Annotated in this window: 52 protein-coding genes, 1 tRNA gene and 2 pseudogenes (2 of these 55 running past the window's edge); 26 read left to right on the top strand and 29 right to left on the bottom strand. The window is 59.2% G+C overall.

From position 1 onward, the window contains the following. From AC07UI_RS15080 to AC07UI_RS15035, 10 genes are all read right to left on the bottom strand, one after another. Positions 1-709: the 5' portion of a GntP family permease gene (locus AC07UI_RS15080; protein WP_494993235.1), read on the bottom strand. 683 nt of this gene lie to the left of the window's left edge; 709 of the gene's 1,392 nt are visible here — the first part of the coding sequence; it begins with the start codon at positions 707-709; its stop codon lies off the left edge, out of view. A 306-nt stretch (positions 710-1,015) separates the two neighbouring features. Continuing rightward, positions 1,016-2,431, bottom strand: coding sequence for a sigma-54 interaction domain-containing protein (locus AC07UI_RS15075; protein WP_494993234.1), 1,416 nt, complete (start codon positions 2,429-2,431; stop codon positions 1,016-1,018). A 32-nt stretch (positions 2,432-2,463) separates the two neighbouring features. Next, positions 2,464-2,703: a hypothetical protein gene (locus AC07UI_RS15070; protein ID WP_494993233.1), complete on the bottom strand. Its 240-nt coding sequence runs from the start codon at positions 2,701-2,703 to the stop codon at positions 2,464-2,466. 41 nt (positions 2,704-2,744) lie between these two features. Next, on the bottom strand, positions 2,745-4,334 hold the full coding sequence (locus AC07UI_RS15065) for an ABC transporter ATP-binding protein (protein WP_494993232.1): 1,590 nt from the start codon (positions 4,332-4,334) through the stop codon (positions 2,745-2,747). A gap of 66 nt (positions 4,335-4,400) precedes the next feature. After that, the gene (locus AC07UI_RS15060) at positions 4,401-5,417 is read right to left on the bottom strand and encodes an ABC transporter permease (protein WP_494993231.1); all 1,017 of its coding nucleotides are present in this window, start codon (positions 5,415-5,417) and stop codon (positions 4,401-4,403) included. Next, positions 5,417-6,475, bottom strand: a complete 1,059-nt coding sequence (locus AC07UI_RS15055; RefSeq protein WP_494993230.1) for a microcin C ABC transporter permease YejB — start codon at positions 6,473-6,475, stop codon at positions 5,417-5,419. The genes AC07UI_RS15060 and AC07UI_RS15055 overlap by 1 nt, the downstream gene beginning before the upstream one ends. Beyond that, positions 6,475-8,343 (bottom strand): extracellular solute-binding protein, encoded by a 1,869-nt coding sequence (locus AC07UI_RS15050; RefSeq protein WP_494993229.1) that lies wholly within the window; start codon positions 8,341-8,343, stop codon positions 6,475-6,477. The genes AC07UI_RS15055 and AC07UI_RS15050 overlap by 1 nt, the downstream gene beginning before the upstream one ends. 138 nt (positions 8,344-8,481) lie before the next feature. Continuing rightward, positions 8,482-8,763 carry a peptidylprolyl isomerase gene (locus AC07UI_RS15045; protein ID WP_494993228.1) on the bottom strand — a complete coding sequence of 94 codons (282 nt, stop codon included), beginning with the start codon at positions 8,761-8,763 and terminating at the stop codon, positions 8,482-8,484. 140 nt (positions 8,764-8,903) lie between these two features. After that, positions 8,904-9,785, bottom strand: a complete 882-nt coding sequence (locus AC07UI_RS15040) for an esterase/lipase family protein (RefSeq protein WP_494993227.1) — start codon at positions 9,783-9,785, stop codon at positions 8,904-8,906. A gap of 275 nt (positions 9,786-10,060) precedes the next feature. Beyond that, positions 10,061-11,152: a 3-deoxy-7-phosphoheptulonate synthase gene (locus AC07UI_RS15035; RefSeq protein WP_494993226.1), complete on the bottom strand. Its 1,092-nt coding sequence runs from the start codon at positions 11,150-11,152 to the stop codon at positions 10,061-10,063. Positions 11,153-11,782: 630 nt separating this feature from the next. Here AC07UI_RS15035 and AC07UI_RS15030 point away from each other — a divergent pair. Both AC07UI_RS15030 and AC07UI_RS15025 read left to right on the top strand, forming a co-directional pair. Next, entirely contained in the window at positions 11,783-12,541 is a 759-nt protein-coding gene (locus AC07UI_RS15030; RefSeq protein WP_494993225.1) for a carbon-nitrogen hydrolase family protein, read from the top strand. Positions 12,542-12,550: 9 nt separating this feature from the next. Then, positions 12,551-12,991 (top strand): GNAT family N-acetyltransferase, encoded by a 441-nt coding sequence (locus tag AC07UI_RS15025; RefSeq protein WP_494993224.1) that lies wholly within the window; start codon positions 12,551-12,553, stop codon positions 12,989-12,991. Between the two features lie 111 nt (positions 12,992-13,102). Here AC07UI_RS15025 and AC07UI_RS15020 read toward each other — a convergent pair. Further along, a pseudogene (locus tag AC07UI_RS15020) lies at positions 13,103-13,338 on the bottom strand (DNA-binding protein). 81 nt (positions 13,339-13,419) lie between these two features. Here AC07UI_RS15020 and AC07UI_RS15015 point away from each other — a divergent pair. From AC07UI_RS15015 to AC07UI_RS14990, 6 genes are all read left to right on the top strand, one after another. Next, on the top strand, positions 13,420-13,785 hold the full coding sequence (locus AC07UI_RS15015) for a helix-turn-helix domain-containing protein (RefSeq protein ID WP_494993223.1): 366 nt from the start codon (positions 13,420-13,422) through the stop codon (positions 13,783-13,785). Between the two features lie 148 nt (positions 13,786-13,933). Further along, positions 13,934-14,575 (top strand): response regulator transcription factor GacA, encoded by a 642-nt coding sequence (gene gacA / locus AC07UI_RS15010; RefSeq protein ID WP_494993222.1) that lies wholly within the window; start codon positions 13,934-13,936, stop codon positions 14,573-14,575. A 2-nt stretch (positions 14,576-14,577) separates the two neighbouring features. Next, positions 14,578-16,401 carry an excinuclease ABC subunit UvrC gene (uvrC, locus tag AC07UI_RS15005; RefSeq protein ID WP_494993221.1) on the top strand — a complete coding sequence of 608 codons (1,824 nt, stop codon included), beginning with the start codon at positions 14,578-14,580 and terminating at the stop codon, positions 16,399-16,401. 32 nt (positions 16,402-16,433) lie between these two features. Beyond that, positions 16,434-16,994 (top strand): CDP-diacylglycerol--glycerol-3-phosphate 3-phosphatidyltransferase, encoded by a 561-nt coding sequence (gene pgsA, locus AC07UI_RS15000; protein ID WP_494993220.1) that lies wholly within the window; start codon positions 16,434-16,436, stop codon positions 16,992-16,994. A gap of 63 nt (positions 16,995-17,057) precedes the next feature. Beyond that, positions 17,058-17,133, top strand: a tRNA-Gly gene (locus tag AC07UI_RS14995). A gap of 225 nt (positions 17,134-17,358) precedes the next feature. Further along, positions 17,359-17,508: an integrase arm-type DNA-binding domain-containing protein gene (locus AC07UI_RS14990; RefSeq protein WP_494993367.1), complete on the top strand. Its 150-nt coding sequence runs from the start codon at positions 17,359-17,361 to the stop codon at positions 17,506-17,508. A gap of 207 nt (positions 17,509-17,715) precedes the next feature. Here AC07UI_RS14990 and AC07UI_RS14985 read toward each other — a convergent pair whose 3' ends face one another. The 3 genes from AC07UI_RS14985 to AC07UI_RS14975 all read right to left on the bottom strand — a co-directional run bounded on the left by AC07UI_RS14985 (position 17,716) and on the right by AC07UI_RS14975 (position 19,404). Beyond that, a complete protein-coding gene (locus AC07UI_RS14985) occupies positions 17,716-18,072 on the bottom strand; it encodes a type II toxin-antitoxin system RelE/ParE family toxin (protein WP_494993219.1) in 357 nt (118 codons plus the stop codon). A 2-nt stretch (positions 18,073-18,074) separates the two neighbouring features. Beyond that, positions 18,075-18,365: a type II toxin-antitoxin system ParD family antitoxin gene (locus AC07UI_RS14980; RefSeq protein ID WP_494993218.1), complete on the bottom strand. Its 291-nt coding sequence runs from the start codon at positions 18,363-18,365 to the stop codon at positions 18,075-18,077. Positions 18,366-18,825: 460 nt separating this feature from the next. Further along, the gene (locus AC07UI_RS14975; protein ID WP_494993217.1) at positions 18,826-19,404 is read right to left on the bottom strand and encodes a TetR/AcrR family transcriptional regulator; all 579 of its coding nucleotides are present in this window, start codon (positions 19,402-19,404) and stop codon (positions 18,826-18,828) included. Positions 19,405-19,576: 172 nt separating this feature from the next. Between AC07UI_RS14975 and AC07UI_RS14970 the strand changes: the two genes are divergently transcribed. From AC07UI_RS14970 to AC07UI_RS14955, 4 genes are all read left to right on the top strand, one after another. Then, complete coding sequence (locus tag AC07UI_RS14970; protein WP_008075261.1) at positions 19,577-19,855, top strand: LysR family transcriptional regulator; 279 nt, start codon at positions 19,577-19,579, stop codon at positions 19,853-19,855. A 141-nt stretch (positions 19,856-19,996) separates the two neighbouring features. Beyond that, a complete protein-coding gene (gene mexE / locus AC07UI_RS14965) occupies positions 19,997-21,241 on the top strand; it encodes a multidrug efflux RND transporter periplasmic adaptor subunit MexE (protein ID WP_494993216.1) in 1,245 nt (414 codons plus the stop codon). 11 nt (positions 21,242-21,252) lie between these two features. Next, positions 21,253-24,444 carry an efflux RND transporter permease subunit gene (locus AC07UI_RS14960; protein WP_494993215.1) on the top strand — a complete coding sequence of 1,064 codons (3,192 nt, stop codon included), beginning with the start codon at positions 21,253-21,255 and terminating at the stop codon, positions 24,442-24,444. Further along, on the top strand, positions 24,444-25,862 hold the full coding sequence (locus tag AC07UI_RS14955; protein ID WP_494993214.1) for an efflux transporter outer membrane subunit: 1,419 nt from the start codon (positions 24,444-24,446) through the stop codon (positions 25,860-25,862). Before AC07UI_RS14960 ends, AC07UI_RS14955 begins: the two co-directional genes overlap by 1 nt. 17 nt (positions 25,863-25,879) lie before the next feature. Here AC07UI_RS14955 and AC07UI_RS14950 read toward each other — a convergent pair whose 3' ends face one another. From AC07UI_RS14950 to AC07UI_RS14940, 3 genes and pseudogenes are all read right to left on the bottom strand, one after another. Beyond that, on the bottom strand, positions 25,880-26,050 hold the full coding sequence (locus AC07UI_RS14950; protein ID WP_494993213.1) for a hypothetical protein: 171 nt from the start codon (positions 26,048-26,050) through the stop codon (positions 25,880-25,882). Next, positions 26,043-26,276: pseudogene (locus AC07UI_RS14945) on the bottom strand (TonB-dependent receptor); the annotation flags it as partial. The gene AC07UI_RS14950 and the pseudogene AC07UI_RS14945, both read right to left, overlap by 8 nt. A 318-nt stretch (positions 26,277-26,594) precedes the next feature. Next, on the bottom strand, positions 26,595-27,317 hold the full coding sequence (locus AC07UI_RS14940) for a pirin family protein (RefSeq protein WP_494993212.1): 723 nt from the start codon (positions 27,315-27,317) through the stop codon (positions 26,595-26,597). A gap of 215 nt (positions 27,318-27,532) precedes the next feature. Here AC07UI_RS14940 and AC07UI_RS14935 point away from each other — a divergent pair, with 215 nt between their 5' ends. Both AC07UI_RS14935 and AC07UI_RS14930 read left to right on the top strand, forming a co-directional pair. Beyond that, complete coding sequence (locus tag AC07UI_RS14935) at positions 27,533-28,483, top strand: GlxA family transcriptional regulator (RefSeq protein WP_494993211.1); 951 nt, start codon at positions 27,533-27,535, stop codon at positions 28,481-28,483. A gap of 186 nt (positions 28,484-28,669) precedes the next feature. After that, positions 28,670-30,166, top strand: coding sequence for an ATP-binding protein (locus AC07UI_RS14930; RefSeq protein ID WP_494993210.1), 1,497 nt, complete (start codon positions 28,670-28,672; stop codon positions 30,164-30,166). Here the strand turns inward: AC07UI_RS14930 and AC07UI_RS14925 are convergent. Then, the gene (locus tag AC07UI_RS14925) at positions 30,113-32,908 is read right to left on the bottom strand and encodes an ATP-binding protein (RefSeq protein WP_494993209.1); all 2,796 of its coding nucleotides are present in this window, start codon (positions 32,906-32,908) and stop codon (positions 30,113-30,115) included. The two genes, AC07UI_RS14930 and AC07UI_RS14925, sit on opposite strands and share 54 nt — an antisense overlap. 331 nt (positions 32,909-33,239) lie before the next feature. On the opposite strand from AC07UI_RS14925, the gene AC07UI_RS14920 reads away from it, so the two are divergent. Beyond that, a complete protein-coding gene (locus tag AC07UI_RS14920) occupies positions 33,240-33,815 on the top strand; it encodes a flavodoxin family protein (protein WP_494993208.1) in 576 nt (191 codons plus the stop codon). A gap of 42 nt (positions 33,816-33,857) precedes the next feature. After that, entirely contained in the window at positions 33,858-34,682 is an 825-nt protein-coding gene (locus AC07UI_RS14915) for an alpha/beta fold hydrolase (protein ID WP_480415907.1), read from the top strand. 33 nt (positions 34,683-34,715) lie between these two features. Here the strand turns inward: AC07UI_RS14915 and AC07UI_RS14910 are convergent, their stop codons facing one another. Further along, positions 34,716-35,180, bottom strand: coding sequence for a helix-turn-helix domain-containing protein (locus AC07UI_RS14910; protein ID WP_494993207.1), 465 nt, complete (start codon positions 35,178-35,180; stop codon positions 34,716-34,718). Between the two features lie 226 nt (positions 35,181-35,406). Between AC07UI_RS14910 and AC07UI_RS14905 the strand changes: the two genes are divergently transcribed. The 4 genes from AC07UI_RS14905 (at position 35,407) to ycaC (ending at position 39,828) form a co-directional block, all read left to right on the top strand. After that, the gene (locus AC07UI_RS14905) at positions 35,407-36,330 is read left to right on the top strand and encodes a LysR substrate-binding domain-containing protein (RefSeq protein WP_494993206.1); all 924 of its coding nucleotides are present in this window, start codon (positions 35,407-35,409) and stop codon (positions 36,328-36,330) included. Between the two features lie 331 nt (positions 36,331-36,661). Then, positions 36,662-37,297 carry an antibiotic biosynthesis monooxygenase gene (locus tag AC07UI_RS14900; protein WP_494993205.1) on the top strand — a complete coding sequence of 212 codons (636 nt, stop codon included), beginning with the start codon at positions 36,662-36,664 and terminating at the stop codon, positions 37,295-37,297. Further along, the gene (locus tag AC07UI_RS14895) at positions 37,294-39,132 is read left to right on the top strand and encodes an amidohydrolase (protein WP_494993204.1); all 1,839 of its coding nucleotides are present in this window, start codon (positions 37,294-37,296) and stop codon (positions 39,130-39,132) included. Before AC07UI_RS14900 ends, AC07UI_RS14895 begins: the two co-directional genes overlap by 4 nt. A gap of 69 nt (positions 39,133-39,201) precedes the next feature. Then, positions 39,202-39,828 (top strand): isochorismate family cysteine hydrolase YcaC, encoded by a 627-nt coding sequence (ycaC, locus tag AC07UI_RS14890; protein WP_085612768.1) that lies wholly within the window; start codon positions 39,202-39,204, stop codon positions 39,826-39,828. Between the two features lie 43 nt (positions 39,829-39,871). Here ycaC and AC07UI_RS14885 read toward each other — a convergent pair whose 3' ends face one another. Continuing rightward, on the bottom strand, positions 39,872-41,299 hold the full coding sequence (locus AC07UI_RS14885; protein WP_494993203.1) for a mechanosensitive ion channel domain-containing protein: 1,428 nt from the start codon (positions 41,297-41,299) through the stop codon (positions 39,872-39,874). A gap of 93 nt (positions 41,300-41,392) precedes the next feature. After that, the gene (locus AC07UI_RS14880) at positions 41,393-42,409 is read right to left on the bottom strand and encodes an alpha/beta hydrolase (protein ID WP_494993202.1); all 1,017 of its coding nucleotides are present in this window, start codon (positions 42,407-42,409) and stop codon (positions 41,393-41,395) included. A 160-nt stretch (positions 42,410-42,569) separates the two neighbouring features. On the opposite strand from AC07UI_RS14880, the gene AC07UI_RS14875 reads away from it, so the two are divergent. The 5 genes from AC07UI_RS14875 (at position 42,570) to AC07UI_RS14855 (ending at position 46,839) form a co-directional block, all read left to right on the top strand. Further along, positions 42,570-43,466 carry a LysR family transcriptional regulator gene (locus tag AC07UI_RS14875; RefSeq protein ID WP_494993201.1) on the top strand — a complete coding sequence of 299 codons (897 nt, stop codon included), beginning with the start codon at positions 42,570-42,572 and terminating at the stop codon, positions 43,464-43,466. A gap of 132 nt (positions 43,467-43,598) precedes the next feature. After that, a complete protein-coding gene (locus AC07UI_RS14870; RefSeq protein WP_019690853.1) occupies positions 43,599-44,252 on the top strand; it encodes a hydrolase in 654 nt (217 codons plus the stop codon). 68 nt (positions 44,253-44,320) lie between these two features. Beyond that, entirely contained in the window at positions 44,321-44,749 is a 429-nt protein-coding gene (locus tag AC07UI_RS14865) for a DoxX family protein (RefSeq protein ID WP_494993200.1), read from the top strand. A 19-nt stretch (positions 44,750-44,768) separates the two neighbouring features. Continuing rightward, positions 44,769-46,355, top strand: a complete 1,587-nt coding sequence (locus AC07UI_RS14860; protein WP_494993366.1) for an MFS transporter — start codon at positions 44,769-44,771, stop codon at positions 46,353-46,355. Between the two features lie 151 nt (positions 46,356-46,506). Then, positions 46,507-46,839 carry a DsbA family protein gene (locus AC07UI_RS14855; RefSeq protein ID WP_494993199.1) on the top strand — a complete coding sequence of 111 codons (333 nt, stop codon included), beginning with the start codon at positions 46,507-46,509 and terminating at the stop codon, positions 46,837-46,839. Between the two features lie 46 nt (positions 46,840-46,885). On the opposite strand, the gene AC07UI_RS14850 is transcribed toward AC07UI_RS14855, so the two are convergent. The 6 genes from AC07UI_RS14850 to AC07UI_RS14825 form a co-directional block, all read right to left on the bottom strand. Then, complete coding sequence (locus AC07UI_RS14850; protein ID WP_494993198.1) at positions 46,886-47,677, bottom strand: ABC transporter ATP-binding protein; 792 nt, start codon at positions 47,675-47,677, stop codon at positions 46,886-46,888. 18 nt (positions 47,678-47,695) lie between these two features. Beyond that, positions 47,696-48,433 (bottom strand): ABC transporter permease, encoded by a 738-nt coding sequence (locus tag AC07UI_RS14845; protein ID WP_494993197.1) that lies wholly within the window; start codon positions 48,431-48,433, stop codon positions 47,696-47,698. 21 nt (positions 48,434-48,454) lie between these two features. Next, a complete protein-coding gene (locus tag AC07UI_RS14840; RefSeq protein ID WP_493063474.1) occupies positions 48,455-49,171 on the bottom strand; it encodes an ABC transporter permease in 717 nt (238 codons plus the stop codon). 66 nt (positions 49,172-49,237) lie between these two features. Further along, complete coding sequence (locus AC07UI_RS14835) at positions 49,238-50,002, bottom strand: transporter substrate-binding domain-containing protein (protein ID WP_494993365.1); 765 nt, start codon at positions 50,000-50,002, stop codon at positions 49,238-49,240. Between the two features lie 293 nt (positions 50,003-50,295). Further along, complete coding sequence (hutU, locus tag AC07UI_RS14830) at positions 50,296-51,975, bottom strand: urocanate hydratase (RefSeq protein ID WP_494993196.1); 1,680 nt, start codon at positions 51,973-51,975, stop codon at positions 50,296-50,298. Between the two features lie 689 nt (positions 51,976-52,664). Then, complete coding sequence (locus AC07UI_RS14825) at positions 52,665-54,206, bottom strand: HAL/PAL/TAL family ammonia-lyase (RefSeq protein ID WP_494993195.1); 1,542 nt, start codon at positions 54,204-54,206, stop codon at positions 52,665-52,667. A 173-nt stretch (positions 54,207-54,379) separates the two neighbouring features. On the opposite strand from AC07UI_RS14825, the gene AC07UI_RS14820 reads away from it, so the two are divergent. Further along, on the top strand, positions 54,380-55,330 hold the full coding sequence (locus AC07UI_RS14820) for a LysR substrate-binding domain-containing protein (RefSeq protein ID WP_494993194.1): 951 nt from the start codon (positions 54,380-54,382) through the stop codon (positions 55,328-55,330). A 123-nt stretch (positions 55,331-55,453) separates the two neighbouring features. Here the strand turns inward: AC07UI_RS14820 and AC07UI_RS14815 are convergent, their stop codons facing one another. After that, positions 55,454-55,804 carry a RidA family protein gene (locus AC07UI_RS14815; RefSeq protein ID WP_494993193.1) on the bottom strand — a complete coding sequence of 117 codons (351 nt, stop codon included), beginning with the start codon at positions 55,802-55,804 and terminating at the stop codon, positions 55,454-55,456. A gap of 28 nt (positions 55,805-55,832) precedes the next feature. Further along, positions 55,833-56,619, bottom strand: partial view of an NAD(P)/FAD-dependent oxidoreductase gene (locus AC07UI_RS14810; protein WP_494993192.1) — the 3' portion only. It continues 458 nt past the right edge of the window; 787 of the gene's 1,245 nt are visible here — the last part of the coding sequence; its start codon lies beyond the right edge, outside the window; its stop codon occupies positions 55,833-55,835.

Below are 56,619 nucleotides of genomic sequence, written 5' to 3'. Positions count from 1 at the left end.
GCGAGAGGGCGATCCATGGGTTGGGCAGCTTGAGGTCTTCAGCGGTTTGCGGCTCATTGAGCAGCTCTGTGCCGTAGCCTTCGCCAGTGTGTTGGGCCTTGTTGCGCTGGCGTTGCAGAAACAGCATGCCGGCGCAGAAAACGAAGATCGCTCCGATCACGCCGAGCCAGGGGGCGGCCCAGGCGGTGGTGTTGAAGAAGGTGCTGGGGATGATGTTCTGGATTTGCGGGGTGCCGGGCAGGGCATCCATGGTGAAAGAAAACGCGCCGAGGGCGATGGTCGCCGGGATCAGCCGTTTCGGGATATTGCTCTGTCGGAACATCTCGGCGGCAAATGGATAGACCGCGAACACCACCACGAACAGCGACACGCCGCCGTAGGTCAGCAGGGCGCAGACCAGCACAATGACCAGCATCGCCTGACGAGTACCGAGCAAGCGAATGGCGGCGGCGACGATTGATCGCGAGAAACCGGACAGTTCGATCAGCTTGCCGAACACCGCGCCGAGCAGGAACACCGGGAAATACAGTTTGATGAAACCGACCATTTTCTCCATGAACACCCCGGTAAACGCGGGGGCGACGGCGGAAGGATCAGTCAGGAGTACCGCGCCGAGGGCGGCAATTGGAGCAAAGAGGATAACGCTGTAGCCACGGTACGCCGCGAGCATTAGCAGCGCGAGGGCTGCCAAGGCAATGATCACACTCATGGTGTGTCTCCTGGATTGTTATTTTTGTAGGGCGAAGCTTTTGTGGTGTAGGTATAGCCAGTTTCGTGCCATCGATCTAACTGATTGAAATAATTGGTTTTTTTACCCGTTGTTTTTTAGAACGAGGAGTAGGTATCTCTAATTGGAGACGGATAACCCGATCGTTCCCACGCTCTGCGTGGGAATGCATCAGGTGACGCTCTGCGTCACGCTTCGAATTTGCTCGGGAGGCAGAGCGTGCGGGGCTGCATTCCCACGCAGGGCGTGGGAACGATCGGACGTCTCTTTTTGGAGATTTGTGTCTCTCTATTGAGACTCTGCAATTCCCAGCGCCACCATCTTCTTGTACAGCGTAGAGCGCCCCAGCCCCAGGCGCGCTGCTGCTTCAATCACTTTCCCAGCGCATTGCGCGAGGGTGGTTTCAATCAACTGCCGGTCAAACCGTTCCCGCGCCGCGCTGAAGGTTTCATGGGTGACGGGTTCCAGCGCAAGAGAAGCAACACGCTCCACTGGACTGAAGGTGCCGATCGCCGCCCGGATATCCGCCGCATTGAGCATCAGGTCATCGCTGAGCAACGCCGCGTGTTCCAGTACATTGCGCAATTCACGGATATTGCCCGGCCAGGCATGCTGGCCGAGCAGCGCCAAGGCTTCACTGTCGAGCTCATGCTGGCTGCGCAGTTCTTCCAGGATCGCTTCGCTCAGCGCTGGCAAATCGTCGAGCCGTTCACGCAACGGCGGTACCTGAATCGGCAAGACGTTGAGGCGGTAATACAAATCGGCGCGAAACTCGCCGCGTTTGATCGCGGCCTGAAGGTCGGTCGAGGTCGCGGCAATCACCCGCACATCGCTCTGGATCATTTCGTTGGACCCAACCGGTTCGAACTCTTTTTCCTGCAACACCCGCAGTAACTTGCTTTGCAGCGGCAGCGGCATGTCGCCGATCTCGTCGAGAAACAAGGTGCCGCCCTGGGCGATCTGCAATTTGCCGGTGCGCCCCTTGCGATCCGCGCCGGTGAAGGCGCCGGGTGCGGTGCCGAAAAACTCGGCTTCCAGCAGCGCTTCCGGGATCGCTGCGCTGTTGATGCTGACAAAGGCTTTGTGCGCCCGCGGGGACGCGCCGTGAATGGCCTGGGCCAGCAGCTCCTTGCCGGTTCCGGTTTCACCCAGAAGCAACACCGGCGAATCGGCGCTTGCACTGCGCCGGGCGCGACGTTTGACTTCCAGGCTGGCGGCGCTGGTGCCGATAAAGTGCGCAAAGTTGTATTTGGACTGCCGCGCCCGCAGCAGCGAACGGGTCGAGGCCAGCTCCTGCTGCATGCTCATGTAGCGTTTGAGCATTGGCGACAGGCTGCGCAGTTCATCGAACAAGGCAAAACCGATGGCGCCGATGACGGTGCCGGCATCGTCATGGATGGGCAGGCGCATCACCACCAGCGGTTCTTTTGGAGTGTCTTGCATGTCCAGCAGGATCGGCCGGCCAGTGCGCACCACTTCGCGCAACAGGCTGCCGGGGATTACGCTTTCGCAGGGCCTGCCGATGGCCACCTCGGCGGACTCAAGGCCAAAACGTCGGGCGTAGCGTTCGTTCATCCAGACGATGTTGGCATCGCGGTCAACGATCACCGTGCCTTCGCTGGACTGTTCGATGATCTCGAACAACGAGCGGATCGCCAACAGGCGAACGCGCTGGTAATCCTTGAGGCTGTCGGTTTCGTTCATGGGCGGTCTCAATGGAAGTCAGCGCTTAAACGCTATTTCTTTTTGGCACTGGCCTCGGCCGCAAGACATTCGAGGGCGAACTGCTCGGTATAGGTCATATGGATCGGGCTGGTTTCGCCTTTGACGGTTCGCGAACCATCAAGGATGTAGCGAATGCGCTTGTCGGTGACGCCGATGCGTTTTGCGATCCAGCTGGGTGTTTGCCCGATGCGCGTGATCAGCTTGTCGGCATAGTCGGTGGAGGGGTTATAGAACTCTGCGTTAGGGGTCATGGGACGTCCAGATAAGAAATTAGGCTGCGATGCGCTCAAGGTTACAGGGTCGGCGGCAGATGCGGGAGCGCGGCGGCCAGGAGTTCTTTGGTATAGGGATGCTGCGGCGCATCGAATACGTCATGACTGGCACCGCTTTCCACCACTTTGCCGTCCTTGATCACGATCATGTCGTGGGCCAGAGCGCGTATCACCGCCAGGTCGTGGCTGATGAACAGGTAGGTCAGGCCATGTTTTTCCTGAAGCTGACGGAGCAGGGCGACCACTTGTTTCTGCACCGTGCGGTCCAGCGCCGAGGTCGGTTCGTCCAGCAGAATCAATGCCGGTTTGAGCACCAGCGCACGGGCGATGGCGATGCGTTGGCGCTGGCCACCGGAAAACTCGTGGGGGTAGCGATGGCGGCTTTGCGGATCGAGGCCGACTTCTTCGAGCACCCGAATGACCTGGGCTTCGCATTCGGCCGGGGTCGACTGGCTGTGAACTTCCAGACCTTCGCTGATGATCTGGGCGACTGACATCCGTGGGCTGAGGCTGCCGAACGGATCCTGAAACACCACTTGCATCTGTTTGCGCCAGGGCCGCAGTTGTTTTTGTGTCAGGCCATCGAGCGCTTGCCCCTGAAAGCGGATGCTGCCTTTGGAGTCGAGCAGCCTGAGGATCGCCTGGCCGAGAGTGGACTTGCCGGAGCCGGACTCACCGACGATGCCCAGGGTCTTGCCGCGCTGCAGGCTAAGGCTGATGCCATCGACCGCGCGCAGCCAGGTCTTGCGCTGAAACAGCCCGCCGCCCAACGGGAATACCACGCTGAGATCATCGACCTGCAACACTGCTTCACGCTCGTCCCGAGGCAGGGCTTCGCCTTCCGGCTCGGCATTGAGCAAGAGGCAGCTATAGGGGTGTTTGGGCTGGGTGAACAGCGTCTCGGAGTCCGCCTGTTCGACGATTTCTCCAGCGCGCATCACGCAGACCCGTTGAGCAATGCTGCGCACCAGATTGAGGTCGTGGCTGATCAACAGCAATGACATGCCGAGACGTTTTTGCAGGGACTTGAGCAGCAGCAGTATTTTGCGCTGCACCGTCACATCCAGCGCGGTGGTCGGTTCATCGGCGATCAGCAGTTCCGGTTCGCAGGCCAGGGCCATGGCGATCATCACCCGTTGCCGCTGGCCGCCGGAGAGCTGATGCGGGTAGGCCTTGAGCCGCTCCAGGGGTTTGTGAATGCCCACCAGTTCCAGCAATTCGATGATGCGTCGTTGTGCGGCGTTGCCCCCCAGGCCTTTGTGCACCAGCAGGGTTTCGCCGATCTGCTTTTCGATGCTGTGCAGCGGGTTGAGGGAGGTCATCGGCTCCTGAAAAATCATCGCAATGCGATTGCCGCGAAGCTGTCGCAGTGTGCTGGAATCTGCACCCAACAGTTCCTGGCCGCGATAGCGAATGCTGCCCGATGTTTGCGCGTCGCTTTCGGGCAGCAGTTGCAGGATCGAGTGAGCGGTCACCGATTTGCCTGAGCCTGATTCACCCACCAGCGCCAGGCATTCTCCGGGGCGGATATCCAGGCACAGATCGCGCACCACGGTCTGGCCGCTGAAGGCGACGCTGAGGTCGCGGATTTCGATCAGGTTGTCATTCATATCAACGGTCCGTTTCATTATCGCGGATCAAGATCGAGGATCAAGATCGCGGATCAAGATCGAGGATCAAGATCGCGGATCAAAGGCGTCACGCAGCGCTTCGCCGATAAACACCAGTAAAGAAAGAATCAGGGCCAGGGTGAAAAACGCCGTCAGGCCGAGCCACGGTGCTTGCAGGTTTTGTTTGCCCTGACCGATCAGTTCGCCCAGCGAGGCGCTGCCGGCAGGCATGCCGAAGCCCAGGAAGTCCAGTGCGGTGAGGGTGGAAATCGCCCCGGTGAGGATGAATGGCAAGTAGCTCAACGTGGCGTTCATGGCGTTGGGCAGGATATGCCGCACGATGACCTTGCGGTCGCTCAAGCCTAGGGCGCGGGCGGCTTTGACGTATTCCAGGTTACGCCCGCGAAGGAACTCGGCACGCACCACGTCTACCAGCGCCAACCAGGAAAACAGCGCCATGATCCCCAGCAACCACCAGAAATTCGGCTCGACAAAGCCCGACAGGATGATCAGCAAATACAGTACCGGCAGCCCCGACCAGACTTCCAGCAGTCGCTGACCGATCAGGTCGACCCAGCCACCGTAGTAGCCCTGCAAGGCGCCGGCGGCGATGCCGATCAGTGCGCTGATAAAGGTCAGCGCCAACGCAAACAGAATCGACACCCGAGCACCAAAAATCACCCGGGCCAACACATCGCGGGCCTGATCATCGGTACCGAGCCAGTTCACTTTCGTCGGCGGGCTGGGAGCTGGCTGGTTGAGGTCGTAGTTGGGCGTGTCGTCACTGAACGGGATCGGCGGGAACAGCAGCCAGCCGCCATCCTTGCGAATCAGTTGTTGCACGTAATCGCTGCGGTAATCGGCCTGGAACGGCAGCTGACCACCAAACTCCTGCTCGGTGTAGCGCTTGAATACCGGGAAATACAGCGAGCCCTGGTAACTGAGCATCAGCGGTTTGTCATTGGCGATCAGTTCACCGCCCAGGGTCAGGATGAACAGGCCGATAAACAGCCACAGCGACCACCAGCCACGGCGGTTTTTCTTGAAACGTTCGAAGCGTCGACGGCTCAATGGCGAGATCATCAGGCATTCCTCGCGGCAAAGTCGATACGCGGGTCCACCAGGGTGTAACAGAGGTCACCGACGAGTTTTATCAGCAGGCCGAACAGGGTGAAGATGAATAGCGAGCCGAACACCACCGGATAATCCCGCGAGACGGCTGCTTCGTAACTCATGCGGCCAAGGCCGTCGAGGGAGAAGATCACTTCGATCAACAAGGAACCGGCGAAAAACACACTGATGAACGCCTGAGGAATCCCCGAGACCACCAGCAGCATCGCATTGCGGAACACATGGCCGTAGAGCACCCGGCGTTCGCTCAGCCCTTTGGCGCGGGCGGTGACCACGTACTGACGGGTGATTTCATTGAGGAACGAGTTTTTGGTGAGGATGGTCAGCGTGGCGAAGCCGCCGATCACCAGAGCCGTGACGGGCAGCACCAGGTGCCAGAAGTAGTCAGCGATTTTGCCGATGGTCGATAGCTGTTCAAAGTTCTCCGAAACCAGGCCGCGCACGGGGAACCAGTTCAACGAGGTGCCGCCGGCGAACACTACGATCAGAAACATCGCGAACAGAAACGCCGGCATGGCATAGCCGAGAATGATCGCGGTGCTGCTCCAGATATCGAAGTGGCTGCCGTGATGGACCGCTTTGCGAATCCCCAGCGGGATCGACACCAGATAGGTGATAAGCGTCGCCCAGAGCCCGAGGGAAATGGTCACCGGCATCTTGTCCAGAATCAGATCGGTGACCGTGGAGCCGCGAAAGAAGCTCTTGCCGAAGTCCAGCCGGGCATAGCTCTTGAGCATCAGCCACAGGCGTTCCGGTGCCGGTTTGTCGAAGCCGTATTGTTTTTCGATGTCCTTGATCAGCTGCGGGTCGAGGCCGCGGCTGGCTCGCGAGCCGCGGGCCGTAGTATCGCTGGACGCGCCGATGCCACCGCCGCCGATGCCTTGCAGTTTGGCGATGGCCTGTTCCACCGGGCCGCCGGGCGCCGCCTGGACGATGACGAAGTTGACCAGCAGAATCATCACCAGTGTCGGGATGACCAGCAGCAGGCGCCGCAGTACGTAAGCAAGCATCAATGCGGTCCTCCGGGTTTGCCACGGCTGATGCGCTCGGCGGCCATCTGCTCGTTGGTCAGCGGTACAGGACTCATCTCCCACCAGCTCTCGATGGCTTCGTCATTGCTGGCTTGCACGGCCGGAATGCCGAAGCGGTTCCACCACACGGTGGCGGAGCCCGGTGGGTAGTAGTTGGGAATCCAGTAGTAGTTCCACTGCAGGACGCGGTCCAGTGCATGGGCATAACGCAGCATCTCTGGCTGAGTAGTGGCTTTGACCAGTCCGGTAATCAGCGTGTCGACCGCCGGATCCTTCAGGACCATGTAGTTATTGGAGCCGGCGTCATTGGCCGAGGCCGAGCCGAAGTAGTTATACAGTTCCATGCCCGGCGAGGTGGTGACCGGATAGCCGGTGACGATCATGTCGTAGTCGCGGGCCATCAAACGGTTGACGTATTGCGAGGAGTCGATGCGCCGAATGTTCATGGTGATGCCGATTTGCGCCAGGGTGCGCTTATAGGGCAACAGCAGACGCTCGAAGCCGCCCTGGCCGTTAAGGAAGGTGAAGCTCAGAGATTCCCCCGCAGCATTGACCAGTTGGTCGCCGTCCGGCTTCCAGCCAGCCTGCTCGAGCAAAGCCAGCGCCTGCAGTTGTTTATCGCGGATCACGCCGCTGCCGTCGGTCTTCGGCGCTTCGAATACCTGGGTGAAAACCTCATCGGGAATCTGCCCGCGCAGCGGTTCGAGAATCGCCAGTTCGCCGGCATCGGGCAGTGCTCGAGCAGCCAGTGAGGTGTTGGAAAAGAAGCTCTGCTGGCGGACATAAAGATCGCGCATCAGTTGCCGGTTGCTCCACTCGAAGTCCCAAAGCATGGCCAGCGCCTGCCGCACCCGGCGGTCCTGGAACATCGGGTTTTGCAGGTTGAACACAAAGCCTTGGGCCGACTGTGGTGCGTCTTTGGCCAGATGTGCTTTTTGCAGGCGCCCGTCGCTCAGGGCAGGGCTGTCGTAACCGATGGAGAAGGCGGTGGCAGAGAACTCTCGGTTGTAATCGTAAGCGCCGCCACGCAGTACCTGGCGAGCGACGTCGGTGTCGCCGAAGTACTCGATGCTGAAATGATCGAAGTTATAGAGTCCGCGGCTGACGGGTAAGTCTTTACCCCACCAGTCGGCGTTGCGGGCAAAGGTGATGCTGCGCCCGGAATCGATCTTGCTGACGCGATACGGGCCGCTGCCCAACGGTGCCTCATAGCCACCGCCATTGGCGAAGTCGCGAGTCTTCCACCAATGCTCGGGAAGCACCGGCAAGGTCGCCACGTCCAGGGGCAGGGTGTGGTTCTCATTGCTTTTGAAGTCGAAACGGACCGTGCGTGGTGACTCCACTTCGACGCCTTTGACGTCGGCGAACTGGGTGCGATAGCGCAGGCTGCCCTGGGTCATCAGTAAGTCGTAGGTGTAGCGCACATCGTCGGCGGTAATCGGTGTGCCGTCGGCGAAGCAGGCTTTGGGGTTCAGATAAAAGCGCAGCGACAAACCGTCGTCGGCCCGTTCCATCTTTTGCGCTACCAGACCGTACACCGTGTAGGGTTCGTCCAGCGAGCGCTGGGCCAGCGGCGAGTAGATCAAACCATCGAGTTGCGACACGCCGATGCCCTTGTCGATATAGGGCAGCACATGATCGAAGCGGCCGATCTCGATCGCCGAGCGACGCATGCTGCCGCCCTTGGGGGCTTGTGGATTGGCATAGGCAAAGTGACTGAAGCCGGCGGGGTATCTGGCTGGCTCGCCATAGACCGTCAACGCATGTTGCGGTGCGGCATTCGCAGCCGTGGCGCCCAGCAGCAGGGCCAGCGCGGTGAACATCAATGAGGGGAAAACCAGTCGCATTGTCAGCCTTAAGAGCCGGGTGAACGATGAGTACAATTTGTACGCTACCGGCGTATCGCTCGCCAACCACAATCACGTAACTCAAACGCAACGGCCCACCAAAAGGCGGGCCGTTGTTTAAACAAAATCGCGGATTGATCAGTCCTGACGGCTGGTCACTTCCAGCAGGTGAAAACCGAACTGGGTTTTCACCGGGCCTTGCACAGTGTTGACCGGTGCGCTGAAGACCACGGTGTCGAATTCCTTGACCATCTGGCCTGGACCGAAGGAACCCAGGTTGCCGCCATCACGGCTGGACGGGCAGGTGGAGTTGGCTTTGGCGATTTCAGCGAAGTCAGCGCCGCCTTCGATTTGAGCTTTCAGTTCGTTGCACTTGGCTTCGGTGGCAACCAGGATGTGGCGGGCAGTGGCTTTGGCCATGGGGAAATACTCCATTCAACTTGCAATAAAGTGCTGAGCCTACCGGAATCCGCGGGCTATTTCTCGCCAAAGTTCGGTGACCGGACGTGCTGTCAGTGCGCCATCTCTGAGCCGGGCGGCGGGACGTGCGCATCAGGGCATTATAAGCCAAGGTTTCTCAGGCGTTCGGCGTGTTCGACATAGAGGTCAACCGGATCGACACCTTTGCGCACCAGGCCGGCCGTCTGATGGATGGTGTCCATATGGTCCAGTGGGTAATCTGAGCGGATTACCGTGCCCAGGTGCGAGCTGTAGCGGCCGACCAGACCGTCGTTTTCCTCAGCCTCAGTGGTGAAGTACCCGGAAAAAGCCCGGCATATGCTGTGCAGCGGATCGAGCAGGTTGGGCCCTTCGTCGATCAGGCTGCCTTTGAGGATGCCGCTCCAGGAGAAATAGCGCACACCATTGACCAATTCCTTGCCTGTGCCGCCCCAGGTGTTGGGCAGGCCTTGCGGGTACTTGTCGTTGAACGCGCCGACGCTCTCGGTGGTCAGCGCATTGAGCGCTGCCACAGCGTTTTGCGCAAGCGGTGGGTTGCCGCCGAGCAGTGACACAAACTCGGCAAAAAGATGGGCCACCGCGCCCGCCACATGCTCCGGCAAACGATCAGGGATCAATGCCTTGCGTAGGTAATCGGCGATTTCTGAACCATGATTCGGCCCGCTGACGGAGGTGACCGACGCCACCTTTTTCGGCTGTATCGCGGCGGCATAACGGGCGGCCAACGCGCCCTGGCTATGACCGATAAGATTGACTTTGGCGGCGCCTGTTCCAGCCAGCACCCGATCGATCTGCGCCAGTAGTTGTTCGCCGCGAAGCTCGTTGCTATGGGTGGCGGACAGATAGGGGATAAATACCCGGGCTCCGGCGTGTCTCAGGGCTTGCTTGATGCCATGAAAAATGTCGATGTTGGCAATGCTCTCAAAGCCGAAAAGTCCGTGGACCAGGAGGATTGGGTATTGAGTCGTCGCATTCCGTTGCATGTTGATTCCTTATCTTCAATGAGTGAGGTGTTACTGATTTGTCTCCTCACTCTAGTGCAGGCGGCTGGACCGAATGTGTAGGGCATGTCCGTTGAGCGCTGAAGATCATAGAGTAAAAGTTGTGGGGGTGATTCGGACGTCAGGATCTGACATTTACGCTTCGTTGGTAGGCAGCGCTCATGATCGAGGAACATCGGGCAAGGCGAAGAGCGACGGGGTCTGATGGGATTTCAGGCCCCGGGCCTGGGTCGTAACAGGCAGCAGCGGTCTTTGTTTCAAATGCTCGCTTGGCGGGTCCTTTCGGATGAGCGCAACCGCCGGGCTGCCTGGCGTAACAGTTGCTCCGTTGCATCCCAGCCAAGGCAACCGTCGGTCACTGAAACCCCATAACGCAAAGACTGGCTCAATGGCTGGCAGCCTTCGAACAGGTGGCTTTCAAGCATCATGCCGATCAGGGAATGGTCACCTTGCAAGCGTTGCTCAAGCACATCAGCGAAAACCGCCGGCTGACGCAAGGGGTCTTTACCGCTGTTGGCGTGGCTGCAATCGACCATGATCCGCGTCGGGATGGCCAGTTTTTTCAGATCTGCGTGCACATGGCTGATGCTCTGACGATCGTAGTTCGGTCCGCGATGGCCGCCGCGCAGCACCAGGTGAGTGTCCGGGTTTCCCGGTGTCTGAATGATCGCCGGGTGCCCCTGGCTGTCGACACCAAAGTGACGATGGGGATGAGCCGCCGAACGCATGGCATCGCAGGCAATGGCGACGCCTCCATCGGTACCGTTCTTGAAGCCGACCGGCATGCTCAGGCCACTGGCCATTTCCCGGTGGATCTGCGATTCGGTGGTGCGCGCACCGATGGCGACCCAACTCAGCAGGTCATCGAAGTAGCCAGCGGCCATCGGCTGCAGCAATTCGGTCGCGATCGGCAATCCCAGGCGCAGCATTTCGCGCATCAACTCGCGAGACAAGCTCAGGCCGCCTGCCATGTCATCGCTGCCATCCAGGTGTGGGTCGTAGGCCAGGCCTTTCCAACCGACCGTGGTGCGGGGTTTTTCGACATAGGCGCGCATTACCAGCAGCATTTCATCGCTGACGTCGGCAGCCAGGCTGGCGAGATTGCTGGCGTATTCGAGTGCCGACTGCGGGTCATGGATAGAGCAGGGGCCGACGATGACCAACAGACGGGAGTCTTCACCGTTGAGGATCGCGCGTACCGCTTGACGATGATTGGCGACTTGCTGGATCAGGGGCGTGTTGAGCGGCAATTGATGCTTGAGCTCCAATGAATTGGGCAGGCGCAGAGTCAGCGCTTCATTGGCAGAGGTCAAGGTGGACAGCGGCAGAGCAGAGACGGACGAGTTCATATTCGGGCTTCCTGGGCTGGCGGCGGGTTCGTTCCCGCACGCTCGGCCCTATAGGGGTGTTCGACAATTGGCCGGATTGGCTACGTGTGTGTGCTTGCCACCTGTGGGTGACCGATCGGAGGCGGCAGGCTGTCCCGAGCGGAGGCTGGTAAATCGCCAGGCGGTGAAGGTGTCGTAGCGGTAATAGGTGGCGTAGTTCATGTCGTGATTCCTCTATGCGTTTTTGGTGACGCTAAAAATGTGTGGGGCCTGAAAAAACAAAACCCCCGGTCGGGAAGCCGACCGGGGGTTGAGAACTCTCAAGTGGCGACCCGTGGTAGTGGGCGCCGTGTGGGTATCAGGCGCGCCAGTGGCTAAACCAATACCCAAAATAAAAGCTGACCGGTGCACAGCCGTTGCTCACCCGGGCAGCCGCAACCGAGCGCAGGGCGCTGGCGGTATGACGAAGCTGTGAGAGGGTATGCAACATGATGTGTCTCCGATGAATGCACCGAGCTTACTAGAGGCGGGTGCAGGGGTTCAATCAGAAAATTCTATTAGGGGAGTGGGGTGGTTTCTATGGCTTAAGTGGCGTGATGCTTTGTGACACACTCATTGCTCTTTCCAAAAAACTGTCAGCAAGGACGGAACATGACGACATTGACCATCGCCGCCGCCCAATCGATCTCCATTGCCGGTGATCTTCAAGCCAACATCGCCCGCCATATGCGCTTCATCGAAATCGCAGCCGAACACGGCGTGCAGCTGTTGGTGTTTCCCGAGTTGTCGCTGACCGGCTACGAACGCGGCCTGGCCGCTGAACTGGCGGTGCTGCCGGACGATGCGGTTCTGCAACCGCTGCGCGACTTTGCCCGGGAGCTTGGTGTGACCACGGTCGTCGGTATGCCGATTCGGCTGTCAGCCGGCTCTGAAGTGTTGATCGGCGCCTTGGTCCTGGCCGCCGATGGCTCACTTGGGGTTTACAGCAAACAGCATCTGCACCCGGGAGAGGAGGTGGCGTTTGCCCCGGGTTCGGGTGGGTCGATGTTGACGGTCGGTAACGATAAGGTCTCTCTGGCGGTCTGTGCAGACTTTTCCCACGCCAGTCATGCGCAGCAGGCTGCGGATTCAGATGCAGACCTCTACGCAGCCAGCGTATTGATCACGGAAAACGGTTATGCCCCTGATACAGCCCTGTTGCAAGGCTACGCTGCCAGGCACTCGATGACTGTGTTGATGGCCAACCATGGCGGTGCGACTGGTGGCTGGGGTTCGGCAGGGCGTAGCGCCATCTGGGCGCCGAACGGCGAACTGATTGTCGCAGCATCAGGTACCGGCGATGTGCTGGTGGTTGCTCGCCGAGACGCCAATGGATGGATGGGTCAGGTTGTGGCTGCATCGGATGTCTAAGGGGTAAATGTGGACTTTGAATTACGTTCTGCCTCATCAGCAGACCTGCGTTTTGCTCGGAAACTGACCTGCGAAACGATGCTTCGCTATTACATTCGGCACGATCTACGGTGGCAGGACGAAGCGTTTGATGTGGCGTGGGCCGGGAGAGAGAACTGGCTGATTTGCCGAGGCGAATCGGTGCTGGGTTTTCTCAGCCTGAGTCGCGATGCGAAGGCGTTGTACATTCGTGAGTTGCATGTGATCGAGACCGAGCGCTGCAAGGGTGCTGGGAGCTGGGCGCTCGAGCGGGCGTTCTCGATGGCGCGCGAAGAGCGGCGGTCTTCGCTGCGCCTAACCGTCTTCAAGGAGAATCCTGCGCAGGCGCTTTATCAGCGGATGGGGCTGGTCGTTGTGGGTGAGGACGATTGCTTTCTACGGATGGAGCGAATGTGCTCCGCCGCGCCATAGCAGCTTGATGTCGTGGGGTATCCAGTTTGTGTGGGATGAGCTGTTGTAACGCTCTAGACGGCATCATTGAGTAAATCGAATGCCGTCGCCAATTAAGTGCATACTGATCTTTCAGGTCTGCTCCTGACTCTGCTGGCCGGTGTCCGTCAGGATGACACCGTCTTTCATGCCCAGCAGTACCGCCACCTTGTGGGCCTCTCCACGCCGTCCTTTCTTGCGCCCGGCGAGCACTTGATAAGTGGTGGCCGGATCAACTCCATGCTCGCGAGCAAATTGTTGAACGGATTTACCTTGATGTTCCAGCCAAGCCAAGCCTTGGCTTGTGCGGCGGTGCGGATACCGGGCATAGTTCAAAACCGTTCAAATGTGTTCGATAAGCAATGAGTGTGGCACCCCTAGGGGTGTACAAAATGGGATCATACATCCAAATGAGTGGAATCGGTTCGCGGTTGAGACAGGAAAGAGAACGGCTTGGGTTGTCGCAGAAAGTTTTTGGCGAAATCGGAGGCGTTGAAGCTAACGCGCAAGGCAAATACGAAAATGGCGGACGCGCGCCCAAGGCAGATTATTTGTCTCGAGTGGCCGAGAAGGGCGTGGATATCCTGTACGTGTTGACGGGAAATCCGACCCCGACGCTGATCGAGAATCTCAGCATGATGGAAGAGAAGGTACTGGGTAGCTATCGGGTGCTCTTCAAGGAAGATCAGGACGCGATTCGCAGATTGACGACGACGTTGGCAGAGTATTCCGTTGCCAGCAGTGCGAAAAGTAAACCAGGGTCATATGAGTCCTGATCAACCAAGGTAAGTTGTATGCGCCTGTCGCTCGGCAGGCGCTCATAGCGTATTGATACTCTTTATATGACGCTTGCAGCTAGGTCTGTCCGCCGGTTTTTTGCTAAGGTGTCCGGCAACCAATAAGACCATATCGCGAGGTGTCTGCTTGATTAGGGTGCTAGTGGTCGATGACCATGATCTCGTTCGTACAGGCATTACACGGATGCTGGCTGACATCGATGGGCTGCAAGTAGTCGGCCAGGCCGAGTCAGGGGAGGAATCCCTGCTCAAGGCGCGGGAGTTGAAGCCTGATGTGGTACTGATGGATGTCAAGATGCCCGGGATCGGTGGTCTTGAAGCCACGCGCAAGATGCTGCGCAGTCATCCGGATATCAAAGTCGTCGCCGTCACGGTGTGTGAAGAGGATCCGTTCCCCACACGACTGTTGCAGGCGGGGGCTGCAGGTTATCTGACCAAGGGGGCTGCCCTGGCGGAAATGGTTCAGGCGATTCGCCAGGTGTTCGCCGGGCAACGCTACATCAGTCCGCAAATTGCGCAGCAACTGGCGATCAAGTCTTTCCAGCCAACCAGTGATACACCGTTCGATGCACTTTCAGAGCGGGAAATTCAGATCGCGTTAATGATCGTTGGCTGTCAGAAAGTTCAGATCATTTCCGACAAGTTGTGCCTGTCTCCGAAAACCGTGAATACCTACCGTTACCGCATTTTCGAGAAGCTCTCGATCAGCAGCGATGTCGAATTGACGCTGTTGGCGGTCCGCCACGGCATGGTTGATGCCAGCCTCTGACAATGACAGACCTGTTTGATCCAAGTGCCTTTCTATCTACCTGTAGTGGGCACCCCGGTGTGTATCGCATGTTCGACAGCGATGCGCGCCTGCTCTATGTCGGTAAAGCCAAAAACCTGAAAAAACGCCTGGCGAGTTATTTTCGCAAGACCGGCCTGGCGCCTAAAACTGCCGCTCTGGTAGGGCGCATCGCTCAGATCGAAACAACGATCACCTCTAATGAAACCGAAGCACTGCTGCTTGAACAGACGCTGATCAAAGAGTGGCGGCCGCCCTACAACATTCTGTTGCGAGACGATAAGTCCTATCCATACGTTTTTCTTTCGGATGGTGATTTCCCGCGTTTGAGCATCCATCGTGGTGCCAAAAAGCAGAAAGGCAAATACTTCGGCCCGTACCCGAGCGCAGGCGCTATCCGTGAGAGCCTGAGCCTGCTGCAGAAAGCGTTTCTGGTTCGTCAGTGTGAAGACAGTTTTTACAAAAACCGTACACGACCGTGCCTGCAATACCAGATCAAGCGGTGCAAGGCGCCGTGTGTCGGTCTGGTCGAACCTGAAGTTTATGCCGAAGACGTACGCCATTCGGTCATGTTCCTCGAAGGCCGCAGCAATGCCCTGACTGACGAATTGTCTGGCGGTATGGAGGCGGCGGCGAGCACGCTCGACTTCGAGCGCGCCGCTGAACTGCGTGACCAGATTTCCCTGCTGCGACGGGTCCAGGATCAGCAGAGCATGGAAGGCGGGACCGGTGATGTGGACGTGGTCGCCGCGTTCGTCAATCCGGGAGGCGCGTGCGTTCACCTGATCAGCGTGCGTGGCGGGCGGGTACTCGGCAGCAAGAACTTCTTTCCGCAAGTCGGTATTGAAGAGGAGGTGTCCGAGGTCATGGCCGCTTTCCTCGGCCAGTACTACATCAGCAGCCCTGAACGGGACTTGCCAAGCGAGTTGATTGTCAACGTCGTCCATGAAGACTTCCCGGCCTTGATTGCGGCCATCGAAGAGCTGCGCGGTCGCGAGCTGACCATCAGTCATCGGGTTCGTGGTACGCGGGCACGCTGGCAGCAACTGGCCGTGACTAACGCCGAACAGGCATTGAGCGCCCGTTTGGCCAACCGCCAACATGTTGCTGCGCGGTTCGAGGCGCTGGCTGAAGTGCTGAGTCTGGACGAGCCACCGCAGCGTCTGGAGTGCTATGACATCAGTCACTCCAGTGGTGAGGCTACGGTGGCCTCCTGCGTAGTCTTTGGCCCTGAAGGCCCGCTCAAATCCGACTATCGTCGCTATAACATCGAAGGCGTGACGCCGGGTGATGACTATGCGGCGATGCATCAGGCGCTGACTCGGCGTTTCAGCAAGCTAAAGGACGGCGAGGGCAAGCTGCCGGATATTCTTCTGGTGGACGGCGGTAAAGGCCAGTTGTCCATGGCTCGAGACGTACTCAATGAGCTGGCCGTGCCTGATCTGATTTTGCTGGGTGTCGCCAAAGGGGCGACGCGCAAGGCCGGTTTCGAAACGCTTTACCTCAATGACGCCGCTCATGAGTTCACCTTGCGTGGCGACTCTCCAGCACTGCATTTGATTCAGCAGATACGTGATGAGGCTCACCGTTTTGCTATTACCGGGCACCGCGCGCGGCGGGGCAAAACCCGTCGTACGTCAACGCTTGAGGGGGTCGCAGGCGTTGGGCCGAAACGTCGGCGCGAGCTTCTGAAACATTTTGGTGGATTGCAGGAGCTGTCTCGTGCAAGCATCGAAGAGATCGCCAAAGCACCGGGGATCAGTAAAAAGCTCGCTGAGTTGATTTATGCAAACCTGCACAGCGAGTAGAATGCCAACTCACCTCGTAGCCAGTTGTGCCGATGAATATCCCTAATCTGATCACCGTCTTACGCGTCCTGCTCATTCCGATTTTCATTTTGCTGTTTTATTTGCCTTACCAGTGGAGCTACATGGCGGCCAGTTCAGTCTTCGCGTTCGCCGCGGCAACGGACTGGCTGGATGGGTATCTGGCTCGTCGTCTGGAGCAAAGCACGCCGTTCGGGGCATTTCTCGATCCGGTGGCTGACAAACTGATGGTGGCAGTGGCTTTGGTGCTGCTGGTGCAAGAACATGCCAACTTGTGGCTCACGTTACCGGCAGCGGTGATCATCGGTCGTGAAATCGTAGTCTCTGCCTTGCGAGAGTGGATGGCGGAAATCGGGGCTCGCGCGCATGTTGCCGTATCGAACATGGGCAAATGGAAAACCGCCGCGCAGATGCTGGCGTTGGTTATTTTGCTGGCCAACCCCTCGGATTTCAGCTTCTGGGTCCTGGTGGGCTATGCGCTGCTGCTGATTGCTGCGGGACTGACATTGTGGTCCATGCTGCAATACTTGCGCGCCGCCTGGCCGCACCTCAAGACCACTTCGGAAAAGAAATAAAACTTTTTTGAATCAAGGGGTTGACGGGGCATCTGGATCGTATAGAATGCGCCACACCAAGACGCGGGAATAGCTCAGTTGGTAGAGCACGACCTTGCCAAGGTCGGGGTCGCGAGTTCGAGTCTCGTTTCCCGCTCCAAGCATTAAAAAATGGATCTCTGAAAAGAGGTCCATTTTTTTCGTCCAAAGAAAAGTCTTTCTTTGGTTCTTCCCGCGGTGGCTCACCGATACCGGGGTCTGACACGCCAAATCCAGTGCGAAGGACTACATCCTCCCTGACTACGGCGGTCTCACTCTTTTTATTCAATACGAAAGGTGCCAAGGGCTGGCACTTCCGCTTTTCCTGGGCGGATAAGCCCCCCGTATTTCTCGCGACACCTATCCTGAAATTGGTTTGCAGGATGCTCGTGCTCTGCGTGATGTTGCGAGGGCACTGGTCGCTAGAGGCATCGATCCGCGTGTCCATCGGCAGCTGGAGCGTAATGCCAGGCGCCTGGCGAAGGAAAACGCCTAAGAAGCGCTTGTTCAGCATTGAAAGTGGTACGCAAAGTTGAACATCGTGGTTCTGGTCGTGGGTCTCGATAGTCCGGTCGGACCCAGAACCTCCTGCTTCAATTGGCCGCTGAGTCGGCTGACAGCGAGGGCGCTCAGGTTGAGATGTAGAGGGGGCGCCTTACCTTCGCTGTTCATGGCCAGTTAAGCCTTTAGGCCAGGTCGGTGATCAGTCATTAGGCAAGTGCAACTGCACTTCCATGGCGTCATGAAGGAGTCTGACGACCTCTATCACGTCGTCGTTTGCCACACGATAGAACACGATATGCCGTGGGCTTTTGACCGTCCCATGGGGGTGTTTGGCCTGCTGGCATGAATAGATGAGGTGATAGCTGCGAAGGCCCGGTGCAAGTTCATCGCGGTCGTGGCTGCCAATCCGATAAGGCGTGCCGGCAATAGCTTGCAGCGCCGCGAGGATCAGCGCCTGATAGCGCTGGCGTGCTTGATCGCCGAACTGCGTCTGGGAGAGCCTGAGGATGTCAACAATGTCGGCGCGCGCCGCGTTGGAAATCCGATACGGCGGCATGCTCAGTGTTTCTCTCTCGCGGGGAGAGTTGCCTCCAGGCTCAAGCCCTCAAGGTAGTGCTCCAGATCCCCTTCGTTCAACTGCGTGAAGCGCCCGTGCTCAAGATCCATGATGCCGATTGAGGTTGCCTGACGCAGGGCCTCAATTTTGGCGGCGTCTTCGGCGACACGCTGTTCCAATAAACGCAAACCTTCTCGCATCACTTCGCTGGCATTCTGATAGCGGCCGGACTGAACCAGGTCATGGATAACCTGTTCCTGGTGAGGGGTGAGCACAACGTTTCGCGTCGCCATAATTAGCTCCAGCTCAGGGCAAACAGGTATTTTCGATCGTTGGCATATTATGCCATTTTGCCCAGGAACACATAGCTTGAGAGCTGTATCTGACGAACTGGGCCTTGGGCCGTCAGCTTGGCCAAGCTCTGTCTGATGCCCAACGGAATACGCACAACGTTTCTCCCGAAATGGCGAGTTGATCTGAGCGTAGTAAATAGTCAGAGCTTTAGGGGCTTGTATCTCTACCAGTTTCCCATTGCCGTTTATGCCAATGGATTCAGCGTCGTCATTGGAATGTTCGGCAGTGCAGTCCAGCAGGTGATACTGCAATCCAGCTCACCCAAGTAGTCGCCGAGCCATCTAACTTGATCTGCCGCTAGTCGATCAGACGCCCACGTTTCAGAGGTGTTTCGCGAGAATCTTCGATCAGGGCTGAGGATGGTTTTAGCTTGTCCCCATATGAAAAATTTGAATGGCGCTATGCAGCCCGCTCTTTTGATGCGGGAGCAGTAGGCCAGGCACTGATCACCGACTGCAGAAACTGCTCGGATAACTCAGGCTTGTTCAACGCCCTGGCAATCAGCATAGCCCCTGCGATTGATGACAGGATGCGCAGCGATTCCTGGTGCTTCGCGTCATGGGTTTCACCCTCGACCAGTGCCATCAGCGTTCCGATCAAACGCTCGACGCCTTGGGTGAAGGAGCTGCTGACGGCTCCCCCCGTGCGACCCACGTCGGCGGCCAGCGCGGGGATGGGGCAGCCCTCGGTCCAGTTATCACGATGCGCTTGCGTCAGGTAACCCTTGATTAGTTCGGGAATGGATTTGGCGTTTTGCCAGTCGTGGATATTGGATTCGAACGTCCGGCTGACGGCCTCTGAGGCCAGTTGTTCCTTGCCGCCGGGGAACTGTCCGTAAAAGCCGCCATGGGTCAGGCCCACCGAGCGCGACAGTTCACCAATGCCGATGCCATCGATGCCCTTTTCTCGATACAGCCGGGACGCAGCCGTGAGGATCGCCTCTTTGTTCGCTGCGGCCTGGTCTTTTGTGACTTTCATGAGACTGCTCCTGTAGCCCGGTCGGTTGCACTTGGGAAAAGCTTCGCTGAGAGGCTGGTATTTATTATGGTCGTCATATAAGGTCGCTGCAATGGCTTTGCCCGAATCGACGCAAGTCTGGCGGATCCCGAGCCTGTGGCTCAAGTTGAAAATCTCTACGTGGACCGGACTCATGAATCGTAATGATCTGCGCAGTATCGATCTGAACCTGTTGGTGGTGTTCGAGGCGCTCATCCAGGAACGCAATCTCACCCGCGCCGCCAAGCAATTATCCCTGGGCCAGCCGGCTGTCAGCGCGGCGCTGGTGCGTTTGCGCAAGCTGTTCAACGACCCTTTGTTCGAGCGCATCGGTCGCCGGATGGTGCCCACTGAGCGAGCGTTGAATGCTGCGCAGGCGTTGGGGCCGGCGCTGGATTCCGTTTGTACCGTGCTCACCAATACCAAGGTTTAAGCGGGATCGCTCCCTTTTTTTGCCCTTAAACATGATGATCATCATTATTGGTGATGGCCAACTTCACTCCGTTCAATTCGTCGCGACCTCGCGCGACGCCGAGAATCCGGAAATTCCCAAACCGTCTGGCGGACACTACCTATGGAACAGTCACTTAAACCTTTGCGTTATCCCCTTGCTGCGTTGGCGCTGCTGGCGCTCGCCGCGTGTGAACGCGCACCCTCTGCCGCTCAGGCGCCGGGTGCGCCGCACGTTACTGTAGCCAAGGTGCTAGAGCAGCCCATCACCGAATGGGACGAAGTCACCGCTCGCCTGGAAGCACCGGAAACCGTCGAGGTTCGTCCACGGGTAACCGGGCAGATTGATCGCGTAGCCTTTACTGACGGCGCGCTGGTGAAGAAGGGCGATTTGCTGTTCCAGATTGATCCACGGCCGTTCGAACACGAAGTGCATCGCATCGAGGCGCAACTGCAACAGGCACGCGCCACCCTGGTCCGCACCAGCAACGAAGCGCAGCGCGGCCAGCGCTTGTTGAGCAGCAACGCGATCTCTGCCGAGCTGGCCGACACCCGCACCACCACCGCCCAGGAAGCCCGTGCCGGTGTCGATGCGATTCAGGCGCAGCTCGATCTTGCACGTTTGAATCTTAGTTTCACCCGGGTCACTGCACCGATCAGCGGTCGGGTCAGCCGGGCAGAAATCACCGCCGGCAACATCGTGACCGCCGACACCACACCGCTGACCAGCGTGGTCTCCACCGACAAGGTCTACGCCTATTTCGATGCGGACGAACGCATGTTCCTCAAGTACAGCCTGCTTTCCCGCCAGGGGCAGCGCGGTCAAGCCACGCCGGTGTACATGGGCCTGTCGAACGAGGAGGGCAACAGCCACCTCGGGCAGATGAACTTTGTCGACAACCAGGTCAACCCGAAAACCGGCACCATTCGCGGTCGCGCGGTGTTCGATAACGCTGACGGCCAGTACACCCCCGGTCTGTATGCGCGCTTGAAACTGGTGGGCAGCGCCGCCTATCCCGGCCTGCTGATCAAAGACGAAGCGGTGGGCACGGACCTGGGCAAAAAATTCGTGCTGGTGGTCGATCAGGACAACAAGGCCGTTTATCGCAGCGTCGATCTGGGACCGAAACTTGAAGGCTTGCGCATCGTGCGCAGCGGTCTGCAAAAAGACGATCGTATCGTCATCAACGGCCTGCAGCGCGTGCGGCCCGGCGCGGTGATCGATCCGCAGGATGCCCCGATGGCCAGCCCGGAAACAGTCGTCACACTGGCTCGCCAGCGTCAGGCGATTGAAGCTTCCAACCAGCCGGTTTCCGCCCAGGCACCGGCTCTGGTGAAAGCGGAATCAGCCGCCGCACCTCGCGGATAAGGAGCACCGACATGAAGTTTTCTCAGTTCTTTATCACGCGACCGATCTTCGCGGCGGTGCTGTCGCTGCTGATCCTGATTGCCGGCGCGATCTCGCTGTTCCAGTTGCCGATCAGCGAATACCCGGAAGTGGTGCCACCGACCGTGGTGGTTCACGCCAACTACCCCGGCGCCAACCCGAAAGTTATCGGTGAAACTGTAGCGGCGCCACTGGAGCAGGCGATCACCGGCGTCGAGAACATGTTGTACATGTCCTCACAATCTACGGCGGATGGCCGGCTCACCCTCACCGTGACGTTCGCCCTGGGCACTGATCTGGACAACGCCCAGGTCCAGGTGCAGAACCGTGTGACTCGCACTGAACCCAAGCTGCCCGAGGAAGTGACGCGTATCGGCATCACCGTCGACAAGGCCTCTCCCGAGCTGACCTTGCTGGTGCATCTGGTGTCGCCGGACAAGCGTTACGACATGCTCTACCTGTCGAACTACGCGATCCTCAACGTCAAGGATGAGCTGTCGCGCCTGGACGGTATCGGCGATGTGAAGATGTTCGGTATCGGTGATTACTCGCTGCGTATCTGGCTCGATCCGAACAAGACCGCTTCGCGCAATCTGACCGCAACCGATGTGGTCAACGCGGTGCGCGAGCAGAACCGCCAGGTCGCTGCCGGGCAACTGGGTTCGCCGCCTGCGCCGAATGCCACGAGCTTTCAGATGTCGATCAACTCCCAAGGGCGGTTGGTCAGCGAAGAAGAGTTCGAGAACGTCATTATCCGCAGCGGTCCGGACGGCGAGATCACTCGCCTGAAAGACATCGCCCGGGTCGAGCTGGGTTCCAACCAGTACGCCTTGCGTGCCTTGCTCAACAACGAGGAAGCGGTGGCGATGCCGATCTTCCAGCGTCCGGGCTCGAATGCGATCGACATCTCCAACCAGGTGCGGGCGAAGATGGCGGAGCTGAAGAAGAGCTTCCCGGAAGGCATGGACTACGAGATCGTCTATGACCCGACGATCTTCGTGCGCAGTTCGATCGAGGCGGTGGTTCACACGCTGTTCGAAGCACTGATCCTTGTTGTGCTGGTGGTCATCCTGTTCCTGCAAACCTGGCGTGCCTCGATCATTCCGCTGGTCGCGGTGCCGGTGTCGCTGATCGGTACGTTTGCCGTGATGCATCTTTTCGGCTTCTCATTAAATGCGCTGTCGCTGTTCGGCCTGGTCCTGGCGATCGGGATCGTGGTCGACGATGCGATCGTGGTGGTGGAGAACGTCGAACGGAACATCGAGTCGGGGCTGGAACCGGTCGAGGCGACCAAAAAAGCCATGGGCGAGGTGACCGGTCCGATCATCGCCACGGCGCTGGTGCTGTGTGCGGTGTTCGTACCCGCTGCCTTTATCTCGGGCTTGACCGGGCAGTTCTACAAGCAGTTTGCGTTGACGATCGCTATCTCTACCGTGATTTCGGCGTTCAATTCCCTGACCTTGTCGCCGGCGTTGGCCGCAGTGTTGCTCAAGGCCCACGGCGCGCCGAAGGACCGCTTCTCCAAAGTGCTGGATCGCCTGCTCGGTGGCTGGCTGTTCAAACCCTTCAACCGCTTCTTCGATAAGGCCAGCCATGGTTATGTGATTGCCGTGGCCAAGATCATTCGGGGCAGCAGCGTGGCGTTGCTGGTCTATGCCGGCCTGATCGCGATGACCTACATGGGGTTCAGCACCACGCCAACCGGTTTCGTACCGACCCAGGACAAGAAGTACCTTGTGACCTTTGCGCAACTGCCGGATGCGGCCAGCCTGGATCGCACCGAGTCGGTGATCCGGCGCATGAGCACCATCGCCATGAACGAGCCGGGTTTCGACAGCGCCGTGGCGTTCCCGGGCCTGTCGATCAATGGCTTCACCAACAGCCCGAACGCCGGCATCGCCTTCATTGGCTTGCGGCCGTTCGATGAACGCAAGGATCCGAGTCTGTCAGCCGGGGCGATTTCCACGTCGCTGAACGCCAAGTTTGGCGGGATTCAGGACGCCTACATTGCAGTGTTCCCGCCGCCTCCGGTTCAAGGGTTGGGTACCATCGGCGGTTTCCGTTTGCAGATTGAAGACCGGGGCAACCTGGGTTACGAAGAGCTGTACAAAGAGACCATGAACATCATCGGCAAGAGCCGCAGTGTTCCGGAGCTAGCCAATTTATTCACCAGCTACACCGTCAACGTGCCGCAGGTCGACGCTGCGATTGATCGGGAAAAAGCCAAGATCCATGGCGTGGCCATCAACGACATCTTCGACACATTACAGGTGTACCTGGGCTCACTGTATGCCAACGACTTCAACCGTTTCGGGCGGACCTATCAGGTCAACGTGCAGGCCGAACAGCAGTTCCGCCAGGAACCGGAGCAGATCGGTCAGTTGAAAGTGCGTAACAACAAAGGCGAAATGATCCCGCTGGCCACGTTCGTCAAGGTCAGCCCGACGTCGGGGCCTGATCGGGTCATGCACTACAACGGCTTCATCACCGCGGAAATCAACGGCGGCGCCGCGCCGGGCTACAGCTCCGGTCAGGCCCAGGCGGCGATTGAAAAGCTGCTCAAAGAAGAGCTGCCCAACGGCATGACCTACGAATGGACCGACCTGACCTACCAGCAGATCCTGTCCGGCAACACCGCGTTGCTGGTGTTCCCACTCTGCGTGCTGTTGGCGTTCCTGGTCCTGGCCGCGTTGTATGAAAGCTGGAGCTTGCCATTGGCGGTGATCCTGATTGTGCCAATGACCCTGCTGTCGGCGATTGCCGGGGTGATCATTTCCAAGGGCGATAACAACATCTTCACCCAGATCGGCCTGATCGTGCTGGTCGGCCTGGCTTGCAAGAACGCGATCCTGATCGTCGAGTTCGCCAAGGACAAACAGGAGCAGGGCATGTCCCCGCTGGATGCAGTGCTGGACGCCTGCCGCATGCGGCTGCGGCCGATCCTGATGACGTCCTTCGCCTTCATCATGGGGGTGATTCCGCTGGTGACCTCTACAGGTGCCGGTTCGGAAATGCGCCGGGCGATGGGGGTGGCGGTGTTCTCCGGGATGCTCGGCGTGACCTTCTTCGGGTTGTTGCTGACGCCAGTGTTCTTCGTGCTGATTCGTCGTGCCATCGAGCGCAAAAACGCGCGAAAAGTTACCAAGGCTCACCAGGCAAACGCAGTGAATCCGGAGGCTCATTAATGAACACCTTGAAGCTTTTTTTACCCAGCCTTCTGGTCGTCGCGCTCGCCGCGTGTACGGTGGGCCCCGATTACAAAACCCCTGATACCGCGCCGGCCACTGTCGTGTCGGTCCAGGGCGGGCACTACGATCAATCGCGGTTTGAAACGGTGTGGTGGCAGCAGTTCGATGACCCCACGCTCAACCAATTGGTGAGCAAATCCCTGGAAGGCAACCGCGATCTGCGCGTCGCCTTTGCCCGCTGGAAAGCGGCCCGGGCGATTCGGGATGACGTCAGCAACGACAATTTGCCGGTTGTCACCAGCCGCGTCAGCAGCCAGCAGGGCAAGGGGCAAGTGCCCGGTCAGACCGAAAGCCGCGTCAATCAGGAACGCTACGACCTGGGCCTGGACATGGCCTGGGAAGTCGACTTGTTTGGGCGGATCCAGCGTCAACTGGAATCCAGCGATGCCCAGGAAGACGCCGCCGCAGCGGACTTGTATCAGCTGCGCGTGACCATGATTGCCGAACTGGTGGACGCTTATGGCCAACTACGGGGCTCGCAACTGCGGGAAAAAATCGCCCTGGCCAACCTGAAGAACCAGCAGGATTCCCGTGCCGTGACGGTCAGCCTGCGGGACGCCGGTGTGGGCAATGAACTCGATGTGGTGCGTGCCGATGCGCGTCTGGCGGCGGTCGAGGCTACGGTGCCGCAACTGCAAGCGGAGCAGGTGCGGCAGAAAAACCGCATCGCCACGCTGCTGGGCGAGCGCCCGAATGCCTTGAGCGTGTCGTTGAGTCCCGCCGAGTTGCCGGCCATCGCCAAGGCGCTGCCGATCGGTGATCCCGCCGAACTGCTGCGCCGGCGCCCCGATGTGCTCGCCGCCGAGCGCAGGCTGGCGTCTGCCACGGCTGAAATCGGAGTGGCCACTGCCGACTTGTTCCCGCGGGTGAGCCTGAGCGGCTTCCTCGGCTTCACCGCCGGCCGTGGTTCACAGATTGGCTCCAGCGCCGCCCGGGCCTGGAGCTTGGGTCCGAGCATTACCTGGGCGGCATTTGACCTGGGCAGCGTGCGGGCGCGCATCCGTGGTGCCGACGCCAATGCCGAAGGCGCCCTGGCCACCTATGAGCAGCAAGTGCTGCTGGCGCTTGAAGAGTCTGAAAACGCCTTCAGCGACTATGGCAAGCGTCAGCAACGGTTGTTGTCGTTGATCAGGCAAAGTGAGTCGAGCCGCGCCGCCGCTGACCTCGCGGCCATCCAGTACAAGGAAGGGACCGTGGATTATCTGGTGTTGCTGGATGCGCAGCGCGAGCGGCTCAACGCCGAAGATGCCCAGGCCTTGGGTGAAACAGATCAGTACCGTGGAATCGTCGCGATCTATAAAGCCTTGGGAGGTGGCTGGGACAGCAGTGCTGGCAAGGTAGGGGGGATCAATTGACCGATCGCCAGCAGGCCTCAGCGCAGACTCCACGATACCCCATCCATCGCCAGGCCGTCCCCTGCGTTTACCGAACCGCGTCCTGGCCTTTGTTGTCGTAGCCCGGTCTGCCAGTCGCGCTTGTGTGCGTTGTAGCGCAGGGTCGCGCCGAACAGGGCGTAAGGATCGGCGTCGTATCTGTTTCTCACGGCTCTCATTCCGTGCCACGTAAGTGGGGTTGGCTGCGTGTGGGTCGTGCTCGAGCAGCGTTTGGTCACCCCCCGGCGAGATCATTGTCAGTCTGGCGGAAGCGTAGGTAGAAACGCGTTTCCAGGTTAGGTTGAGGCGATAACCGAAGTTGGCGATGACGCCCTGGCTCTCGCTGGTCGTGTAGTCTTGGTAGCCGTCTGCGCGTGTGTCGGTTATGGCGACGTAGGTTGGTTTGAACGAGGAAGGCTGAAACTTCCTTATGTGGGTTGTATCCGAGCGGCCATCGATCCCGAGCGGTAGAGGGCTGGAGAGTATCTGTTCATGGTCTACCAGCCCGAAGAGTTGCCTGCGGTGGCCGATATTCGTCGGACGCGAGATGTGAGTCTCGTTTCCCGCTCCAAGCATTAAAAAATGGATCTCTGAAAAGAGGTCCATTTTCTTTCGTCCAAAGAAAAGTCTTTCTTTGGCTGTCCCTGTCGAAGTGTTTTCACATTCCAATGAGTGAAGCCCGGGGGGGCACAGCGCCCCCCAGGCAAGTTACGTTCATGGCATTTCCGGCAGCTCTTGAGGACGCAGATCGAACACCAGCACTTCGGCATCCACGCCGTTGCTCAAGGTCAGCGCCTGTTCATCCCGAACACGCACACCATCGCCTTCCTGCAATTGCACGCCGTTGAGTTCGACATTGCCCCGAGCCACATGCACATAAGCGTAGCGATTGGCGGCGAGCGTGAGGCTGGCGGTTTCCTTGCCGTCGATCAGGCCGGCATAGACCCGGGCATCCTGACGCACCCGCAGCGAACCGTTGGCCCCATCGGGGGAGATGATCAGTTGCAGGCGACCGCGTTTCTTCTGCGTGCTGAAGTGCTCTTGTTGATAACGCGGTTTGGCGCCGCTGACGTCCGGTACGATCCAGATTTGCAGGAAGTGCACCGGCCGGGTCGCCGAGTGATTGTATTCACTGTGGGCCACGCCGCTGCCGGCGCTCATCAATTGCACGTCGCCGGGGCGGATCACCGAACCTGTGCCTAAAGTGTCCTTGTGTTCCAGGGCACCCTCGAGCACATAGGAGAAAATCTCCATGTCCCGGTGCGGGTGTTGGCCAAAGCCTTTACCGGCTGCCACGCGGTCATCGTTGATCACCAACAGGTCGGAAAAACCCTGCTCCCGCGGATTGCGGTAGTTGGCAAAGGAAAAGGTATGGAACGACTTCAACCAACCGTGATTGGCCGCGCCGCGATCAGAGGCTTTGCGAAGGGTCAGCATGATGAAATCTCCTGTTTGGGACGAGAGTTCGTCCGAGTGAGGAGAAGGTTAATGTTTACCGGCGAGTGCAATAAGTAGATGAAAATTGAAATACTGTCTCGATCAGGTTGACAGTTATGTGAGCGGGTTCATGTATTCTTGTTGTTACAAATGGCCATAATGTTCAGTGCTGACGCTACGTTTCCTATTTCTTTGATATCAGTGATTTCCAACCCATGAAAACCGTGGCAATGGTGCTGTTTCCAGACTTTCTCCTGCTCGACATGGCCGGGCCCATGGAGGTGTTTTCCATCGCCAACCGTTATCTGGAGCCGGGCGACCGTTATCAGCTGTCGACGATCGGCACCGAACATGGCGCGTTGCGCGCATCCAACGGCGTCAGCGTTCAGGCCGATGTGCATATAGACCAGGCCTGCGACAGCTATGACTTGCTGCTGGTGCCGGGTGGTCCGGGGGCCTACAACGAAAAACATCCACTGTTGCTCGACTGGCTGCGGGGTGCCGTCAGTCGGTCGGCCGGTTATGGCTCGATCTGCACGGGGGCGTTCATATTGGGGCATGCCGGTTTGCTGGACGGTTATCGGGTGACGACTCACTGGCATTACACGGAGCGGTTGATTCGAGCCTTCCCCAAGGCGACGGTGAAGACCGATCAGATTTACGTCGAGGATCGCAACCTGATCAGCTCTGGCGGGGTCACCGCCGGTATCGACCTGGCACTGGCGGTGGTCGCTCAGGATCACGGCAAGAAAATCGCCCAGGACGTGGCCAAGGTATTGCTGGTGGTGATGAAACGCCAGGGCGGACAGGCACAGTTCAGCCCATTGATGGCTGCGGTGGCACCCCAGGAAACGCCGGTGACCCGGGTGCAGAACCATGTGCTCGAACACCTTGATGAAGCCTTCAGCGTCGAACGCATGGCCAGCCTGGTGAACATGAGTGCGCGGCATTTCGCTCGGGTGTTTGCCCGGGAAGTGAACATTACGCCCATGGAGTTTCTGCAAAGCGCGCGCATCGATTGCGCCAGGAACCTGCTGGAAACCAGTGACCTGCCGCTCAAGACTGTCGCCTACAAGAGCGGCTTCGGCAGCGTGCGGCACATGCGTTTTCTGTTCAGTGAAAAACTGGGTTTGACCCCCGCCCAGTACCGCGAACAGTTCAGTTAAAGCGTTCTTGTCCGTCCTGCGCACCGCAATGGCCGTGACGCTCCCTCCATCGCCGTTGTACCGTCACTCATGCCTGCCAAGATACTCGTGAACTCTTGGCAGCGGAGGTGCGGGAGCCTGGGCGAACATGTGCAACGGATGATTCCGTGCCTTGAGTCGGGTCAGGTTTTGAGCACGTGAACATGTATGAACAGCCTCAGAGATTTAAACAGCGATACGGTACTGCGGTTCGGCCCGTACACGTTCCACCCGAGTCAACGGTTGGTCCTGGAAGGTGATCGGCCTCTACGCGTGGGGGGACGGGCACTGGATATCCTCCAGGTACTGGTCGAGCGCGCGGGTAGCGTGCTCAGCAAGGAAGAACTGATTGCCCACGTCTGGCCGACTTCGGTGGTCGAGGAGATCAACCTGCGCGTGCACATCGCTGCACTGCGTCGGGCCCTCGGCGACGGCCAGAACGGGCGGTGCTACATCGTTAATATTCCCCAGCGCGGTTATAGCTTCATCGCCCCAGTGCAGCGCGAGTCGGACGGGATGCAGGTTTCGATCGAGACCGTTCAGCAGCCCCGGCACAACCTGCCGACACGGATCACGCCGGTGACCGGCCGAGATTCGATCGTTGGCAGTCTGGTCCGACAGTTACCGGTTCGCCGTTTCATGACCCTGGTCGGCCCCGCTGGTATCGGCAAGACCACGGTGGCCTTGCGCGTGGCCGAGCTGCTGTTGCAACACTATCGCGATGGCGTCTGGATCGTTGATCTGGCGGCAATCGATGACCCAGCGCGGCTCGTCGATCATCTGAATCACACCCTTGAGCTGGACGTTGGCCTGGATGCCCTGGCGCAGCGGCATGCATTGCTGGTGTTCGACAATTGCGAGCACCTGCTCGAACGTTGCCGATCGGTGGTGGAGGGCCTATTGGTTTCGGCGCCACGGCTATCGATCCTGGCCACCAGCCGCGAACCGCTGCAGGTGGCGGGAGAAACGATCCAGCGTTTGCCAGCCCTGGCGGTGCCGCCGATGTCAGCGCTGTATTGTGTTACCGAGGCTATGGGCTATTCGGCGGTGCAGCTGTTTGTCAGCTGTGCCCGCGCCCGTCAACAAGGGTTTGCTCTGCGCGAACAGGACCTCAAGGCCGTGCGTGAAATCTGTCGGCGCCTGGACGGTTTGCCCCTGGCCATCGAACTGGCGGCGGCGCAGATCGATGCGCTGGCGCTGGTGGGGCTGCAAGCACAACTGGACAACTGTTTTCAGCTGCTGACTCAAGGTCGGCGCACAGCCGTGCCACGGCATCAGACGCTCAAGGCCGCGCTGGACTGGAGCTATGAGCGGCTGAGCCTGCTGGAGCAAATCGTGTTGCAGCGTTTGGCGGTGTTCAAAATGGCTTTCACCCTGGACGCGGCCATTAGCGTGATCAGTTGTGCCGTGCTGCGGCCCACCAGCGTAGTGGAAGTGGTGGAGCGACTGGCGGCGAAATCACTGCTGTCGGTGGAGCAGGGCAGCGGCGTGGCGCGTTACCGCTTTCTCAACACCACCCGCACTTACGCGCTGGAGAAGCTCGAACACAGTGGTGACTTGCGGGCCTTCGAAATGCGTTACACCCGCTACGTCAGCCGGGCACGCTGGGTTTCAGGCGGGCCGGTGTCGTTGCAGCTCGTCGAGCAGATGACGTACTTTGGTTAGGTCTGGCGTGGCAAAGCCTTCGGTGAACCGGTTGTAGATCGGCGCCAGCAGGTCATGGGCTTGTTGGAAGTGACCTTGACGCTGCCAAAGCTGGGCCAGTGACGTGGCAGTGCGCAGTTCCCAGGCCAGAGCACCCTGAGCTTTTGCCACCGCCAGCGCCTTGAGCAGAACGGTCTCGGCTGCGCTCTGGCAGTTTTCTGCAAGTAGAGCATCCGCTCTGGCCCGAAGGATTTCCGCCGTGCTCCAGCCCGCCGCACCGTTTTCGGCCCGTGCCAGCAAGGCGTCATCGACGAAACCAATATCCAGGGTGACCATGATTTCCTTGATCAGCCCGGCGCCGGGTTGCGGGTTCGAATGTGCATCATCGCCATCGATCACCTGCGCATAGTTCCGGGCCCAGTTGTAGAACAGCAGCACTGAATGTTTTTGTGCTTGCTCGAACAGCAGGCGCAAGAGTTCGCGGGCAGTTTGAGTGTCGCCGTTGTAGTGGGCGATCAGGCAACCGGACAGTGCCAGGGTGTAGCAGATGGACGTGCAGTGGTTGATCTGGATCGCAATGTCCAGCGCCTGACGGGCGGTGCGCCAGGCCTTTTCGGGATGGCCCTGCAACCAGAGGATCCGCGCCAGAATGGTCAGGGCGGCGACGCTCTGGTCGTACTGGACGCCAAAGCCGTGGGTGAAGCGATTGAGGTGCCCGCTCTGGGCCATGCGCTGAATGACCTGTTCAGCATTCTCCCGTGCCAGTTGCTGATCCCCGACAAAGTGCAGCGCCAGCACCCGCAAACGGTGAGTACTCAGGGACACAACGGCGTCGCCTTGCAAACCCAGCCGATCGAATTGCAGGCTCTGTTCCAGGGCCGTTTGGTAGTTGCCGCAACTGAGATTGACCGCCATGTGCCCGGACACGGCTCTGAGCTGACCGGCCACGTCGTTGCAGCGTTCGGCCAGGGTTCTGGCGGTCACAAAGGCTTCGACGGTTTCGGCGGTGCCGCCCTGGGTGTGGTAGCAGGAGCTGCCGAGGGCGAGCTTGAGGGCCATTTTCAGACGAGGGCAGGGCTCGGGCGTCAATTCGAGCAGCGCCAAGGCCTTGCGCACGTACACGCCGTGTTCCTTGAGCAGCGACAGTTCCTGCCAGAGTGGCGTCGAAACCGAAGCCAGTCGGATCGCCACAGCCTGCGGCCCATGAGCGTTCAAGCCCCAGTCGAGGGCCGAGCGGATGTCTTCCAGACTGCGGGCGTAACGCTCGATCCATACATCGGTCTGGATGTGCTCCCAGTCGTTCTGGGCCTGATGCATCAAGGCCCGGCAGCACTCGGCGTGGCGCTCCAGGGTGTCTGGCAAATCATTGGCCTGGTCGAGTTTTTCCAGGGCATAGCTGCGGGTGGTGTCGAGCAGGCGGTAGAACACCTGCTCGTCGCCGACCTCAACGTTCAGCAGTGACTTGGCCACCAGTTGCGTGATCGAGCCAAACACCTCGCTGGGCTCGATGTGTTCGCCGACAATCACCGCGGCCGCCGATTCCAGCGTGAAACCACCCCTGAACACACCCAGTCGGCGCAGGCAGATTTGTTCGCAGGTACTCAGCAGCTCGAAGCTCCAGTCGAGTGTTGCGCGCAGGGTCTGATGCCGTCCCAGCGTTGTCTGACAGCCCTGTGTGAGCAGACGAAAACTGCCTTGCAATTGCGTCAGCAATCCGCTCAGGCCAAGGTTGCCCACTTGCGCTGCGGCCAGTTCGATCGCTAAAGGAATGCCGTCCAGGCGGCGGCAAATCTCGATCACCAGAGGTAGCTCGTTATCGGTCAGTTCGAAACTGTCATGACTGGCCATCGCCCGTTCGACGAACAATTGCACAGCCGAAAAGCTCAAGGCCTGGATGCGGTCCAGTGCGGTGATGGGCGGTGGGCAGTCCAGAGACTCCAGGCGCTGAACGAATTCGCCTTCGACCCGCAGGCTCTCGCGACTGGTGGCCAGAATGTTCACATCGGGCGCGCCACGCAGGATGCTTTCGCTGAGCAACGCAATGGCGTCGATCAGATGCTCGCAGTTGTCGATCACCAGCAGCATCTGCCGCTCGCGCAGGAAGGTCGCGAGACCGGTCATCGGTTCAGCGTCATGCAACGACAGGTCCAGCAGCGTCGCCAGGTGGGGGACGATCATCAACGGATCGCTGACCGGGGCCAGGTCCAGCAGGCGAATACCGTCCCGGTAGCGACCGATCAGTTGTTCGGCGACGCGCAGTGCCACCGTGGTCTTGCCGATACCGCCTGGGCCGACGAGGGTGATGAAGCGTTGGTGTGGCAAGTGCATCACAAGACTGTCGACCAAGGCTTGGCGACCAATCATGCGAGTCCGACGAATGGGCAGGTTATGGCCGCTTTGCTCGTGCCCGCCGCTCACGGGACGTTGGTCGAAGTGTTCCACCGAGTATGGCGCGACAAAGCTGTAACCACGTTGGGCCACGGTGACGATGTAGCGCTGGCCGGCCTGACCGTCGCCGAGGGCTTTGCGCAGCGCCGCCATGTGCACTCGCAGGTTGATGTCTTCCACCACGCTTTTGGGCCACACCCGCGCGATCAGTTGCTGCTTGCTGACCACATCCCCGGCGTGCTCCAGCAGGATCAACAGAATGTCCATGGCGCGCCGACCCAGGCGCAGGGGCTGGTCGGCCTCCAGCACCAGACGTTGTCCGGGGTAGATCCGGTAAGGGCCGAAATGCACAGCCTGTTCGGGGGAAAGGGTCAACGGGTCACTCCTGCTTGCATCCGTCTATCACGCGGTATCCGAGCATGTTCCTCAGATTTTTTCGTCAGCGCAACGCGGTGGCCGAGCGACTATCCGGTGTGCGCATCGGCTGCAGCGTTGCCGGTACCGTTCGCAGCTCCGTATTTACTGGGTGCGGCGGTGGCAAAGGGGTGAGTCGGGTCTTTGGTGCACCGTTGAAAATTAACAACGTTTAACTCGTCCTGCGTCCGATTTACGCCCAAAAATCCAATACTTCAAGTCCATCAACCGAAGGCACCGGTCGTTGTGCTTCGTGCAGCAAAAAGGATAAACACTTCTGGAGGATGCCGGAATGAGCAACGTGGTGGTGGTCTATCACAGTGGCTACGGGCACACCCGGGTCATGGCCGAAGCCGTGGCCCAAGGCGTGGAGCGGCACCTGGGCAGTACCTGCCGACTGATTCCGGTCGAGGAAGTGGACGAACACTGGGACTGCTTGCACCGCGCCGACGCGATCATCTTCGGCGCCCCGACTTACATGGGCAGCGCCTCGGCGCCGTTCAAAGGCTTCATGGAGGCTACTGCGTCGTTCTACCTGGCCCAGCCCTGGCGCGACAAATTGGCCGCTGGGTTCACCAACTCCGGCTGCCTGTGCGGCGACAAGCTCAACACCTTACTGCAGATGGCGGTGTTCGCCGCTCAGCACTCAATGATCTGGGTCGGTCTCGACCTGCTGCCGGCGCGCTCCAGCGCTGGCGTGTTCGATGGGCAATTGAATCGCCTGGGCAGTTCCCTGGGGGCCATGGCCCAGTCGAATGTCGAACAGTCCCCGGACCATGCGCCACCTCTCGAAGATCGCTGCACCGCCGCGCACTTGGGCGAGCGGGTAGCGCGCCTGGCCGAACGAATGGGCCATCTATCGGTTTGATTCACCCAAACACCCCGACCCCTTAGTTAAGGAGCAATCGCCATGAGTACATTCACCACCCGCGACGGTACAGAGATTTACTACAAGGACTGGGGCACCGGTCAGCCCATCGTTTTCAGCCACGGTTGGCCGTTGAATGCCGACAGCTGGGAATCTCAGATGATTTTCCTGGCGTCCAAGGGCTACCGGGTCATCGCCCATGACCGCCGTGGTCACGGCCGCTCCAGCCAGCCCTGGTTCGGCAATGAAATGGACACCTACGCCGACGACCTCGCGCAGTTGATCGAGCTGCTGGATCTGCAAAACGCGGTGCTTTTCGGTTTCTCCACCGGCGGCGGCGAAGTGGCGCGCTACATCGGTCGACACGGCACCGGACGGGTCGCCAAGGCCGGGCTGATTTCCTCGGTGCCACCGCTGATGCTCAAGACCGAAGCCAATCCAGGCGGCCTGCCGATGGAAGTGTTCGACGGTCTGCGTCAGGCGTCCCTGGCGGACCGTTCGCAGCTGTACAAAGACGTCGCCAGCGGGCCGTTCTTTGGTTTCAACAAGCCTGACGCCAAGCCTTCTCAGGGCATGATCGACTGGTTCTGGATGCAGGGCATGACCGCCGGACACAAGAGCGCCTATGACTGCATCAAGGCGTTCTCCGAAACCGACTTCACCGAAGACCTGCTCAAGTTCGACGTGCCGACTCTGGTGGTGCATGGCGATGCTGACCAGATCGTACCGATCGAAGCCTCCGGCATCGCCTCGGCCAAACTGGTCAAGGGCTCGAAACTGCTCGTCTACCCCGGCGCGCCCCATGGGCTGACTGATACTCACAAGGATCAGCTCAACGCCGACCTGCTGGCGTTCCTCAAGGCCTGATCAAAATCAAAAGATCGCAGGCTGCGGCAGCTCCTACGGGTGTACACATATCTGTGTAGGAGCTGGCGCAGCCTGCGATCTTTTGCTGTTGAGAGAGGGTAGAGCACGCATCGCCTGACAGCGCCAGGCGAAAGGCGTGATGCCTTCGCAGCGGGTGAAAATGTGGCAGAAGTGCGCCTGGTCGCAGAAGCCGCATTCCAGGCTGATTTGCGTCAGGGTCATGTCGGTGTTCTGGATCAGTTGCTTGGCCCGGGCGATGCGTTGGCAACGAATCCAGTCCTGGGGTGACAGGCCCGTGCTGCACTTGAAGGTACGGGAGAAATGACTGCGCGACATCGCGCAGGCCCGGGCCAGTTCGGTGACTTCCAGGGTTTCGCTGAGGCGCTCGAGGATCAACTGCTTGACCAGGCTTTCCCGCCAGGGGCTGAGGCCGCCAGTGGTGGATTTTCGCGTTTGCGTGGCTGATGCGTGGGCGGCGTTGTGCTGAACGTGGGCCATGGCAAATGTCCGGGTCGGTGGGAATGCGCTGGCGCACTGCACGGTGGGTCAGCACCATCCCTTTTGGAATAACAGGTATGCGTAGAAGGCTTGATTGTTGGTCGCAGGGCTTTGGCTTGCGAGTTAAACGTTGTTAATTCCTCCGGTTAACAGCGCGCGCAAACCTATGATTGAGTAAAGTCCAAAAGACTTTGCCAGGCTGGAAAAACACCATGGAACCGTACCTATGAACCGTAGCGATCTGCGCCGCGTCGATATGAACCTGTTGGTGATTTTCGAGGCTCTGATGTTCGAAAAGAATCTGACCCGGGTCGCCGAAAAACTCTTTATGGGGCAGCCAGCCGTGAGCGCCGCGTTGGGGCGGTTGCGTGATCTGTTCGACGATCCGCTGTTGCTGCGCAACGGTCGCGGCATGGAGCCGACGGCACGGGCGCTGGCGATTCTCAAGGAGCTGCAACCGGCGATGGACACCATCTGCGGGGCGGTCAGCCGGGCCAGGGAGTTTGATCCGGCTACCAGTTGTGATGTGTTTCGCATTGGTCTGTCGGACGACGCCGAGTTTGGCTTGTTTCCGTCGCTGTTGAGCCATCTGCGGGAGGAGGCGCCGGGAATCATTGTGGTGGTGCGCCGGGCCAATTATTTGCTGATGCCGGCGTTGCTGGCGTCCGGGGAAATTTCAGTCGGGGTCAGTTACACCACCGAACTGCCGGCCAATGCCAAACGCAAGAAACTGCGGGATATCCCGTGCAAAGTGCTGCGCGCAGACAACCGGCCTGGAGCACTGACGCTGGATGAGTACTGTGAGCGGCCCCATGCGATGGTGTCGTTTTCGGGGGATTTGAGCGGCAACATTGATCTTGATCTGGCCAAGGTGGGTCGCACCCGACGGGTGGTGTTGGGGGTGCCGCAGTTCAGTGGGTTGCGGGCGTTGCTCGCCGGGACTGAAATGATCGCTACCGTTCCCGACTACGCCGCCTGCGCGCTGGTCGAAGGCTGTGCCTTGAGGGCCGAAGATCCGCCGTTTCCCATCGATGAGGCACAGTTGTCGATGGCCTGGAGCGGGGTGCACGACAATGATCCGGCGGAGCGATGGTTGCGGTCGCGGATTACTCAGTTCATGTCCGAGCCGCTGAATATTCCAGCTTCATAGCGGGAAAAACTCCTGCCAGAAACCGCTTTTGTGGCGAGGGAGCTTGCTCCCGCTGGGTCGCGTAGCGGCCCCAAAACCAACCACCGGGATTCATCAGGTAGAACACATCAGCCGGTTCTACGACAGCCGCGCCCGAGCGCGGACCGGCCGGCGCGAGCAACCCCGCTCGCCACAGGAAAGTGTCGGGCTCAAGTCCGCTCGCAAAGAGAGCACATACGTTCAATTTTCCCCTCCCTCACACCGGCATTATCGAATCAAGTCCTGGCGCATCGACGCCGCTGGTTTTCACTTGTGCTTGCGCACAATTTCCGTTTCGCCGGAGCCTTTCGTTATGCCTGAATCCAATCGATTCGACCCTGCAACCACCCACCCGGTGCGCGGCTTCGAAGAAGTCGTGACCCTGGTCGTCAAACACCGGGTCAAGGCCGGTTTTGAAGTGCCCTATGAAGCCTGGCTGCGGCGGATTGTCGGTATTGCCGGGCAGAGCGAGGGGCATTTGGGGGTGGATGTGATTCGCGGCAAGAGCGCCGGCCTGGACATGTTTACCTGCGTGCTGCGGTTTTGCTCTACCGAGGCGATGCAGCGCTGGCTCGATTCGCCGCAACGGCTGGAGCTGGTCAACGAAGCCGAGCCGATGCTGGCGGATGGGGACCAGACCGAGGTCAACCCGGTCAAGGAATTCTGGTTCGCGCCACAGGCCGATGCCGGTTCGCCACCGCCGCGCTGGAAGCAGGCCGTGGTGACGCTGCTGGTGATCCTGCCGCATACCTTGCTGGTGCCGCTGATCTGGGGCCCGCTGCTCAAGCTCAACGCCTTTCTGTCCAATTACGTGGTTGCCACTTTTCTGATCACCGTGACCATTGTGGTTTCGGTGGTGTACCTGTTCATGCCCAGGGCGACGCGTCTGTTCGCGCCGTGGCTGAAAGCCGGACAACCTCATTCCACTCTGCCTGAGGAAAACCAATGAACGCCGATCTGATTCTATTCAATGGCCAGTTTCATACCGTTGACCGTGAAAAACCCCTCGCCAGTGCGGTCGCGATCACCAATGGCCGCTTCGTCACGGTGGGTACCGATGCCGAGGCCATGGCCCTGCGCGGTTCGGGCACTCAGGTCATTGACCTCAAGGGCCGCTGCGTCATCCCTGGGCTCAACGACTCGCACTTGCACCTGATCCGGGGTGGTTTGAACTACAACCTCGAACTGCGCTGGGAAGGCGTGCCGTCCCTGGCCGATGCCCTGCGCATGCTCAAGGACCAGGCCGATCGCACGCCGACGCCGCAATGGGTGCGGGTGGTCGGTGGCTGGAACGAATTCCAGTTCGCCGAAAAGCGCATGCCGACGATTGAAGAACTCAACCAGGCTGCGCCGGATACGCCGGTGTTCGTTTTGCACTTGTACGACCGCGCCTTGCTCAACCGCGCAGCGCTCAAGGTTGTCGGTTACACGCGCAACACGCCGAACCCTCCGGGTGGCGAGATTGTGCGCGACGCCAACGGCGATCCGACCGGCATGTTGGTGGCCCGTCCGAACGCGATGATTCTTTACTCGACCTTGGCCAAAGGGCCGAAGTTGCCGCTGGAATATCAGGTCAACTCGACCCGTCAGTTCATGCGTGAACTCAATCGTCTGGGCCTGACCAGCGCCATCGATGCGGGTGGTGGTTTCCAGAATTACCCGGACGATTACGCAGTGATCGAGCAGTTGGCCAAGGACCAGCAACTGACGATTCGCATCGCTTATAACCTGTTCACCCAGAAGCCCAAGGAAGAGCTGACCGACTTCAAGAACTGGACCAGCAGCGTCACCCTGCATCAGGGCGATGATTACCTGCGCCACAACGGTGCCGGTGAAATGCTGGTGTTTTCGGCGGCGGATTTCGAGGACTTCCTCGAACCGCGTCCGGACTTGCCGCAGACCATGGAACAGGAACTGGAGCCGGTGGTTCGCCACTTGGTCGAGCAACGCTGGCCGTTCCGTCTGCACGCCACTTACAACGAATCCATCAGCCGCATGCTCGATGTGTTCGAGAAGGTCAATCGCGACATTCCGTTCAACGGTTTGCCGTGGTTCTTCGACCACGCCGAAACCATCACTCCACAGAACATCGAGCGCGTGAAGGCGCTGGGTGGCGGCATCGCGATTCAGGATCGCATGGCGTTCCAGGGGGAATACTTCGTCGACCGTTACGGCAGCAAAGCCGCCGAGCACACCCCGCCGATCAAACGCATGCTCGCCGAGGGCGTGCCGGTTGGTGCGGGCACCGACGCCACACGCGTTTCCAGCTATAACCCGTGGACCTCGCTGTACTGGATGGTCAGCGGCCGCACCGTCGGTGGTCTGGCGTTGTACGAGGAAGGCTTGCCGCGCACCACTGCGCTGGAACTGTTCACCCACGGTAGCGCCTGGTTCTCGTCCGAACAGGGCAAGAAGGGCCAGATCAAGGTCGGGCAACTGGCGGACGTGGCAGCGTTGAGCGCGGACTTCTTCAGCATCGAGGAAGAAGCGATCAAGTGGATCGAGTCGGTACTGACGGTGGTCGGCGGCAAGGTTGTGTACGCCGCCGGCGACTTCGAAAAACTCGGGCCGGCCAGCGTGCCGGTGCTGCCGGACTGGTCGCCGGTGATGAAAGTCCCCGGCCACTGGCGCCCGAATTCGCCGATGCAGGCTCAGGTCCACCATTGCAGCGGCCCGTGCGCGGTGCATACGCACAGCCATGAAAAGGCGCGCTATTCGAATGCGCCGGTCAGCGATTTCGCCGGTTTCTGGGGCGCGTTCGGCTGTTCCTGCTTCGCCTTCTGATTCAGAAACAAAGCGCCGGTCTTCGTGACCGGCGCTCCCCCGCAACAACCATCCATCGAGGAGTTTCGCATGAGCAACGTTCCTTACTCGCGTTTGAACAAAGACGATGCCGTAGTGCTGTTGGTCGACCACCAGACCGGTCTGATCTCGCTGGTGCAGGATTTCAGCCCGAACGAGTTCAAGAACAACGTCCTGGCGCTGGGCGACATCGCCAAGTTCTTCAACCTGCCGACCATCCTTACCACCAGTTTCGACAGCGGCCCGAACGGCCCGATCGTGCCGGAACTCAAAGAGCAATTCCCTGACGCGCCGTTCATTGCCCGCCCTGGCCAGATCAACGCCTGGGACAACGAAGACTTCGTCAAAGCCATCAAGGCTACCGGTCGCAAGCAACTGATCATCGCCGGTGTGGTGACTGACGTGTGCGTGGCGTTCCCGACCCTGTCGGCGATTGCTGAAGGTTTTGAAGTGTTCGTGGTTACCGATGCTTCCGGCACCTTCAACACCACTGTGCAACAAGCAGCGTGGGCGCGGATGTCGGCCGCCGGTGCGCATCTGTTGAACTGGTTCGCGGTGGCTTGCGAGCTGCAAGTTGACTGGCGTAATGACATGGAAGGTCTGGCGAACCTGCTGTCTCAGCGCCTGCCGAACTATCGCAATTTGATCAATAGCTATACCAAGTTCACTGCCAAGTGATCCGCTGAAAAAAATGCCCGCCGATGTGCGGGCATTTTTGTGTTCAACGTTTTTGCAACCACCCCAGAAACCCACCTTTCCTGATCGGCACAGGCTTGGCCATCAACGCCAGCCGACTGTTCTGTTGCCGTACTGCCTGCAATTTGTTCAACGCCTGGCCCACTTCGCTGCGCTGCTCCATGCACTGGCGAGTCAGGTTCTTGTCGAGACGGTAGATGATGGAGGATGTCAGCGCGGTGAACGTCGCCTGGGACGGTGTATCGGCAAGGATGCTCTGTTCGCCCATGACTTCGCTCGGCCCCATGCGGCCTGCCTCGGCCAGGCCATTGCCGTCGGACACGCTGGCGCTGACGACACCGGTGGCAATCACAAACAGGCTGTCCGGCACTTCGTCCAGATCCAGCACCACCTGGCCGGCGCTGTACTGCTGCGGCACCATCGATTCAGCGAGGCGGTCACGTTCCTCATGGCTAAGCGAGCGAAAAATCTTCACTTCATCGAGCAACGCGCGGGCGCGGCTCGAGGGTTCGATGACGCCGTCCGGATGCCGCGAGATGCCCGCCGCTTCAAGGTGCCGATGGGCGAGGTCGAACAGTTGATTGCGCACGTCGCCTTTCTTGCCCAGTTCGGCGATGAAACCGCTGGCCACGTATTCGGACATTTCTTCACCGGCCTCTTTGAGCAGCGCTTTCGGCGCCGGATCGAGCAACAGACTGCTGCTGCCTTGCAGAGTACGCTCGAGGGCATCGAGCACCCGGCGCGGACGGATGTGGTTCGGCACCATGATGCTGATCGACACGCCGTGCAGGTTGGTCGGGCGGCTGAGGTTGACGATCTTGGCCTTGGCCGCCACCGAGTTTGGCACCACGGCCAGGGTGCCAGCGCTGGTCAGCAGATGGGTGGCGCGCCAGTCGATATCGAGCACCTTGCCTTCGACGCCGTCGATCATCACGAAATCGTCCACCTGATAGGGCTTGGTGGTGTTGAGCACGATGCCGGAGAAGACGTCGCTCAACGTACTCTGCAACGCCAGACCGACCACGATGGCAACCACCCCGGAGGTCGCGAGCAGGCCTTTGACCGGCAGCTCCAGCACATACCCGGCGGCAGCGACTATAGCGGCCAGGAACACCAGCGCACCGATCACGTCCTGCAACAACCGACCGCTGTGACCGATGCGGCGCATCAGGGCCAGACCGATCACTTCGGTCAGCACCCGCGCGGCGTACAGCCACCAGAGAATCCCCAGTGCCGTGGCGCCCAGTTGTGCAACATGGTCATCGGCGAACAACGGCGCCTGCAACGGGCTGACGCCGGCGTTGATGACCAGCGCACTGAACGCCAGAAACAACACCAGACGCACGCCGACCCGCGGGGCGCGGTGCTTGAACGGGGCGAGGTGCCAGAGCAGAGCGTCGAGCACCAGAAGCAGGGCGCTCCAGGACAGCAGGTGGGCAAACATGAAAGTCATGGAATAGCTCCGCCGGAAAAGAGTGAATGGCTCGCACCGGATGGTGGAAAAAAAGCCCTTCGCCCCACATCGCTGTGGGGGAAGGGCCCTGACTTAGTTCAGATGGGTCTTGAGCTCAGCCGCCGCTTGTCGCACTGCTGCCTTCACTTCAGGTATCTGACTCAGCGGATTGAGCAGGCCAAAGTCATGAATCATCCCGTTGTAGCGCACCGAGGTCACCGGTACGCCGGCTGCATCGAGGTGGCGGGCGTAGCCTTCGCCTTCGTCACGCAGCACGTCGAATTCGGCGGTCTGCACCAGCGCGGCAGGCAGGCCCTTGAGCTGTTCGGCGCTGGCATTCAATGGCGAGGCATGGATCTGCGCGCGCTCGGCCGGGTTGGTGGTGTAGTTGTCCCAGAACCACTGCATCATGCCTTTGGTCAGGAAGTGGCCTTCAGCAAACTGCTGGTACGAGCCGTTATCGAACCCGGCGTTGGTCACCGGCCACATCAGCAACTGGAAGCGCAGGGCCGGGGTGTTCTGTTCCTTGGCCATCAACGCCACCACCGCCGCCATGTTGCCGCCGACACTGTTGCCGGCCACCGCCAGACGCTTGCTATCGACACCGATGTCCTTGCCGTGCTCGGCCACCCATTTGGTGGCGGCGTAGGCCTGGTTGATCGCGGTCGGGTAGTGCGCTTCCGGCGACGGGGTGTAATCGACGTACACGGCAACTGCCCCGGAGCCCACCACCAGATCGCGAATCAAGCGTTGGTGGGTCGGGAAGTCGCCCAGCACCCAACCGCCACCGTGGAAGAACATGAACACCGGCAACTCGCCCTTGACCTTGGCCGGGCGCAGCACTTTCAGGTTGATCGTCTGGCCGTCGACCTTGATCGCCTTGTCGCTGACTTCAACACCGGACAGATCGACTTTCACCGAGGCCTGGGCACCGGTCAGCACCGCGCGGGCGTCTTTCGGGCTCAGTTGTTCCAGCGGTTTGCCACCGCCGGCGGCGAGGGCATCGAGGAAGGCCTGGGTGTTGTGTTCGACACCGGGGCTGCCGGCGGCGAAAGCGTTGCCGATGGACAGGGTGAGGAGGGAAGCGGTGAGGGTTTTCTTGAGGCTCATGGTCAATTCCTTTTTCAATCGTTTGAGTTTTTATGCCTTGGGATCGGGCTGCTGTGGCGCTGGGGTTCAGGCCTCAGCAACACCGTGAGCACAGATTAATGAGGTGCCTGAAAGTGAAAAAGCGGCTATAAAGCGTTTAACTGTCAACCAGAGAGTGACAATGAACCCGTTCGAAGACATGCGTATTTTTTGCCAGGTCATGGACTCCGGCAGCTTCACGGCGGCGGCCGATCAGTTGGGCCTGTCCAAGCAGTTCGTCAGCCGCCGGCTGATGCAATTGGAGGAGCGCCTCGGCGTGCGCCTGCTCAACCGCTCGACCCGGCGGCTGGATGTCACGCCCCTGGGGCAGAGTTATTACGAGTCGGCCCTGCGTCTGCTCAGCGAAGTCGAACACGTGGAGCAGGGCATCGCCGGGCAGACCGCCGAGCCACGCGGCACCATTCGCTTGAGCGCGCCGCTGTCGTTCGCGGTGGCGCACTTGGGGTGCCTGCTGCCGGTGTTTTTGCAGCGCTATCGCGACGTCACGGTGGAAGTGGACTTGAGTGATCGTCCGGTGGATTTGCTCAGTGAAGGCTACGACCTGGCATTGCGCATCGGCGTGCTGGAAGACTCGACGCTGATCGCCCGACGCCTCGCCGCCATCCAGCGGGTGTACTGCGCCAGCCCGGCCTACCTGGCCGAGCGCGGTACGCCGATTCACCCCGAAGACTTGCACAGCCATGACTGCCTGCCTTACGGCCACGGTCGCCAGGTGCAATGGCGGTTCGAAGGACAGGGCAAACCATTGACCGTGAACGTCACCGGAAGGATGCGGGTCAACAACGGTGAGTTGCTCAAGGATGCGGCCATCGCCGGCATGGGCATTACTTATTTGCCGACCTTCATTGTCGGCTCGGCCTTGAAGGACGGGCGGCTGGTGCCGGTGCTGGACAGCTTCCGCCCCGAGCCGTTGACGTTATCGGCGGTCTATCCGCAGCATCGCCAGGGCTCGCGACCGGTGCAGGCGCTGATCGAATTCTTGCGTGAACGGCTGGATCGGACCGAGGACGGGCTGTAAATACAGCAGCCTCCAGATGCTTGGCGAAAGAATGTTCTCAGCACAAACTTTTCCAGATTCGCACATCCATACAATCGCTCTGCTCCAACGAAGCCGAAAATAGCGCCTCTCAAACATATCCGGAGAAGTGTTATGGCAACCGCAAAAGCAGCACCAGGTAAAGGTCTGATTAATCCGAGCAACCACGCTCTGATCCTGATCGACTTTCAGTCGCAGATGTCATTTGCGACCAAATCCATCGACGCTGTTTCACTCCGCAATAACGCTGCACTGATCTCCAAGGCAGCGAAGGAGTTTGGCGTTCCTTCCATTCTTACCACCGTCGCCGAAAAAAGTTTTTCGGGCCCGATGTTTGAAGAAATTACCTCGGTCTTCGCCGGTCAGGAACTGATTGACCGGACCAGCATGAATACCTGGGAAGACGAGCGCATAGCCGTCGCTGTGAACAAGATCGGTCGCGACCGAATCGTTCTTGCCGGTCTCTGGACTTCGGTCTGCATTGTCGGCCCTGCGATCTCGGCGCTTGAACAAGGCTTCGAGGTCTACATCATTTGCGATGCGTGCGGTGACGTTTCGGATGAGGCTCATGAGCGCGCTATCGAGCGCATGATTCAAGCCGGTGCGCGTCCGATGACCTCACTCCAGTACCTCCTGGAACTGCAACGTGACTGGGCTCGCAGCGACACCTATAACGAGACGGTGAAAACCTCTATCGCTCACGGCGGCGCTTATGGTCTTGGTTTGATTTATGCCAAAACCATGTTTAACGCATCGGAAGGTCACTGATCTGTATTGCGCCTCTTCCTTGATAGGGGAAGAGGCGTACTCAGGCGAGCGGTGGGGAGCAATGGAACATGTCCACATCTGATATGAGTACGACGACTGCACCGGATGCGGCGCTGTTTTGGCTACGCATCACCGGTGTACTGATGCTGTTGCTGGTGCACGGATTGCCCAAGCTTTTCAATTTCGAGCACGAACTGACGTTGATCGAAGACCCGTTTGGCATGGGGGCTCGGTTGACCTTGTCTCTGGCAATTTTCTCGGAAGTATTTTGTCCGATATTCATCGCGTTGGGACTTCTGACGCGCCTTGCGACACTGCCTGTTCTATTTTTACTGGTTGTATCGGTTGTCTGGGTTCATCCCGAGTGGAGCCTGGCCGAGGGCCAGTTCGCCTGGCTGCTGCTGATCATCTTCTCGACGATTCTTGTCGCAGGATCTGGAAAATTGGCATTGGGTACGAGTCTGTCGCATCGCTGGCCACTTCTGAGCAAACTGTAGGGAGAGAACAGTGAGCACAATGACTAATGAGCAGACACCGACAACTTCGGCTTGGCAACCGCTTCGTCATGGATTGTTTCGCAGTCTGTGGCTCGCCAGCATTGCGTCCAGCATAGGGACGTGGATGCATGAAGTCGGTGCTGGCTGGCTGATGACTTCTTTGTCGGCCAGTCCTTTTATGGTGTCTCTGGTACAGGTGGCGGGTGCCGCTCCCATGTTCCTTCTAGCGCTGCCCGCTGGCGCGCTGGCCGACATCATCGACAAACGACGTTACCTGTTGGCTGTCCAGGCAGGGATGGCCGTCATTGCGCTTGCGCTCGCCTTGATCACCTTTGCGAACCTGATGAGCGCTACGCTTTTACTCCTGTTTACGCTGGCCATGGGAATTGGAACAGCGCTGACCATGCCAGCATGGTCAGCGTTGACACCTGAGTTGGTTCCAGCCAGTGATCTTCCCGCCGCGATATCGCTTAGCAGCGTGGGGGTCAACGTTGCCCGCGCACTCGGACCGGCCATCGCTGGCATCATCATCAGCCTGGTAGGGCCATGGGCGACATTTGCCGTCAACGCCCTGTCTTTCTTTGGCGTTATCGCGGTGCTCGCCTTGTGGCGTCGTACGCCACAACCGTCCGTATTGCCGGCAGAACGGCTGTTTGGCGCTATCCGTGTGGGTTGGCGCTATGCCCGTAGTTCACGCGAACTACAGCGAGTCATGGTGCGTGCCCTGGCTTTTTTTCTGGGCGCTAGCGCCGGCATGTCGTTGCTTCCACTGATTGTGCGAGGTGAGTTGAAGGGCAGCGCTGAGCAATTCGGGATCTTGCTCGGTTGCGTCGGGATCGGGGCGGTCGCGGGCGCAATGTTTCTGCCCGTAATTCGTCGTCATATTGCGGTCAATCAGCTGGTGGCATCGGCCAGCCTTATCTATGCGGCAGTCTTGCTGGCTTTGGCATGGGTTCGGGATTTCTATCTGCTTATCCCGGTGATGCTCATCAGTGGTGCTGCCTGGATCTCGGTATTGTCCAGCCTCCAGGTGTCTGCGCAAACATCGGTACCTGCGTGGGTAAGGGCCAGGGCGTTGGCGGTCTACATTCTGACTTTCTTTGGCAGCATGGCCATGGGCGGTGTGATGTGGGGGCTGATCGCCAGCTGGCTTTCGATCTCGATATCGCTGAGTTTTGCCGCCGTCATCATGGTGGCGGGAGTCGCGGTGGGCTGGTGGGTCAAACTGCCCGCGCTGAGCGCCGAAGACCTGGCCCCTTCGCTGCATTGGCCTCAACCGTTGATTAATGTCGACGTTGATGGTGAGCGTGGGCCAGTCATGATCACGGTCGAGTATGAGATTGACACGGCGGATGCCGATGCCTTCAAAGAGGCCATGGAAGAGGTGCGCAGAATGCGGCAGCGCAATGGTTCTTTTTCCTGGCAATTGATGCAGGACACCGAAAATCCGCAACTGTGGATAGAGCTGTTTTTTGACGAGTCCTGGCACGATCATCTACGCCATCACAGTAGAGTCACTCGCGCAGAGTTGAAAATCGAATCAGCCGCTCGGCGCTTTCAAATCGCTGGAAAGCCTGTACGTATTCGGCACCTGCTCAAAGGCTGACGGGTTAGTCTCGCGACGCCGGCGCTGTTTAACTCTGAGTAACGGCCACACCTTTGCTCGCGGCGCAACGCAACGTTGCGCCGCCGGTGGATTCTCCGACTGAGCGTGCAGGCCTAACGTGAAGGTCTGGACACATTCAACGGAGACCACCATGAAACGCCAAGCATCCCTCGCGGACATTCAAGTGACTTATGATTTCATCTGCCCCTGGTGCTGGATTGGTGGTGAAAATCTGGATCGCGCCCTGGCCGTTACTGGCCTGTCAGCCACTCGCCGCATCACTTATGTACCTTATCAGTTGAACCCTGACATGCCGATGCAAGGGATGGAACGCAAGGCCTACCGCTCGGGCAAGTTCGGCTGCGGGCCCAGACCCTGGATGGCAAAACCGACCTGGATGCTGCGCTGCACGCCTGGCAGCAACAACAACTCGACGAAGGCCGGCGCATGGGCGAGTGGGGCGTGCGCTTCTCACCCAGTCTGAAGCGGACTGGCAGGGTGCGCGCCAAGGCGCGCACCCTGGGTGATGCTTATTCGGTACTTCTCTCATGATGGCTTGAGACGAATTGCCGAAAGCGTTCGGTGGGCAAACCTTCGAATAGTTCTGCTGGCGTGCCCTGGGCATCGATCAGGCCGCCGTGCATGAACACCACCCGGTTTGACACGTGCCGGGCAAAGCCCATCTCGTGCGTGACTACAAGCATGGTGCGGCCTTCCTCGGCCAGAGAGCGCATCACCCGCAACACCTCTCCAACGAGTTCAGGGTCAAGTGCCGAGGTCGGTTCGTCGAACAACATGACTTGTGGATTCATCGCCAGCGCGCGCGCTATCGCTACCCGCTGCTGCTGTCCGCCGGACAGGTGCGCGGGGTAATAGTCGCGGCGATCGTACAGGCCGACCTTGTGCAACAGGGCCTCAGCTTCCTCGATACATTCGGCACGGGAGCGTTTGAGCACCCGCATCGGGCCCTCAATGATGTTTTGCAGCACCGTCATGTGCGACCAGAGGTTGAAGCTTTGGAACACCATACCCAGGCAACTGCGCATGCGCTCGACCTGGCGGCTGTTGCTCGGGGTCTGGCGGCCGTCGGCATGCTGCTTCATTTCGATCACTTCACCATTGACGCTGATGATGCCTTGATCGGGCGTTTCCAGAAGGTTGATGCAACGCAGGAAGGTACTTTTACCGGATCCACTGGCACCGAGGATCGAGATTACGTCGCCCTTGTGGGCTTCCAGGGAAATGCCCTTGAGGACATGTGCGCTGCCGAAGGACTTCTGGATATTGGTTACCGACAAGGCTGAAGCGGGCTGAGTGCTCATGGCATGCTCCGTATCAAATCAGGAATGGGTAGTCAGCGGAGGGCTGGCTTTTTTGATGGTGTCAACTGGCCGCTCACGCAAGTGCGGCGAGAGGCGATGCTCGAGCCAGGCGACAGCACGGACGACCAGGAAATTCAGCACCAGGTAGATCAAGGCCGCGCAAATGAACACTTCCATCGTGCGATAGGTGCGCTGGATGATCTGTTGCGCGACGCCAGTGACGTCCCAGACAGTCACCAGGCTGGCCAGCGCCGTGGACTTGACCAGCAAAATGGCTTCGGTGGAGTAGGCCGGCAGGGCCTGGCGCAGGGTAACCGGCGCAATGATCCGGCGTAGCAGTTCCCAGGGCGACATGCCCACGGCCTTGCCCGCCTCGATCTGCCCCTGTGGCACGCTAAGCAGCCCGCCGCGAATGATTTCGGCGGTGTAACCGGCGGTACACAAGGCCAGTGAAACCACCGCGCAGCCATAGGGCGACTTGAGCAGTACCCAGGCGAAGCTGTCGCGAATGGCCGGGAACTGGCCCAGCCCGTAGTAAATCAGGAACATTTGAATCAGCAGCGGTGTACCGCGAAACAACATGATGTAGAACCGCGCCGGATAGCTGAAAAACCACCAGCGGCTGACCCGCAGGCTGACAATGCCTACGGACAGGGTAAGGCCGATCACCAATGAGCTGAAAAATAGCGTCAGCGTTGTGGGCAGCGCTGCCAAAAGCTTGAGCATGGTGTCAGCGAGAAACGGAAAATCGATCATAAGTGGCGCTCCCGACTCGAACTAGACTGGGCTGCGTTGCCGCGTGCGACGCACGCGAGCCTCAGCCATGTGGAAAAGCCGACCAGACAGGCCAGTGAGAATGAGGTACACGATGCCCCCGATGATGTAGAACGTGAAATATTGACGAGTGGAACCGGCCGCGACCTGGCTGGCACGCATCAATTCCACCAAGCCGATGACTGAAATCAGCGCGGAGTCTTTCAGACTCATTTGCCAGACATTTCCCAGCCCGGGCAGCGCAAATCGCAGCACCTGGGGGACCAGAATACGTTTGAAGCGCATCGCGCGGGTCATACCGATGGCCAGTCCTGCTTCCAGTTCGCCGCGCGATACCGCGAGAAAAGCGCCACGGTAGACTTCAGCCTGATAGGAGCCGGAAATCAGCCCGACCGCCAACGCGCCGACCAGAAAAGGCGGTACGTCGATATAGCCTTCACCACCGAACCAGTGGCCAACTGCCGTAACCACACTGGCACCGCCGAAGTAGAACAGGTAGATCACCAGCAACTCAGGGATCCCCCTGAACAGTATCGAATACAGATCCCCCAGCCAGCGCAAGCTGCGTCGACGGGATAGCTTGGCAGCAGCGACCAGGCTGCCAAATACCGCACCCACCAGCAGGGCTGCCAGGGTCAATATCACGGTCATGCCCGCTGCCTTGAGCAGCGCCATTCCCCAGCCTGAGTCACCGAAACTGAGTAGCTGCAAGAGGTTCATAGAGGGTCCTACTTATGAGAAGGTTTAAGCAGCCCGGCAACCTTCACGGTGTCGGGCCATTCAGAATCAATGCTGAGGGGTGAGGTCTGCCTTGAACCACTTCTCGCTCAGTTTCTTGATCGTGCCGTCAGCCATGGCTTCCTTGAGGGCTGCGTCGAACTGGGCTTTGAGTTCCGGGTCTTTCTGACGGAAGCCCAGCGCTTCGCCTGCACCCCAGATCGGGCCTTTGATGACCGGACCGGTAAAGACCAGCGGTTTGTTCTCAGGCTTGTCCATGACCGAATTGAAGAAGGTCACGTCATCGAACGCTACGTCGATACGGCCGGCCAGCAGATCGAGAATGGCTTCGGCCGAGCTGCCGTACTCACGAATGGTCGCCACATCCTTGAAGTTCTGATCAATGAATGACGTGTAAATGGTGCCAGAGGCGATGCCAATGGTCTTGCCCTTGAGCGCCTTGCGCAGCTCTTCAACGCCGGCACGTACTTCCTTGGCATCGGTACCCAGCGTGACGGCGGCGTCGGCGCCGGTTTTGCCCGGCAACAGATCGGCTTTGAGCGCGACGAAACTGGCCGGTGTCTGGGCGTAAGGCGTCGAGAAGGCCATGACCTTCTGGCGTTCGTCGTTGATGACAATGGCGTCCATCAGCACGTCGAATTTACCGGCGTTGAGGCTGGCGATCATGCCGTCCCAGTTTTGTACGACGATGTTGCACTTGAGCTTCATGCGCGGACAGATGACATCCATCAGCTCCGGTTCGAAGCCGCCGATTTTTCCACCCGGCAGCGTCAGGTTCCAGGGCTCATAGGCGCCCTCTGTTGCAATATTCACCGAGGTCCACTCTTTGGCCTGCAGTGCCGGAGCACAGGCCAGAACCATTGCACTGAGCGCTACAGAACCCAACCAGCTTGATTTCTTCGACATCTTGATACTTCCTGCCTAATCAATGGAGTGTTGCGAACTGATCCGGCTCAGGCCGAATCTCCAATGTCTGTGCGCACAACTATTTTTGTGCACACAAGACAAAACCATAAAAGCCACCGTCAGTTACGCCGGTTAATTCGCACCCATAATGGTTTCAGCCTGGACAGCTTCCCCATCTCCATGTGCCCCTGACCGACAGATCAACCGGTGATCATCGGCAGGTTCAGGCCCTGCTCGTTGGCGCAGTCGATCGCGATCTGGTAACCGGCATCGGCGTGACGCATGACGCCGGTGGCCGGGTCGTTGTGCAGCACGCGAGCGATACGCTCGGCCGCTTCGTCAGTACCGTCGCAGACAATCACCATGCCCGAGTGCTGGGAGAAGCCCATGCCGACGCCGCCGCCGTGGTGCAGGGACACCCAGGTCGCGCCGCTTGCGGTGTTGAGCAAGGCGTTGAGCAGTGGCCAGTCGGACACGGCGTCGGAGCCATCCTGCATCGATTCGGTTTCGCGGTTCGGGCTGGCCACCGAACCGGAGTCCAGGTGGTCGCGGCCGATCACGATCGGTGCCGACAGCTCGCCGCTGCGAACCATCTCGTTGAACGCCAGACCGAGCTTGGCGCGCAGGCCCAGACCCACCCAGCAGATACGTGCCGGCAGACCCTGGAAGCTGATGCGCTCGCGCGCCATGTCCAGCCAGTTGTGCAGGTGGGCGTCGTCCGGGATCAGCTCTTTGACCTTGGCGTCGGTCTTGTAGATGTCTTCAGCGTTGCCCGACAGTGCCGCCCAACGGAATGGACCGATACCGCGGCAGAACAGCGGACGGATATAGGCCGGTACGAAGCCCGGGAAGTCGAAGGCGTTCTCGACGCCTTCTTCTTGCGCCATCTGACGGATGTTGTTGCCGTAGTCGAAGGTCGGAATGCCCATTTTCTGGAAGTCGAGCATCGCTTTGACGTGCACGGCCATGGATTGCTTGGCGGCTTTGACCACGGCAGCCGGCTCGGTCTTGGCGCGAGCGCGGTATTCGTCCCAGGTCCAGCCGGCTGGCAGGTAGCCGTTGAGCGGATCGTGGGCGCTGGTCTGGTCGGTGACCATGTCCGGGCGCACGCCGCGCTTGACCAGTTCCGGCAGAATTTCAGCCGCGTTACCCAGCAGGGCGATGGAAATCGCCTTGCCTTCCCTGGTGTATTTGGCGATGCGGGCCAGCGCGTCGTCGAGGTCGGTGGCTTGCTCGTCGACATAGCGGCTGTTCAAGCGGAAATCGATGCTCACTTGTTGGCATTCGATGTTCAGCGAGCACGCGCCGGCCAGGGTCGCGGCCAGCGGTTGAGCGCCGCCCATGCCGCCCAGACCGGCAGTCAGGACCCAACGACCGGTGAGGTTGTCGTTGTAGTGTTGGCGACCGGCTTCGACGAAGGTTTCGTAGGTGCCCTGAACGATGCCCTGGCTGCCGATGTAGATCCAGCTGCCGGCAGTCATCTGGCCGTACATGGCCAGGCCTTTGGCGTCCAGTTCGTTGAAGTGTTCCCAGCTCGCCCAGTGTGGCACCAGGTTGGAGTTGGCGATCAGTACGCGCGGGGCGTTGCTGTGGGTCTTGAATACGCCGACCGGCTTGCCGGATTGCACCAGCAGGGTTTCGTCGTCATTCAGATTGGTCAGGCTTTCGACGATCTTGTCGTAGCACTCCCAGTTACGTGCCGCACGACCGATACCACCGTAAACCACCAGCTCCTTGGGGTTCTCGGCCACTTCCGGGTCGAGGTTGTTCATCAGCATCCGCAGCGGCGCTTCGGTCAACCAGCTCTTGGCGGTCAACTTGTTGCCGCGAGCAGCGCGGATTTCGACGTCACGGTATTTAGTAGGCTTATTCTCGGTCACGAAAAAAACTCCTCAGCGATCAATCCAAACTAACCCAGGCAGTGGGTAAGCCAGCCTGTGCGCATCGTTGCGCCACAAGCGAATCAATGGACGATGGTCGAGTCTTCGTGACCCATACTCATACGTCTTTACTTGTACATACAAGACTATGCAATCAAGCGGCCAACTTATTGGATAGTCGTTCAATAAAGTGTTGGATCTGGCTGAAAAGCCCTTGGGGCAAAGGTTTGCCGGGTATCGAATTTTTTCAGAGGGTTTTTGCGAAGGCGTGGTGGTTGTAACTTGAATATGGTTTTGCGCTACGTTGGGGCGTTCGGTAACAAGTTGGTGCGCTTTGGAAACGGCTTCAAGCCAGGGCCGAATCGGCTCTTTCAGACTAGATTTCCGGGCCGCTCACATTCAGCATTCGCGAGTACTTTGGTTTATGGCCAGTGAGTGGTTCGAGGCGGTCATCATGTCCAGGATTGGCACGGACACCGTAGCTATGTTTATCAGATGGGGGCAAAGCAGGTGAGGTTATCGACTTCCCGGATTTGCTGATTGGTGACCATGTTGAGGAGGTGCCCCACATCGCTTCCGAAAACGCTGATACAGATCCAGGCTCGGCCCCAAGGCAATCCATCAGTCGTCGAAATGCAGAGAAACGCATACCCTTGACAACCAATGGACAGCCTTGGAGTACAACAAATTTACTTCAGGTTTTTCAGCACCGTGGCAAGTACTTCACCGCTACGTACCTGTTCGGTGACACTCATCATGTCCGAATAGAATGCACGATCATTGTCGGCGACCGGTACTCGGCTACGCACCAGATCATAAACTGCCTTGGTGACGCTAGAAGCCTTGTGCACATCATGGAAGTCCAAGGCCTGGCAACCCACCAGCAGTTCAATCGCCAGCACCGACTCCAGTTTTTCGGAAACCTTGTAAGCCTTGATGACGGCGTTGTAGGCGAGGCTGACCAGATCCTCCTGGTTGCCGCAGGTCGAGAAACTGTCGACAGAGGAGGGGAACGACAGCGTCTTCATTTCCGCGTACAGGCCAGCCGCCGTGTATTGAAGGATCATGTACCCGCTGTTAAGGCCCGGGTTGCGCACCAGGAACGCCGGCATTTCACTGAAGTGTGAATTGACCATCCGGTCGATACGGCGCTCGGAAATCTTCGCCAGGTTGGCCAGCGCCACGCACAACGTATCCGCTGACATGCCGATGTAGGTGCCGTCGAAGTTGGCGCCTGAAATGGCAATGCCGTCGCCGTCGTCAAGAGGGTAGATGACCGGGTTGTCGCCCGAGGAGTGAATTTCGTTCTCGATATTTTCGCGTGCGTGATCAATGAATTTTTTCGAAGCGCCATGCACCTGGGGAATGGCACGCAGGCTGTAGGCATCCTGAAGCCGGTAATCGATGTTTTCGGCGACCAGTTGGCTATCATGCAGCATCGCCTTTATATCCCTGGCGGTTTGCGCCTGTTCTTTGTGTGCTTTGACCGAGTGATAGCGAGGGTCGAATGCGCGAATCGTGCCCTTCAACGCTTCAAGTGAAAGTGCTGCGGCGACATCGGCAAGAGAGGCTGTTTGCATGGCGTTGTAGAGCGCCAGAATAGCGATGGCGGTAACTGACGTGGTGCCATTGAGCAGGGCTAATCCTTCTTTGCACTGCAGGTCTGTCGGTTGCAGGCCGACCTGTTCAAGCGCGGTGGCGCCATCCACCCATTCGCCGCCATTGACCCTGGCTTGGCCTTCGCCCAGCAGGACCAAGGCCAGGTGCCCCTCGACGGCCAGATAGCCCACCGAACCCTCGCCAGGCGCAAACGGCACGACTTCGTTGTTGAGCAGAGCGGCAATCAGCTCCAGCAACTCCAGGCGCACCCCCGAAAAACCTTTGCCAAGGCTGATCAGAACCATCAACTGGATCGCACGAACCTGCTCACGCTTGAGCGGCTCGCCCACGGCGACGGCATGGGAGCGCACGATATTGACCTGGAGCTCCTTGGCATTCTGCGGAGAAATCACATGCCGAACGTTATCGCCGAACCCGGTGGTCACCCCATAGACCAGGCGATTTTCATCGAGGAAACGCTCCACCAGGCCACGGGACTTTTTCACGCGGTTCTTGTAGGTCTCGGAAAACGACACTTTGGCCGAATAACGGGCTACCGCGACAAACTCTTCGATGGAGGGCTCCCTATCGCCGAGGACTACCTGAGTGATCTGTTGAGGATGAGCTTTCATTGCGAACTCCCGAGAAACGAAATGATTGAGGGGGGGGCTGGACCGGCCAGGCCATCGCTCGATTGAGCGTGGGAGAAGGCTAAAGCGGTTTTGATATGAAGAAAATATGGTAATTTCTGTCATTTTTATTAGAATTTCTAAACTTAAAACGCTTTCGAGGCCTTCGCATCGCCATGAGTCGCTTACCGCCCTTACGAGCCCTCCAGATATTCGAAACCGTTGGTCACTGTGGCGGTATATCCCAAGCCGCAAAGCGTTTGAACATCTCCGTGGGCGCGGTGAGTCAGCAGATGAAGTTGCTTGATGAAGCGCTGGGCATGAGCTTGACGGTCAAGGAGGGACAGCGCTTGCGGCTGAACGCCATTGGCCAGCGTTTTCATGCGCGGTGTTCTATAGCATTTGAAGAATTGAGAGCCGCTGTTTCCGAAGTAGAGCGTTCGAAAAACCCCAACAATTTGTATGTCAGTGGCCTGCCTTCTCTCATGACCAAGTGGCTGGCGCCTCTCACCTACGAATGGCAGCATGAGGATGGTGATCTCGACATCTATCTGGATGGCACGCTGGCGGATACTTCGGAGGAGGAAAACGCAGATTTTCGTATCGGCTATGGCGAACCCGGCCAATATGCCGGGCATAGCGTTGTACTGTTCCGCGATTGTGTGGTACCGGCATGCTCACCGACGCTTTTAGGCCATCCAGGCAATGTGGAGCATGCCGGTGACCTGCTCCAATACCCACTTATCCGTATCGATTCGCGGCCGAAATTTGACTCACCCCCCTCATGGGCCGAATGGTTTGAGCTGGGAGGCGCTGCCGTCGAGCAGACGATTGCCATACGTCGTAGCTTTTCTTCGTCCAGCATGGCTATTCAAGCCGCCATCGATCACCAAGGAATAGTGCTGGCGCAGTTTTCCATGATTGCCCGTGACATCGATGAAGGGCGCTTGATCATTCCCTGGCAGCGAGCCATGCCTCTTCCCTCGCCGTATTACCTGAGTTGGCACCCTAACACTCTGCAGAAAGCGCAATGTCGGGCATTTCAACGCTGGCTGATTGGCCGAGGGAGAGCACAAGAGGAAATTACTGACTCCTTGATAGCTGCGCAGCCCGCTAGCAAGAAGTGATTCGCAACCACAGAGTGCTACCAGGTTTCGAGCTTTTGACAATCTGGGCCGATTGCTGCCCGTCACTAAAGGCATCTATCGGTTGTACTTGACATTTGAAACGTATGAGAACGTCCTGAGAGTTCACTTCCTCGACGCGCAGACGATGACTTCCACCAACAACCGTGGGTCAGCCAGTTTCGCCTCGCCACAGGCACGAGCCGGGGCATGCCCCTTCGGTACCCAGGCGTCCCATACTGCGTTCATTGCGTCGAAGTCCGCCATGTCGGCCAGCCAGATGGTGGTTTGCAGCAAATGCTCCCGCGTCGAGCCAGCCTCTTTGAGCAAGGCATCAACCTGTGCCAAGGCATCGCGGGTCTGGTCGGCGACGTTGTGGTGGGTTTCGCCGACCTGACCGGCGAGGAACACGGTGTTGCCGTGAATGACAATTTGGCTCATGCGCTGATTGGTGTGTTTGCGTTCGATGGTTGGCATCAATTGCTCTCCTGTGGAATGGCGCGGTTTAGAAGCGTTGCACGGAAAAACTGTCCAGCCAGCCAGGTGCCTTGCCGGCGATGCAGTCCGCGACCAACTGGCCGGTCGCCCCGGCGAGGGTCAGGCCCAGGTGTTGATGGCCGAAGGCATAGATCAGTCGTGGTTCGTTCGGCGATGGGCCGATCACTGGCAACGAGTCGGGCAGGGACGGGCGGAACCCGAGCCACTTGCGGGCCACCGGTTCGGTCAGACCCATAACTCGGCGCACGTGTCGCTCCAGGTAATCGAAACGCTTGGGATTGGCCGGGTCATTGATCGAGCCGAGCTCCACTGTGCCCGCCACCCTCAGGCGGCCGGCCATGGGCGTCATGTAGAACGCACTTTCCACTGGGCAGCAGGGGCGGTTGAGCAGGGTGTCTTGCAGGTCGAATTCGATGTGATAGCCGCGCTCGGTATCTAGCGGGATGCGATCCCCGACCTGGCGTGCCAGCGCCGCGGACCAGGCGCCGCCGCACAGCACCACCCGGTCGGCGCGGTAGGTCTGGCCTTCGGCACTGAGCAGATGCAGGGCGTTACTCTGCCGTTGCACGTCAGTGATCGTCGCCTGATGCAGCGCCCCCTCGGCGATCAGCGGCGCCGCCAGCGCTTCAATGAAGGCTTGCGGATCATCCATATGGGACGACTCGGGAAACAGAATGCCGGCCACCGATTTGCCAGCAAGGGCTGGCTCCAGTTGTTCGACATCGGCCGCGCTCAATACCTGCTGCGCAATACCCAGAGAACGGCGCAGCTCGATGGCTGACTGCGCGCCGGCG

It is taken from the genome of Pseudomonas sp. GW821-FHT04C07 (assembly GCF_059420325.1).
The sequence above is the reverse complement of the archived record's forward strand: the minus strand, read 5'-3'. Positions and strand labels throughout refer to the sequence as shown.

What these genes read in the sequence shown, in the direction of transcription:
- AC07UI_RS15075 (WP_494993234.1), bottom strand. Translation starts at nt 2,431, where the DNA reads ATGAACGAAACCGACAGCCTCAAGGATTACCAGCGCGTTCGCCTGTTG.
- AC07UI_RS15070 (WP_494993233.1), bottom strand. Translation starts at nt 2,703, where the DNA reads ATGACCCCTAACGCAGAGTTCTATAACCCCTCCACCGACTATGCCGAC.
- AC07UI_RS15065 (WP_494993232.1), bottom strand. Translation starts at nt 4,334, where the DNA reads ATGAATGACAACCTGATCGAAATCCGCGACCTCAGCGTCGCCTTCAGC.
- AC07UI_RS15060 (WP_494993231.1), bottom strand. Translation starts at nt 5,417, where the DNA reads ATGATCTCGCCATTGAGCCGTCGACGCTTCGAACGTTTCAAGAAAAAC.
- AC07UI_RS15055 (WP_494993230.1), bottom strand. Translation starts at nt 6,475, where the DNA reads ATGCTTGCTTACGTACTGCGGCGCCTGCTGCTGGTCATCCCGACACTG.
- AC07UI_RS15050 (WP_494993229.1), bottom strand. Translation starts at nt 8,343, where the DNA reads ATGCGACTGGTTTTCCCCTCATTGATGTTCACCGCGCTGGCCCTGCTG.
- AC07UI_RS15045 (WP_494993228.1), bottom strand. Translation starts at nt 8,763, where the DNA reads ATGGCCAAAGCCACTGCCCGCCACATCCTGGTTGCCACCGAAGCCAAG.
- AC07UI_RS15040 (WP_494993227.1), bottom strand. Translation starts at nt 9,785, where the DNA reads ATGCAACGGAATGCGACGACTCAATACCCAATCCTCCTGGTCCACGGA.
- AC07UI_RS15035 (WP_494993226.1), bottom strand. Translation starts at nt 11,152, where the DNA reads ATGAACTCGTCCGTCTCTGCTCTGCCGCTGTCCACCTTGACCTCTGCC.
- AC07UI_RS15030 (WP_494993225.1), top strand. Translation starts at nt 11,783, where the DNA reads ATGACGACATTGACCATCGCCGCCGCCCAATCGATCTCCATTGCCGGT.
- AC07UI_RS15015 (WP_494993223.1), top strand. Translation starts at nt 13,420, where the DNA reads ATGAGTGGAATCGGTTCGCGGTTGAGACAGGAAAGAGAACGGCTTGGG.
- uvrC (WP_494993221.1), top strand. Translation starts at nt 14,578, where the DNA reads ATGACAGACCTGTTTGATCCAAGTGCCTTTCTATCTACCTGTAGTGGG.
- pgsA (WP_494993220.1), top strand. Translation starts at nt 16,434, where the DNA reads ATGAATATCCCTAATCTGATCACCGTCTTACGCGTCCTGCTCATTCCG.
- AC07UI_RS14985 (WP_494993219.1), bottom strand. Translation starts at nt 18,072, where the DNA reads ATGCCGCCGTATCGGATTTCCAACGCGGCGCGCGCCGACATTGTTGAC.
- AC07UI_RS14980 (WP_494993218.1), bottom strand. Translation starts at nt 18,365, where the DNA reads ATGGCGACGCGAAACGTTGTGCTCACCCCTCACCAGGAACAGGTTATC.
- AC07UI_RS14975 (WP_494993217.1), bottom strand. Translation starts at nt 19,404, where the DNA reads ATGAAAGTCACAAAAGACCAGGCCGCAGCGAACAAAGAGGCGATCCTC.
- AC07UI_RS14970 (WP_008075261.1), top strand. Translation starts at nt 19,577, where the DNA reads ATGAATCGTAATGATCTGCGCAGTATCGATCTGAACCTGTTGGTGGTG.
- mexE (WP_494993216.1), top strand. Translation starts at nt 19,997, where the DNA reads ATGGAACAGTCACTTAAACCTTTGCGTTATCCCCTTGCTGCGTTGGCG.
- AC07UI_RS14960 (WP_494993215.1), top strand. Translation starts at nt 21,253, where the DNA reads ATGAAGTTTTCTCAGTTCTTTATCACGCGACCGATCTTCGCGGCGGTG.
- AC07UI_RS14955 (WP_494993214.1), top strand. Translation starts at nt 24,444, where the DNA reads ATGAACACCTTGAAGCTTTTTTTACCCAGCCTTCTGGTCGTCGCGCTC.
- AC07UI_RS14940 (WP_494993212.1), bottom strand. Translation starts at nt 27,317, where the DNA reads ATGCTGACCCTTCGCAAAGCCTCTGATCGCGGCGCGGCCAATCACGGT.
- AC07UI_RS14935 (WP_494993211.1), top strand. Translation starts at nt 27,533, where the DNA reads ATGAAAACCGTGGCAATGGTGCTGTTTCCAGACTTTCTCCTGCTCGAC.
- AC07UI_RS14930 (WP_494993210.1), top strand. Translation starts at nt 28,670, where the DNA reads ATGAACAGCCTCAGAGATTTAAACAGCGATACGGTACTGCGGTTCGGC.
- AC07UI_RS14920 (WP_494993208.1), top strand. Translation starts at nt 33,240, where the DNA reads ATGAGCAACGTGGTGGTGGTCTATCACAGTGGCTACGGGCACACCCGG.
- AC07UI_RS14915 (WP_480415907.1), top strand. Translation starts at nt 33,858, where the DNA reads ATGAGTACATTCACCACCCGCGACGGTACAGAGATTTACTACAAGGAC.
- AC07UI_RS14910 (WP_494993207.1), bottom strand. Translation starts at nt 35,180, where the DNA reads ATGGCCCACGTTCAGCACAACGCCGCCCACGCATCAGCCACGCAAACG.
- AC07UI_RS14905 (WP_494993206.1), top strand. Translation starts at nt 35,407, where the DNA reads ATGAACCGTAGCGATCTGCGCCGCGTCGATATGAACCTGTTGGTGATT.
- AC07UI_RS14900 (WP_494993205.1), top strand. Translation starts at nt 36,662, where the DNA reads ATGCCTGAATCCAATCGATTCGACCCTGCAACCACCCACCCGGTGCGC.
- AC07UI_RS14895 (WP_494993204.1), top strand. Translation starts at nt 37,294, where the DNA reads ATGAACGCCGATCTGATTCTATTCAATGGCCAGTTTCATACCGTTGAC.
- ycaC (WP_085612768.1), top strand. Translation starts at nt 39,202, where the DNA reads ATGAGCAACGTTCCTTACTCGCGTTTGAACAAAGACGATGCCGTAGTG.
- AC07UI_RS14885 (WP_494993203.1), bottom strand. Translation starts at nt 41,299, where the DNA reads ATGACTTTCATGTTTGCCCACCTGCTGTCCTGGAGCGCCCTGCTTCTG.
- AC07UI_RS14880 (WP_494993202.1), bottom strand. Translation starts at nt 42,409, where the DNA reads ATGAGCCTCAAGAAAACCCTCACCGCTTCCCTCCTCACCCTGTCCATC.
- AC07UI_RS14875 (WP_494993201.1), top strand. Translation starts at nt 42,570, where the DNA reads ATGAACCCGTTCGAAGACATGCGTATTTTTTGCCAGGTCATGGACTCC.
- AC07UI_RS14870 (WP_019690853.1), top strand. Translation starts at nt 43,599, where the DNA reads ATGGCAACCGCAAAAGCAGCACCAGGTAAAGGTCTGATTAATCCGAGC.
- AC07UI_RS14865 (WP_494993200.1), top strand. Translation starts at nt 44,321, where the DNA reads ATGTCCACATCTGATATGAGTACGACGACTGCACCGGATGCGGCGCTG.
- AC07UI_RS14860 (WP_494993366.1), top strand. Translation starts at nt 44,769, where the DNA reads ATGACTAATGAGCAGACACCGACAACTTCGGCTTGGCAACCGCTTCGT.
- AC07UI_RS14855 (WP_494993199.1), top strand. Translation starts at nt 46,507, where the DNA reads ATGAAACGCCAAGCATCCCTCGCGGACATTCAAGTGACTTATGATTTC.
- AC07UI_RS14850 (WP_494993198.1), bottom strand. Translation starts at nt 47,677, where the DNA reads ATGAGCACTCAGCCCGCTTCAGCCTTGTCGGTAACCAATATCCAGAAG.
- AC07UI_RS14845 (WP_494993197.1), bottom strand. Translation starts at nt 48,433, where the DNA reads ATGATCGATTTTCCGTTTCTCGCTGACACCATGCTCAAGCTTTTGGCA.
- AC07UI_RS14840 (WP_493063474.1), bottom strand. Translation starts at nt 49,171, where the DNA reads ATGAACCTCTTGCAGCTACTCAGTTTCGGTGACTCAGGCTGGGGAATG.
- AC07UI_RS14825 (WP_494993195.1), bottom strand. Translation starts at nt 54,206, where the DNA reads ATGAAAGCTCATCCTCAACAGATCACTCAGGTAGTCCTCGGCGATAGG.
- AC07UI_RS14820 (WP_494993194.1), top strand. Translation starts at nt 54,380, where the DNA reads ATGAGTCGCTTACCGCCCTTACGAGCCCTCCAGATATTCGAAACCGTT.
- AC07UI_RS14815 (WP_494993193.1), bottom strand. Translation starts at nt 55,804, where the DNA reads ATGCCAACCATCGAACGCAAACACACCAATCAGCGCATGAGCCAAATT.